Origin of the sequence: Maridesulfovibrio ferrireducens (assembly GCF_016342405.1) — a bacterium.
Classification (GTDB): Bacteria; Desulfobacterota; Desulfovibrionia; order Desulfovibrionales; family Desulfovibrionaceae; genus Maridesulfovibrio; species Maridesulfovibrio ferrireducens_A.
In genome coordinates this window covers 115,344-171,544 of sequence record NZ_JAEINN010000009.1, presented here as the reverse complement: position 1 = coordinate 171,544, position 56,201 = coordinate 115,344, and the positions used below count along the sequence as shown (strand labels likewise).

Below are 56,201 nucleotides of genomic sequence, written 5' to 3'. Positions count from 1 at the left end.
CTGATGAATTTGAAATCAACTGTCAGGAAAATATTTTTGTGGCTTAACTAACTGTCCAGAAAAGTGTGGCAGGATCAGTGAGCATTATTAAAATACAAACAATAATTTATCATCACAAGATAAGTATTTGGAAAAATGGGCAAGTTTTTATTGATTGTCAAGATAATAAAACTTTTATAAAAATGGAAGGCTAATTACCTCCGGCCTTGAAGAAATCCATTTCCTGTTTAGTTAGGCGCAGGCATGGTTTTATTCTTTCGGCATAGAGATTGAAAATCATTACACGCATACTTATTCTGCATGATTTGTCATTTCTGGCTTGCATTGTGAAATGCCATTCATTTTCATCAAACTCATTGTCAAAGGATATGAAATTCGGGTGTGCCATTATCATCTGCATTGCGAGATTCAGCACTTCTGAAAAATCTTTTTGGTTTTTATTGAATATGATTAGAGCTGTTTTGCAGCTTTGCCATGACTCACAGTTCAGAAGCTGATCGATGGTTTTCATGAATCTTTTTTCACCGCTCCATATCTTGCAAATGCCAACAAAGACACTTTTCCCATCTTGTGAGATGGATATGGATGTCTTTCCTTCTTTCATGAAAATGTCATTTTTTGTGTTGCCCTCAAACTGAGTGTTGAGGGTGGAAATGATGATGTCGCGCAACTCGTTTTCATTATGAACCCTGAAAACTTTGGGCGTCCTTTCGCAACTGCATCCAGTATGTCTGATTACTTTGATAATATTTATGAAATCTTTTTCAGAGAGTGTTGGTTCATTTTTTTTGTCAGTACGGTTCCCATGAGAGCAACAAAGTTTTTTTCGTACGTCGATAGGGCTGAAGTCCACTGACTTGGCTCTTCGTTCCGCTACAGCCTCTTCAGCTGTTTTACGTATTGCCTCTTTGTATCGCTGGATATCCATGTCCTGCCAGTGAAGATATTTTTTGATCTCGCTTAGGTTTTGCAGTAATTCAGATTTGACCTGATCATGGTCTGCATGCTGTGGCAGGATATAGTCTTTGACGATCCTGCCTTTTTTTACTTTGAAAGCCGGTCCACCGCCCACGTGGAAAACGGACGGTTGCAACTGCCAAAGTCTATCATCCCCGGAGAAGGGGATTTCAATACGGACCTTGATACCATCGATAAAACTCTGACGGTTTCTACCGTCGGTGAATCTTAAAGAGTCGTCCGAAATGTCGATCTTGCATTTGATCGGGAGGTGTGCGCGTATAAGGTGTTCGTAAAGCTTTAACTGGTTCAATGAATTTTTTATAACCAGCCGACCGATAATTTTATCCGCAGGTGTATTAAGAAAATCTTTCCCCTTGATGGCCTTCACCTGAGATTTGATGCTGTTTATATTATTCTCGAGCATTGATGCCAGTTCATACTCGTTGAAAAGTTTATTGTGCTCGCGTTTATCCATTTTGGTCTCCGCATTTAGTCCACAATGAGCTGATAAACTGTGTAGAAGCTTTAGGAACATGTTGTAATCACAGGTGATCAGCTTTGTAATTCAATTCTGTCCGGCATGAGGTGAAGTCCGATAATATTGTTGTCGGATACCTGGTTGCTTAATTCATAGTGGACTCAGCAATATTCATAGGCAAATTTTGCTTTTTATAATAAAAATATGCATGTGTTGTGCCAGCGGTCAGGAGGTATAGTTGACAAAAAGAAATATTTGGCTAAATTGCCAAATAAGCAAACAAGCAAATCGTGAACATAGTAGTGATGTTGGTTTTTTTGCCAAAAGATGTTGCTCTTTAGCAATCTAAAAGGAGAATAAGTATGAAAATTCAAGTTCTGGGACCTGGGTGTCCCAAATGTGCGAAGGCTGAAAAAATAGTGAAGGAAGCTGTGCTTGAAGCAGGGCTTGAAATTGAAGTTGTAAAGATTTCAGATTTTCAAGAAATTGCTTCTTATGGGGTATTTTCCACTCCTGCTGTTGCGATTGATGGAGAAGTGAAGATTGTTGGAAGAGTTCCAAGCAAGAATGACGTTCTCGGTTGGATAACTGGTTAATATTAAAGGTCAGCCCTTGCGGGTGAGCAAAAGGGGTTTTTGTATGAAAGTAAATCAGAGTATAAAACAATTTTTTTTAGTTCTAATGCTCCTCAGCGTAGTTGTCCCTGCGAGTTCTTTAGCAAATCCCACAGCGGAAGAACTTATATCCGGAGCTCCTCAGGCGATTCCCGTTAAAGGTATGGTCACAATGGTTGATATTGGGGCTAAAGCGTGTGTGCCCTGTAAAATGATGATTCCGGTTATCGAATCTCTGTCGAAGGAGTATGAGGGTAAAGCGGCGATTGTCTTTATTGATGTCTGGAAAAATCCCGATGAAGCTTCTCAATTTGGTATAAGTACCATACCGACTCAGATTTTTTATGACAAAGACGGCAAAGAGAAAATGCGTCACACGGGTTATTTCAGTAAGGAAGAAATTGTAAAAGTGCTTAAAGGGCTGGGCGTAGAGTAACCGTATGGATCAGTTCTTTATCCTTATTAATGAGTGGATGACCGGTGGCCTAATTCTCGGGGCGGCGGGGTGTTTTTTGTGGGGAATGGTGAGCGTGCTTTTCAGCCCCTGCCATCTTGCATCGATTCCGCTAATTGTCGGGTATGTCGCCGGTCAGAATAAATTAGTTGAGGGTAAACTGGCCACTCTTTATGCCGTGGTTTTCACTGTGGGGCTGTTTATTACAATCGCGGTCATTGGCGTGATATGCGCTTTTCTCGGGCGTATGCTGGGCGATGTCGGCCCATATTGGACGGTTATAGTCGGATTTGTTCTTATCTGGGTTGCTTTGGACATGCTGGGATTTTCGGGATGTTCTATGTCTGGGGGGCTCATGTCCAAGTTAAAGGTTAAAGGGATGTCCGGGGCCTTTATTTTGGGACTTGCCTACGGCGTGCTGTCCGGCTCATGCACCTTTGGTTTTATTGCTCCTATCTTGGCTGTTATTACAGTGCAGGAAAAGATTTTTACTGGTATTGTCTTTATTGTCCTTTTTGGTCTCGGGCATTGTATTCCTATTGCTGTTGCCGGTGGATCAGCGGCTCTGGTTCAAAAAATGTTGTCCAGTAGTACATGGCAACGTGGCGGGACTTTGTTTCGCCGCTTTGCGGGTGTTCTTATCGCAGGCATGGGCATCTATTTTATTGTTCAACCTTTTGTTAATATTAATTTTATGGACTGATGAAATTGTCCTGCCTTTGAAAATGGCAACACCGTACTCGTAAAAAGGAAGGAATCATAATGAGAAAACTCCTTTTTTTAATTATCTGGCTATTACTGATTCCGACAACTCTCGGGGCGGTGGATTTAGCTCCCTATAAAAATCTCAGTCCGACGATGTCGGAGTGTCTTAAAGATAAACTGGGCCGCAAACTGTTCGGACAATTGGAGTCAGGAGTTGCTCCTGATGGTGAGTACCAGTGGAAAAAGGCGAACAAGATTTATGCTCGTTGTGTAACTCGTCTTGATCAGGGAATTCCCTCAGGTGTGGATTATTATGACGGTCCTTTTTTTGATGCCATGTCGCAGATTGATGAAACTGTGAACATGAAGCAGGCAATTATGCTGGTTCGTAAAGCTGGAGTTGATAAACTTGCGCTTTTCGCCCGTAGTAGAAAAAGTCTGGGGCAGAATGAAAAAGCGGTTCTGAAGCTTGCAAAGAAGAATCCTGATCTGATTGTGCTCGGTGCTCCTAAATATTTCAGGCATAAGCGTGATGTCAGTTCTCGCTTTATTGATGCGACGATGAGGGGAATTGTGGACCACAACTATCGATTTGTGGGCGAGATTCTTTATACTCATGCTGATAAAAAGTCTGGTAAAACATATAGTTCAGGTGAAAGGTATACTGATCCTGCTCTTCGGGGCACAAAAGAACTTTTGACCCGTCTTTCCGAAATCAAAACTCCGCTGATGACTCATTTTGAGGTTTATGCTCCTGAACGCGATTTTCCCCGTTTTCATAAGCTGTATCGTGACTGGCCTGACCAGATATTTATTATTCCGCATATGGCCTTTGCTTCAGTAGAGCAGGCCACGGAATTTCTTGAGCGTCATCCCAATGTGTATATGACAATGTCCAAAAAGCACGTTCTTATGGATGACTTTCAGGACTCTGATAAACTTGAAAAAATCGGAAGACCGATGTTGGAATGTATGAAATTGAAGCCCGAGTGGCGCGATTTTCTGATTAGATTTCAGGACAGAATTCTGGCTGCAACTGATGCACATATGAAAAAACTCTGGAAAGACTATCTATCTGTTGTTTTCCTGCAACGCGTTGTTCTCGGACAATTGCCTCGCGATGTTGCGGAAAAAATAGCCTATAAGAATGCCGAAAAGGCTTATGGGGTGCTGGTTAAGTAATTAAAATATGGTTTTATACCAACTAATAGGACTGAGTTTCTTCAAGGAGGCTAAGTTTTTTTATGAAAATATTGTTTGACTATCAAACTAAGTCTATGCAAGAAACCTTGAAACACTGATTGTTTGAATATCAAACAAAAAAACAAAGGGATTCTTATGGAATTTGAAACAATATTTCTCGTCGCATTGCAAAGCAGCCTTTTTCTGGGACTTATTCACGGGATTAATCCGTGCGGTCATTCATGGCTTATTCTTGCACCTTTTATTTATGGGGAAAAGAAGGGCGGGCGCGTGTTTTCTCTGACCTCTGCTTTTATTATGGGTACAACTCTTGCCTGTCTTGTTATCGGCTTTACTTTGGGGTCGATATCCTTGACGATTCCTGCTTCGCTAACTTACGTCGTGGATGTTATCACCGTTTGTGTTTTGGTCGCTCTGGGGGCTGTTTTAATTATTAAGCCGGAGTTGCTTCACGGCCATGACCATGATCCTGACCAAGGACATGACCATGAGCACAGTCATAACCACGATCCTGACCATCATCACGGGCACGAGCATGATTGCCAGTGCGGAAATCATCACTCTGAATCAAAATCTGCAATTCGCAGTGTGACTTTTTGGGGACTGTTTTCTGTAGGCTTTTTTAATATGGTAGTGCCGTGTCCGACTGTTGCAATTATGTATTCGTATGCTCTTGATTCCGGCAGTGTTTTGAAGGGTACAGCAGTCTTTGCAAGCTATGCACTTGGAACCGCTATTGCGCTTTCCGTTGTGATTTATGCAATTTATAAAGCAGCCGGATTTGTCCGTACGTTGGAGCAGGGCTGGGTGGAACCTCTTGTTATGAGAACTGCGGGTGTAATGACAATAGCTTTTGGAATATACAGCTATACAACGATGTAATGAAATGGAGAGTCAGTGGCCCTTTTAAGCAAGCTTAATCACTCGGTTATAGAATTTTACGAAAAGTTGTCATCATGGGAGCATGATATCGTGCGTGGGAAAGGGGTAACCCTGCCTCAGATGCATATCCTTGAGGTGCTCGGCATTCATAAACCCAAACGGATGAAAGAGCTTGCGCAACTTATGGGCATAACTACCGGAACTTTGACTGTTCTCGTCGACAGGCTTGAAAGTAAGGGGTTTGTCTGTCGTAAACCTCACGACTCGGATCGCCGATCAATTGTTGTTGAATTGACCGAATCTGGCGAAGCTATGTTTGCAGAGCATGATCGGTTGCATTTACGTCTGATTGATGAGCTTACTTCTGAAATGTCAGATTCAGAGCGCGAAGTTTTTTTGAGCTGTTTGGAGAAAATGAATAAGTCTTTTTGAGTTATTTAAAATTGTTATAAATATTTTGTCATAAAAACAGATTGTTAAAAAGTTATGAACAAGAAATGAACAATTGTGGATAAGTTGTGTTCGTTGCCTTCTCATCCCTACTCTCCCAAGGGCTGAGAGGAAACTTTCGATAAAATGTCTAGAAGTTCTTGACCCAATTCGAAGGTTTGTTAGAATCCCCTAAGTCGTGTTTGTACTTCAGCTGTCCGACAATCTCGGACCATTCCAGGGAACCCGGTTAGATTCCGGGGCGGTTCTGCCGCTGTATAATTTCTTCGTTAAGGAGAATTAAGAGCCAGCCCCCTGACTGAAGCCTGCCTGCCTTTTGCAGGTATTTTTCCCATTTCCGGATGCCCCGTGTTTTTGACACTTAGGGTCTCCGGTTCAAAGTCCTGCGGGATGTGCCTTCCGGGCCGCCTGCGCCACAAGCTCAGATCATAATATCCAAGCGGGAGCCTTGTATTTCGGCAGCTTTTAAGCTGCGCTAATTCTTGTGCTTTGTACTGTGGATAATTTTCTGTGCGGACAACCCCTTAACAGGTAATATTGATGCCAAAACAAATTTTAAAACGTGACGGAAGACTTGAATCCTGGTCAACAGCCAGAATTTCTGAAGCAATTTTCAAGGCGCTTAAAGCCAGCGGGATCAAAGATCCGTTGTTAAGTAAGCGTCTTGGTAAAAAAGTTGAGCAGAAGCTCGCTGAGATGGACGTTCCTGAGCAGGAAACAGTTCAGGATATGGTTCAGCTGGTGCTGATGGAGAGTCGTCTTTATTCCGTTGCTGAACGTTATATAATCTATCGTGAAAAAAGACGTGAACTGCGTAAGCAGGACGAAGCTTATCTGGATATCACCGGAACTATCGAAAGTTATCTGGACCGTTCAGACTGGCGGGTGAATGAAAATTCTAATATGGGGCATTCCTTTCAGGGATTAATGCTGCATATGTCCGGAGCTGTTCAGGCTCGTTATTGTCTTGAAAAATATCCTGAAGAAATCAGACTTGCTCACGAACATGGCTATTTTCATATCCATGATCTCTCTTTCGGGCTTGCCGGGTATTGCGCCGGTTGGTCTTTGCGCGATCTTCTTATCGAAGGTTTCGGTCTTCATGGACGTTGCTCGTCTTCTCCGGCTAAACATTTTGATTCTGTTACCGGACAGATGGTCAATTTCCTTGGAACATTACAGAATGAATGGGCTGGAGCGCAGGCTTTTAACAACGTAGATACATATCTTGCTCCTTTCATCAGATATGATGGGATCGACTATGCCCGTGTTAAGCAGATTATCCAGAAATTGATTTTTAATCTGAATACAACCTCTCGCTGGGGTGGACAGAGTCCTTTCACAAACTTCACTTTTGATATGGTTCCTCCGAAACATATTGCCAGCGAACCGGTTATCATCGGCGGAGAATTTCAAGATACGACATATGGTGAATATGCCGTTGAAATGGAAATGATCAATAAAGCGTTTGTTGAAGTAATGCTCGAGGGTGATGCTGACGGACGTATTTTCTCCTTCCCTATTCCCACTTACAACGTGACTCCTGATTTTCCTTGGGAAACAGAAGTTGGCGAGCTCCTTTTGGAAATGACAGCCAAATACGGTGCGCCTTATTTTCAGAACTTTATCAACTCCGACCTGAATCCAGAAGATGTCCGCTCCATGTGCTGTCGTTTGCAGATGGATGTCCGCGAAATCCGTAAAAAGACCGGTGGTCTTTTCGGAGCAGGCGACCTGACCGGTTCTATAGGTGTTGTTACCTTGAATTTGCCTAAGCTTGCTTATCTTGCTCAGGGTGAAGAAGACTTCCTTGATCTGGTTGCTGAGTATGCGACTCTTGCCAAGGATTCTCTAGAGTTCAAACGTAAACTTGTTTCCGCCAATTTTGACAGCGGTATGTTCCCGTTCTCCCAGCATTACCTGAAGAACGGATTCAAAGGGCATTTCAGCACAATCGGTTTGATCGGTGGAGCTGAGGCTTGTCAAAATCTGCTTGGCAAAGGGATTGAAACGGATGCCGGGGTTAGATTGATGCAGCGTGTTCTGCACCATCTTCGTGATCTCGTAGTTACGTTTCAGGAAGAAACAGACAATCTGTTCAACCTTGAAGCAACTCCCGGTGAAGGCACTTGTTACCGCTTAGCCAAGATTGATAAGAATCTTTATTCGGATATTTATACTTCCGGAGACGATGTTCCTTATTATACAAACTCCACTTTGCTGCCCGTAGGCGCGACAGAAGATGTTGTTTATGCTCTTGAACATCAGAATAAATTGCAGACTCTTTATAATGGTGGAACAGTTTTTCATACTTTCCTTGGGGAAGCTGTTTCGGATACCAAGGCATTGCGTAATTTCATACTCAAAGCCATGACAAATACAAAGATCCCTTATATCTCGGTAACTCCGACCTTCTCAATCTGCGAAGATCACGGTTATCTTTACGGGGAACACTTTGAATGTCCTACTTGCGGCAAGGATGCGGAAGTATATACCCGTATTGTGGGTTATTATCGTCCTGTCAGCCGGTGGAATAAAGGTAAGCAGCAAGAGTACAAAGAAAGATCAGAATACGGTCATTCCTCTTGCGGATGCGGAGTGAATGGTGGAGTTGTGGTTGATAAAATCTGATTAATTTAGATTTGTTAAATAGATTAATGATCGTCAGGTCCGGAAGGGAGTTCTCTTCCGGACCTTTTTATTAATAATTGAGCATGAAATGTTTTTTCTGCAATCCCTTGCAGAAGTTCCCGTGCGAAGGTAATTTGTATGTGTGAACAGTAAAATTATAACCTCTTATTAATTTATGATACTATCTTCCAGCCAGATTCGGGCCTTGCGCCAGCGAAACGATGAAGAACTTCGTAAAGGTAATTTTGCGAAGCATGGTTATCCGGCGAACACAATACAGGATCTTCTTCAAACCATTGAAGCTTTAAAAAGCGAAAAGAAAAAGTGGAAAAAAGTTGCTCAGGAACGAGGGGAACTTTTAGGTAGGCTTACGGGAATGCTCGAGGAATATAATAAGCAGAAGTAGATTTATCATTAATCAAATCAGGAACCGCCTTGTGGAAACAAGGCGGTTTTTTTGTGGGAATTGAATTGATTGCGTTTCAACGGATAAGTTAAAACGTTCAAAAAAGAATTTTACGTTATAATTATGCATTATTGAATGTATAATTGCGACTATCTAATCTTAATTGTGGTAACTGGGGCATATTAACGTCGGGGGGGACGTTTCTAGGTGTGATAGCCGTGAGGATTGAATCTTTTTAAAGGGGGTAGTCTTGTGAAAGTAAAAAGTATTAATACAAAACTTTCGATTTTAATCACAGGGATTGTGGCATTGTCCATTGCTGCGTTTGTTATCGTTGTCAGTTCAATGACCAATACAGCTGTTTTTGATATTCAAAAGCAGAATATGGAAATTCTGAATAAAAAGTTAGTTCAGGAAGCGGATCGTTTTGTAGATCTTTCGTTACTAGATCTCAAGGGATATACTAACAATCAAGAGTATCGTCGCGCGTTTGTTGATACTTATGTTCGTGGTGGCGTGGTCAATTCTTTGCGGGCTAGAATTCAGGATCATGGCGGCATGATTGCCATGGCTGCTTTTGATAAAAAGGGGAAGGTCCTTTATGGCCTGAATAGTAACGGTAAGGATCTTACTGGACTGAATGTGGGTGATAGAGAATATATTAGAAAGATTCTCGACGGTGCTGATTCAGCTATTTCAGATGTTATTAAGTCAAAAGAAGATAATAAACAGGTAGTTATGATGGCTGCCCCTTTGAAAGATATGACCGGACGTTTGTTCGGAGGGTTCTTTATTGGACTGGATTGGGGTAAATATTCCCATGAGTTGCTTGATGATATTTCTATAGGCCAAAATGGGTATGCTTATGTTTTGGATGGGGATGGCCTTATCATCGGGCATAAAGATGATTCCCTTATTGGGAAAAATATGTCGTCACATGAGTTTGTAAGGAAAAGTATTGCATCTGATAGCGGGTTTATTTCTTATGATTGGCAGGGTAAAGAGAAAGTTCAGTCTTTCAGAGTTGTTCCCTTGACTGGATGGGTTGTGTGCATGTCTGCGTATGTTTCAGATTTAACACAGGCCGCAATTCATGAGAGAAATATTTTAATTGTTATGGGTCTTGTCATGACAATTCTTTTGGTGGGGGTAATTATTTTTTCCACCCGTAAACAGGTTATTACTCCCATGGCTTTGATCCGGGATTTTACTCATGAAATAGGGCAGGGCAATTTTAAAGCTGAGCTTGAAGGCGTTTTCACCTGTGAACTTCTTGATCTTGCCAATAATGTGAAGCACATGGTTGGCGAACTTAAAAACAAGCTTGGATTTTCTGAAGGGGTCCTTAAGGGAATGACTATCCCGTGCATTGTTGCAGATCCTCATGAAAAGGCTCTTTTTTTGAATCAGGAATTTCTTGATCTGGCAGGTCAGCCTGGTTCGCCAAAAGATTATCTGGGTAAAAGCGTTGGTGAAGTTCTTTACCGTGACCCATCGCGAAAAACAGTTGCAGGCAAGGCTATCGCCGAGAACAGGGCATTCTTTAATGTAGAAGCAGATATCAAAGCTGCCGACGGGACTGCCCATAATATTCAGGTGAATACAACTCCTTTGTTTGATCTGGACGGGCAGTTGATTGGAACATTCACCATGATTGTTGATATGACCAGTATCAAAAAACAGCAGCGCATGATTGAAGAAAAAAATATTGTGATTTCTGAAGCTGCGGCAAGTGCCACGGACATTTCAAATCAGGTTGCCAGTTTTTCGGAAGCCTTGTCTGCTCAGATAGAGCAGTCCAGTAAGGGGGCAGAAGAACAGAGCTTTATGGCCAGCGAAGCTGCAACCGCGATGGATGAAATGAACTCAACTGTTTTTGAAGTTGCCAAGAATGCTTCTACCGCTGCGGATCTTGCTGATGAATCTCAGAAGAGAGCGCTTGATGGCGAAAACATGGTTGTTAAGGCCGTTAAAACGATTACTGACGTGCGTGATCTTTCTGAAGTTTTGAGAAAGGATATGGCCGAACTCGGCATTCAGGCTGAAGGGATCGGAAATATTATGGGTGTGATCACCGATATTGCCGATCAGACAAATCTCCTTGCTTTGAATGCTGCTATCGAAGCAGCAAGAGCAGGAGAAGCCGGGCGCGGGTTTGCAGTTGTTGCTGATGAAGTAAGGAAGCTGGCAGAAAAAACCATGACAGCCACAACTGAAGTTGGATCTTATATCTCTCAAATTCAGAACAGCACGCGTAAGAATATAGCGAGTGCTGAAAAATCTACAGAATCTATTTTGGAAGTTACCGATCTGGTGAATCAGTCCGGTGAGATTCTGAAAGAGATTGTGACTAGTATATCTGAAACAAGTGATCAGGTGCGCGGCATTGCAACTGCTTCTGAAGAACAGTCGGCAGCAAGTGAAGAAATCAGCCGTTCAACCAGTCAGATTAATACTATTGCCGGAGAAACATCGCAGGCTATGACTGAATCTGCTGAAGCAGTAAGTCGAATGACAGTTCTTGCGCAGGAGTTGAACACGACCATTGCAAGAATGCAGGATTGATAAGTTTAGATTAAAAGACTTGAACAGAAAAGCCCCTGTCGAATGTAAATTCGACAGGGGCTTTATACTTTTAAGCAATGTAAAACGTTAACGTTTTACAATAACCACCAGACTGCGGCCAGACCGGTCAGTGACATGGTGACGGTATATGGGAAAGCGAGCTTAACCATTTCACCGTAAGAGAGCCTGATAAGAGGCGCAATGGCGGAGGTAAGCAGGAATAGGAATGCTGCCTGTCCGTTAGGAGTAGCAACACTTGGGATGTTTGTTCCTGTGTTGATTGTTACTGCAAGCAGGTCAAACTGTTCTTGGTTGATGGCACCGCTAAGGAATGCAGCTTTGGTTTCAGAAATGTATACCGTTGCAACGAATACGTTGTCCGAAATCATGGAGAGCAAACCATTTGCTAAGTAATAAGCTGCGAGCTGAACTTTACCTTCAAGTCCAAGCACGAAGTGAATTACCGGTGAGAATAGATGTTGCTCATGGATAACCGCGACGATTGCGAAGAATACAACCAGCAATGCGGTAAAAGGAAGAGCTTCTTCAAAAGCATGACCGATACGGTGTTCTTCCGTTACGCCGTTAAGAGCGGTAAGAACAACAATAACAGTCAGGCCGATTAGACCAACTTCTGCAAGATGGAATGCAAGGGCAAAGATCAGGAATACAGCTGCGCATGCCTGAATAAGTAATGCACCTTTTTGTTTCAATCCCATCTTTTCGTCTTTTTTCCGGTCTTCTTCTTCGAGTATTTCGCGAACGTTATCCGGAAGTTTGAAGCCGTATCCGAATATGCCGGTTACTTCGAGCATAACACAAGTCAGCAATCCTACAGCCAGAACAGGCATGGATACCGGGGCCGTTCTTACGAAGAACTCAATGAACTGCCAGTCCATAACATGCCCGATAAGCAGGTTCTGAGGTTCGCCGACGATGGTACAAACTCCACCGAGAGCAGTACCTACGGCACCGTGCATCAGAAGGTTTCTTAAGAATCCTCTGAATTCTCCCAAGTGACTTACGCATTCTCCCTTTAGAAGAGAGTCATCTGTCAGAGAGCAATGACCTGTTGATGCGAATTTGTGGTATATTCCATAAAATCCATACCCAACTGCGATAAGAACTGCGGTAACAGTCAAAGCGTCGAGAAATGCGGACAGGAATGCACCTGAAAAACAGAACAATAATGAGATTAAGATTTTCGATTTGATGCGCAGAAGGATCTTTGTGAAGGCGTACTGGAGCATATCCTTCATAAAGTAGATACCTGCAACCATAAACATCAAAAGAAGAATAACCGGGAAGTTATGTAATGTTTCGTTATAAACGGCCTGAGGGGAAGCCAGCCCCAGCGCAACAGCCTCGACGGCAAGCAGCCCACTAGCGGGTAGCGGGTAGCATTTTAATGCCATTGCAAGTGTGAAAATGAACTGAGCGATTAAAACCCATCCGGTAATGAAGGGGCCGACAGCAGCCAGAAGAATGGGGTTAAGAACAAGAAAACCTATGATGGTAAGCTTGTACCAGTCAGGCGAGTTGCCAAGAAAGTTTTTTTGCAGTGCCTGCGAAATTGTTTTGGGCACGATATTCTCCTTTTGCCTTTTTATAAGCGCGTTATAGTAGAACCCTTTTGAAATTAAAGTTCACTAGGCTCTAACGGGTCGATTGACAGTTCCGGGTAAAGTCCTTTCAAATCTCCTTCTGGATAAGGCTGAAGAATGTTGAAAGAAATGTCCTGAGTTTGTTGGGCATGGCCCGCTGTTTCGTCTGATCCGTCCCAGAAGGCTCCATTGCATTCAAGGATATGTTCAATACGATGTCTGAATCCATCAACAAATTTTGCTCCGATACCTTCAAAGGTAAGGTTACCGAGACGGAACTGGCCTTTTAGAGCAGCGAAATCAGTAAGTGGAATAGAGTGCATTTCAAGGTCTTCTTGTTTGCTGATATATCCCCAAACAAGACAGTTATCAGGGATTTTGACGGTCTCTTGAGTGTCGATAATTGTATGAGGCATGATGATTGATCCTGCTCCAACTTCAATTTGACATTCTTTTTTGCCGTTCAAAAATGAGTTGAATCCGACAAAAACATTACGGTGTAGGTGGGTGTATATGACCTTTCCACCATGCGCTGTAACGTCTTCACCATCATAAACTGAATTGATTATATAACAGTTTTCCTGTGCATTGGATCCCGGCCCGAGGGTTGAATCCTCAAGGTAAGCACGTTGAGCGACAAGAACATTTTTATCAACTTTGCATGTTCCTTTGATTACCGCGTAAGGGCTGACAGAAGCCCCTTCAGGGATATCAATCATGTTTTCCGGATTTACAGCAGAATAAATAGGAATAAAGTCTTCTTTTCTTTCGTCAAAGAAGTCCATGAACATTCCTTTCGGTCTGCTTTTTTCAATACGGATATACTTATCTAGAATTTCTGTCGGGAACTGGTAGTTGAATTCAAATGCTCCGTCGGCTTTGACCCATATGCGTCCCGGGCGGATACGCTTATGATAGAGTTCGCCTGCTTGAACATAGGAATAAGCACCTATTGCGCAGTCATGACAGATTGATAAGTCCACGGTTGAAAAAGGTTCAAGGAAACAACCTTCAACGGATGTTCCGTGAATATTCGCGTAGTGTAGGGAAACGGTGTTTGATATTTTGAAGACTTCGAGATTTTCGGGGTCATGCGAGTTGTTGTGAACCAGCGTTTTCATGAGAAAGCTGTCTCTGATGTTAATAACTTCATCGTCACGAAGCTTTATGTTGTGCCCGTTACAGTCAACCACGTGTCCCTTCCTTTTCAGCTCATCTCCTCGAATATCGCTTTTATGAAGGATGGAATGGTCAACTACGCATTTACCGAGGAAATAAGTTCCCCCCACACTGGAATGTCTGAAATGAAACTTCAGAGGGTGTGTGGCTGTTAAAGAGTAGAAGGCATAGTATAGGGCAAAACTGTTTCGAGGGATGAGGTCCTTAATAAAAGGTCCCACATCAACAAGAGGTTCGCGAAGATTGATGTTCACGCGATTAACAATATGATCAATTAGCTTATTAAGTTGTTTCATTCCTTTCTCGCTTTTTTTTGGGTGCCGGAAGTCGTAGGTGGAAACCGGAACGGGTTGATACAAAGTCGGGCGGTTTCAGAACATCTCTGAACCGCCCAGACTCCATTGTGATCAATCCCTATACCTTGATATTATTAGCCGGGCAAGGTCACAGGCATGCCCATCATAGGCCAAAGAACAAGAACTGCAAAAGCTACCACCACCAGCAACATTATACTGGCTGGAATTCCGTATAAGAAGAATTCTCCGGGAGTGAACTGTCCTGAATCGTAGGCAATGGCGTTAGGCGCAGCCCCTACCAGAAGCAGGAACGGCATACCCGCAACAACGAGTGCTACGAAAAGAATTACTTCAGGAGCAACTCCGAGGTAAGGAGCAATAACCAGTGCAACCGGCAGTGATATGGCAATTGCGGCTACGTTCATGATAAAGTTGGTCATCATCAGGACGAAGAACGCTATGGACATGACAAATACGAACCAGTGTGAGTCCTGGAAAATTGTCAGCCAGTTAACAGCCATCCATTTAGCAGCGCCAGTTTCCCATAAGCAGAAGCCGATCGACATTGCGCCTGCAAAGAGAAGAATAATATTCCATGGGATATCTTCGAGGTCATTGATATCAAGGATTTTAAAGATGAAGAATGAGATTGAAGAAACCAGGATGAGTGCGGTTTTATCAATCGCCTTAAGTTCAGGAATAAATGATCTTAAACTCATGACAATGATTACTGAACCAACAAGAACTGCTGCCATGATTTCGTCACGGGTGAGCGGTCCCATTTGCTTATTCAGTTCTCTGGCCTTTTCGCGTAGTCCGGGAATGGTCGCTTTTTCAGGCTTGAGGAAGATCATAAAAAATCCCCAGAGCAGAAAGACCATAATCCAGCCAACCGGTGCCATGTAATATGTCAGTTCAAAGAAGGTGATGTCCTTTCCGAGAATTTCCTGAAAGAAACCAATGGCAACAGCTCCGCGGGCAGCACCGAGAAGTGTTACGATGGAACCTGCACCTGCGATATATGCCATGCCGATAAAGAGACCTTTACCGAATTTAGTGGGTTTATCGCCTTCACCATATAATGCATAAATGGCTAAAAGAAGTGGATAGATGGTTGCAGCTACCGCGGTGTGGGCCATGATATGGGTCAGCAGGGCGGTAACAATAAAAACACCTAGATATATATTTTTTGTTTTTTCTCCGACAACCATCAGCATCTTATATGCAAGACGTTTGGTCAGTCCGGTTTTGGTAAAAACAAGTCCGATCATTATGGACGCAAAGATAAAAAGAACCGAGGGGTCCATGAAATCTTTAAATGCGACTTTGGCAGGGCGGATAAAGAACATAGCCTGTAATACGCCGATTGCCAGTGATGTTACACCGATAGGTACAACTTCAAAGACCCACCAGGTACCCGCCAGAAGGAAAACCCCGATTGCTCCTTTAGCTTGTTGGGAGAGAATAAAGTGTTCGCCCATGGGGTCAATTGCATCGGGCCATGCAGGACAGTAGTAAACCACTGCGAACAGCGTTACTCCGAGCATCATGAATATAAGTCTTTTAAAATCAAAAGACTTTGGTTGTGATAGAGTTGCAGCGCTCATATCTAATTACTCCTTGATCTTATCCGTAGTTGCAATTTCGCAAGAGAGAATTGAGTCCCGCACTTTTTCAAAGACATCACCCAGACGAAGAACTCCTGTAACTTCTCCGTCTTTTTGAACCAGAATAGGCTGATGAATGCCTGTTATATAAGCGTGAAGCGGCTTGTCCAGATTATCTTCTTCGCTTATGAATTCATTCTGATTAGGTGTGTACATAATGTCTTCGATTTTGACTTTGCTGATGTTTCTGCAAAGATTTTTAAGCGGCTCAGACCAGAGATTAAAGTCTTTAAAAACTTTTTGCACATAACTTTTGTCCAGAAAAGCCTTTGGGTTCTTCTCAAGAACTTTGAAATATGCTGGTTCCATATGGGAGAAGATATCAAGTATTGTAACTTTTCCGATTATCTTCCCTGTTTCGTCTTCTACCAAAAGGTCGCGATGAGGGTGTGGTAAGTTTTTATCCGTCCCCTCTTTGACCAATTTTAGCATTGCCTGAGAAACTGTCGTGCTTTTTTTGATCCGGCTGTATTCCTTTACCGGAATCATGAGATCTTTTACTCTAAAATTTTCCATGCTTACCCCCTGTATCGGTTGTTCAGTCGAGCTAACCGTCTTTTTGCTGCTGATTTTCAGCAGTGGCGGACTGTAGTGTTTTCACTAACACTGCAATGTCGACAGGAACTGGAATTTCAGCACATGCCCCCAGATTCATAGCTTCAATTGATAGCGGAATCTTGTTGTGCCGATTAATTAAAATAACTTTTAAGTCAGGAACAATCGTTGAAATGTTTTTCATGAATGAAAGCGAACTTCTTCCAAAACCGGACAAACCCAAGACGATTGCCTGCACCTTATGTTTTTTTACAAGCTGCTCGGCTTCATTCAGATTGCCGGAATCGAGAGAGCTAAGCCCCTCACTTGCGAGTCTCTGAACTAAGTGTTCGCGAAATTCTGTATCACTTTCAACAATCATTATTTTCATTTGGCCGAATGTTGGTTTTAGCTGCTCACCGGGGATTCGGCTTTTGCAACGTTCGCGTTATAAAAGCATTCTGTATGCCATAAGAAAATAAGCAATGTATAACAGGTTCTTAAGTGTGGCGGAAGAAATTTAATTATCTTTTGCTGAAACGCTTTGAAGCATTATGACTCATTGCAAGTGACTCTTTTTGAAACAAAAAGAAACATAACAGTTTTAGGCGTGAAAATATTATCGAAGATATAGGTAGTTAGAGAGGATGATGTTTAGAAAGAATAAAAATTAGATCCTGCTGTGATAGTCCCGGCTTTGTGGGCTTTCAGTATAATTTTTACCGGACCGATTACATTGTCGAGCACTTTAATGCCTTTCCAGATAAGGTACTGATAGTGTTCGTTGTCGATTCCTCCGCAGATGATAGTGTGGGCATTATCAGAGGTTGCAAGAGCGCACAGGTCATCGGCAGAAGCTTGAGGAAGGACAACAATTCGTTCGTCGTATTCACCTGTGGACCTGATTTTTACCAATAAAACATCTGTAGCCAGATCAAAGCGCGGGGCTACTTCGTCATTGAACAGTGGAATGAGCAGTTTTATATCCATCAGCTTACCCGTTAATGGCGTGTTTGTTCATTTTTCGCCAGAATGTGGACCTGCTCCAGCCAAGGGATTTGGCTGCATCGGCTTTCCGTCCACCATTTTTAATCAAGGCCTCGATAATCATTCTTTTTTCCGCATGGTCCCAGCTCTCGGCAGGGCTATATTCTTTTTGAGGGGGGAGTTCTGAAGATACTTTTGCCGATTCTATTACAGGGCGCAAAATATCCTGTTCGGTGAGATAGGCTGGAAGGTGTTCTGCCCCGATGCAATCCCGATCGCAGAAGTTTACAGCATATTCAACAACATTCCGCAGTTCTCGGACATTGCCCGGAAAGTGATATCCCAGAAGTATTTTTGCAGCTTTTTTTGTAAATCCTCTGATTTTTTTGTTAAATTTTGTGCAGTATTCTTTCAGGAAATGGTTTTTAAGCAGAAGAATATCTTCTCCGCGTTCTCTAAGAGGTGGTAGATGGAGGTGAACCACATTGAGTCTGAAAAGCAGGTCTGCGCGGAAAGTTTTGTCGAGGACCATCTGTTTCAAATCCCGGTGGGTCGCGACAATTATCCGTACGTTTGCTTTAAATCCTTTTGAGCTTCCCAGTGGGTAAATTTCTTTATCATCTAGAAAAGATAACAGTTTGACTTGAAGTGCCAGAGGCAGGTCGCCTATTTCTGTTAGAAAAAATGAACCGTTGTGAGCCAATTTGATACGTCCGGGCCGATTTTCATGTGCTCCGGTAAAAGCTCCTTTGACGTGTCCGAACAGTTCTGATTCAAGCAGTGTTTCCGGCAAAGCTCCGCAGTTAACTTTAATAAACGGAGAGCCTGCGCGATCTGATGCATTGTGCAGAGCTTCGGCAAGCACGTCTTTTCCTGTACCTGTTTCTCCGGTGATAAGAACAGATGAATCCGTACCCGCGATGCTCGGAATCATGCTGAAAACTTTTACCATTTGCGGACTTGTGCCGACGAGTCCCCCGAGTGAATATGCCTTGCTGGCACTGCTGCTCAGTTCTGCAACCTGCCGGATATCTTGAATTGTTTCTACAAATCCCGAGAGTTTTTTGTCGTTTGAAAAAAGGGGGGATATGGTCAGCCTGATAGGAATTTTGATACGTGACCTGTCAATAATATCGGCATCAGTTGCAATTGCGTCGAAATCTGTTTTGCCCGACATTATCGGGCAGCCTTTGAAACAGTAATCGCACCGGAGGCCTAGCATACATTTGAGTCCGGTTATTGAGCCCGGCTCAGCCCCGGTTATGGTTTGCCATGTGTGGTTTACTATTTTGATCTTGCCGTTGACGTCAAGAATCGCAATGCCCACAGGAATCTCATCGAGGAGGTCCGGCAGAAGGAATTGCTGATTTAGAAGTCCGCTGACAAGATATGAGTTTTCGTTTTTCACAGAGACTAGGTAACATGTCTTGCGTTAGGAAGTCATCTTTCTGATTAAGGAAAAATGGTTTATTTATCGCGAACCGGTTGCTCTGGATTGTACATAGTTCGTACTTTTCAAATCCTTATTTTTGGGGTTATGTTCGGGCATGGAAAAACTATGAATACATATATATTTATACCGCCTGTCCGAAAGCCTACCGGTGGCATCACTGTTTTTTGTCAGATAGCCTCTATCCTTGCCCGTCAGGGAAGGAATGTGCGTCTTGTTTTGCGTGAATCCGGCAGTTGGATGCCTCCTCTATTGGAAGGAGATCCTGAGCCTGTCATGTGGGATGACGTAAAACTCGGCAAGGGAGATCTCTGGCTTGTGCCCGAAGGATGGGTGAACAGTCTTGCCCCGGGCCTTAATGCCGGGGCCAAGTGCGTTGTTTACTGTCAGAACTGGGCATATCTTTTTTCATCTCTGCCGGAAGGCGTTTCATGGCGGAATCTACCTGTTTCATTTTTGGCTGTATCGCATCCTGTCGAGTGGTTTATGCAGCAAACTTTGGGAACAGTTTCGCCCATACTCAGGCCCGCTATAGATACAAATCTTTTTTATCCATCTGAAAGCATGGCTGACGGTCCGTTACGAATTGCCTACATGCCTCGCAAAAACAAAGCGCTGGTTAGTCAGATCAAGTCTATCTTTGAGGCCCGTAATCCGAATTGCGATATCCGCTGGATCGAAATTGCCAACATGGATGCACAGGGTGTGGCTCAGGCTTTACGTACCAGTCATATCTTTCTGGTGACCGGATTTCCCGAAGGATGTCCGCTTCCTCCGCTTGAAGCTCTGGCGTCCGGTTGTATTCCCGTAGGCTTTTCCGGTTTCGGAGGGTGGGATTACATGCGTCAGCTTGAAGGCGCTGTTTTCAAACCGTGGTGGCCGCTGCGTGATGTTGAATGGTCCGGCAATGGATTCTGGTCTGCTGATGCTGACGTGCTGGATGCTGCTTTGAATCTGGAAAAGGCGCTTAATTTATGGCGTGAAGGTGGTCCCTCTCTTGACAGCGCACTGGCGGCAGGGCAACAAACCGTCCGTTCCTATACGCTGGATATTCAGGCTGAAACGGTTCGCGAAATATGGGATAATTTTCAAAGTTAATATTAGAAGAATATGTCTAAAAAAAAGAATAAAGTAAGACCCCTGCCGCAGACTGTCGGCATTAATGTTCCGGGCGTTGAAACTCATGCCCACCTTGATCTGGAAGATTTTAAAGAAGACTTGCCCGAAGTTATGGCAAGAGCCGGAGAATGCGGAATTGCGAAGATAGGTAATGTCTTTCTGGGGCCGCAGGCTTATGAAGCGAACCGCAGTCTTTTCGATGCTTATCCTGAAGTCTTTTTCCTGCTGGGAGTTCATCCGAATAATGCCGACCAGTATACAGACGCTGATACTCAGGCCATGCGAAATGCTTTTAAGTCGGACAGCCGTTTAAAAGCGCTAGGCGAAATCGGGCTGGATTTTTATTGGGACCGCGTTCCCGCTGATGTTCAGGAGAAAGTTTTTCGCACTCAGCTTGAACTTGCGGATGAGCTTGATGTTCCCGTTGTCATTCATAGCCGCGATGCGCATGAAAAGACTCTTGAAGTTCTGGAAGATTTCGGCTGGTCCGGCAAGCCTCTGCTCTGGCACTGCTTCGGTTCGGATGTGGCGACAGCGAAAAGAATTCTCGATAACGGCTGGTATCTCTCCATTCCCGGTCCGGTCACTTACAAGAAAAATGAAGAGGCGCAGGAGGCCGTGAAGTATATTCCGGCAGAAAGAATGGTATTTGAAACAGATTGCCCGTTCCTCACCCCTGAACCATGGCGAGGTAAACGCAATGAGCCTGCATACGTGGCCTTCACTGCGGCAAAAGTCGCGGAGCTGAAAGGCATGGACGTGAACGAGTTGTGGGGAGTTTGCGCTAAGAATGCTTATGAGTTTTTTGGGTTGTAGGTTTTTAAATTTAAGTCTTCGCAGTCTGGCGAAGAAAGGATTCCTTAAATGTTGAATCAGCATATTACCGATTATCTTCAATACTATGTGAACTCTAAGAAGAGTCCAGATCATGCGGTTATGCTCAATGGGCCGTGGGGGTCGGGGAAGACTTGGTTTATTAAGGAGTTTGTCAAATCTCAGGGAAAGGCAATACAATTTCTTCATGTGAGTTTATACGGTTTTAAGTCTGTTGAAGAAATAGATAATGAAGTTTTCAGGTTGGCTCATCCTAAATTGTTTTCAAAAGGTATGATTGCCAGTAAAGTTGCTGCAAATGCTCTACTCCGTGGAGGTCTTAGTCTAGGTCTTAATGAATTCTCTGAGTTGTTCCCTAAAAAAGAAACAAATCCTGAAAAGTATGTTTTAATTTTTGATGATATTGAACGATGTCATATTGATGCAATGTCTTTGTTTGGGCATATCAATTATTTGATTGAGAACGGGCATAAAGCAGTACTGATTTGTTATGAGGAAGAATTAGCTGGCAGATGGGATGCAGACGGGGATAAGAGATCGAAGCGTTGTTATTCCGAAATTAAAGAAAAGCTAGTAGGTAAAAGTTTTATAGTTGAACCTGATGCAACTGCCGCAATAAATTCCTTTATTGAAGAAATTGAGCATGAAAAAAGCAAAGAAATATGCCGTGATAATATTGAAACAATAGAAATTATTTTTATCGAATCTGGCTATAATAATTTGCGCCATATAAAGCGTGGGCTTTGGGATTATTCTTTATTTGTGAGTTCGTTATCCGGTAATGCTACAATTGTAGGTAATAAAGATTTTCTCAGTCATATTCTTAAATTGTTTTTGATTTATACTATTGAAGCACGAAAGGGGGAATTAAGCTCAACTGGGCTTATAACGGACTATATTTTGGAAGCAACACAGAAAGAGAATAATACTGATGAAGCAAAATTAAATTTGAGTAAATATTCATGTGTTGATGCTAGGTCCATTCTCCTTAGTCATAAGGTATGGACTTGTTTGCTTTTTTGTGAAGGAAATGTGTCAAAATTTGAAATTGAGCAATCTATTTTAAATTCTCCTTATTTTTATGATGAATCAACTCCCGAATGGAAAAAACTTTGGAATTATTATTATCTTGAAGATGATAAGTTTCGAGAACTTAAAAATATTATTTTAAATCAATTTAAAACTTGTGATTTTGAGCGGTTTCAAATTCTCCTTCATGTTTTTGGTATTCTTTTAAGGTTAAGGAAGCAAAGTCTTATAGATATGGATAAGCAGGAGCTTTTTGAACAAGCAAAGAAGAATGTTGATATCTTATTAGAAAGGGGACTTTTGTATACCGAAGAAGTTTTGAGTAATGAATATGCTACTCTTCGTATTGATACTGGGTGGGATGGACTCGGGTATTCTTGTTCCGAAAATCCTTTATTTAGAAGTTTACAAAATTATATTAAAGACCAGCTTCTAGTCGACAAGAAGTCTTTTTTAGAAGAAGAGTCAAAAGATTTGTTGGTGTTAATGTCTAAAGATCCTGATGAATTTGGACGGCAAATTATTCATAATAATTCTGGAGATAGTCTTTTTTATGATAAAGCCGTATTAAAATATATTTCGCCAGCCAAGTTTGCTAAGAGTTTTGCTGAGCTAAGCAATGCAGGTAAAAGGACTGTTAAGAGTGCGCTCTCTTTACGGTATGAGCCTCTTCACGCATCTGCTCTTGTCGAAGAAGCAGAATGGCTTGAAAAATTACGAATTGAGATAGAAAAAGAATCAAAAAAATGGGAAAAAGAATTGAGCTCAATTTATTTTACCATGATGTTGGAATATATTGATGGCTCACTGATTAATCTAAAAGCAGCAAAAGAAAAGGCCGTTTCATCTACCACCTAAATATCAATAAAAACCACTTACAATCTTAACCCATAGCAACCATTTTATACATAAATTAAAGAACATAAAAATACTACATAGCCACAATCCTTTTGCTTGCACTGAAATTAATAAATAGAATTTTCCCAGCTATTTAACACACAGGAGCCCCCGTGGACGCAGATGAAAAAGGACAGTTACGCGAGGAACTGAAGCTCATTTCAGATCGAGCTTATGCGCTTTTTTCTGCCGGGCGGGTTGCTGCTGCCGAGGCTCTTTGGGGGCGGGTGGTAAAGCTCGATCCTGATCATGCTGTTTCACTTTTTATGCTGGGGCTGTGCGCTCAAAAGCGTGGGGATCATGTTGCTGCCGTAGATTCTCTTACACGCTCTTCCATTCTTATCCCGAATGATGCTGATATATTTAATTCTCTCGGGGTTTCTCTAAAAAATACAGGTCACCCTTCGGAAGCTTTTACGGCTTTTGAACGGGCTTTAGTTATACAGCCGGATGACGGATTCGCTGCTTTCAATGCGGGGACGGTTCTTATGGCGCTTGGTCGGCTGGATGAGGCTGTGCGCTTTTTTAAAATTTCAGTTCAAACAGCGGAGCTTCGTTCTGACGCTTTGGAAGCTCTGATTCAGCTTTTACGCAAGCTGGGGCAGGATGATAAAGCTTTGGCTGCCTGTCAGGAATTGATTGTATCTGCTCCTCAGAATCCGGCGGGGCATTTCGGGCTTTGTGATATTCTGGCGCGTTTGAACAAACCGGAACAAGCTTTTCCTCACTGTTTGCGAGCTATGAAAATTGCCCCCGCTAATCATATATATCTGTCGCGACTTGGCGACATCTTGCATCTTATGGGACGTAATGAGGAAGCTGTGTTGCGTTATCGCGAGGTCTTGGAGCGTGATCCTGTTAATGTCAGTACTCGTAATAATCTTGGGGCCGTTTTAAAGGTGCTCGGTAAGTATGGGCAGGCCGAAAAAGAATTTAAGCGTTGCCTTGAAATTGACCCGAATCATGTTTCCGTATTAGTAAATTTAGGCGTTTCTGCCAAGGAATCAGGGGATAGCCTTAAATCCTCTGGCTATTTTGAACGCGCTGTAGCCCTTGCTCCTGATGATTTGTATCTTAAACTTTATTTGTGCATGAGCCGTATCCCTTTCTTTTATGAGAGCAATGAAGAAATTGAGATTTGCCGCGAAAAGTATAAGCACGATTTGAATGATCTTTCCCTTGCAAGTTCTGATGCGACTTCTACCGTCTTGGCTAAACTGGCTGATGCCGTGGGTAAACTTCAGCCTTACTACCTTCCTTACCAGGGGCGGTGTGACCGTGAGTTGATGAAAACTTATGGAGCTGTAATCTCCAGAGCCGTTAATTCAACTTTTTCAGAAATAGCAACGAAGGCTGCCGAATCTTTCCCTTTGAAGCCGAAAGAAGGGGGACGCATACGGGTGGGCTTTGTTTCGGGACATTTCAGGAACCATTCCGTATGGAAAATGCCCGTTAAGGGCTGGGTTTCGGGTCTTGATCGCGAGTGGTTCGAGGTAATAGGCTATAGCACTTCCGGTCTTGTGGACAATGAAACGGACGTTGCGCAGCGTACTTTCGACAGTTTCAGGGAGAATCTGACAACCCTTCCCGCTCTGGCTGAAGCTGTCCGCAGTGATGAACCTCATATCCTTATTTATCCAGAACTGGGAATGGACCCGCTTTGTGCGAAGTCGGCGTGTTTGCGACTGGCTCCGGTTCAATGCGCGTCATGGGGACATCCTGAAACCAGCGGGCTTGATAGTATAGATTATTTTCTTTCCAGCGATCTTATGGAACCTTCGGACGCTCAGGAACATTACAGCGAGAAACTTGTCAGTCTGCCGGGGCTGGGGGTGGATTATATTTCTTCTTTGCCGTATTCAAGCGGAGAAAGTCGCGCGGATTTTGGTCTTTCTGAGAATGACGTGGTCTATTTGTGTCTGCAAACTCTTTATAAATATCTGCCACAGCAGGATGCTGTTTTTGCAGAAATAGCCGGACGTGTGCCGGATGGGCGCTTTGTGTTTATTGAAAACAGCGGCGCCGGACACCTTAACCGTAAGTTTCGTGCGCGTCTTGAAAAGGCATTCAGCGCAGCAGGACTTGAGCCGCGGGAACGTCTGATATTTATTCCTTCTATGCCGGGTCCGCGTTTTCAGGCGTTGGTCGGATTAGGGGACGTTTTTCTTGATTCTTTCGGCTGGTCGGGCTGTAATTCAAGCCTTGAGACTATGCTCAAGAATGTCGTGGCGGTTACTCTGCCGGGTGCGCTTATGCGTGGGCGGCATACGGCGGCGTTTCTCACTCTTATGGGATTAAAAGAGCTTATAGCTTCGTCTGCCGAAGATTATGTAGAGAAAGCTGTGCATCTCGGGCTTGATCAAAACTATCGTCTCGAAATGTCGAGTCTTATTCGGGAACGCGTCGAGCTTTGTTATGATGGCAGCGAGGCTGTGGCAGCTTTAGAAAACTTCATCGAGAAAGCTGTTCTTCTGTCATCAAAGAGCCGTTCTTAGTTTTTACATTCCAAGCGCGTTATAGACTGCTTTCATATCAACATTCTCCCGCACTATTTTAGCTAATCTGTCCAACTCGTCTTCCATTCCGAAGGTGGTTTGGATTGTTTCAAGCTTGGGCAGTCCTTTTTTCTCGCGCAGTGAATCGATAAACCAGCGCCTGAATCCGTCTGCATCGAAAATTCCGTGCAGGTAGGTTCCCCATATCATTCCTGATTTTAATCCGAACCCTAAAACTCTAGAGATAGGTACTGCTCCGGTCGACCCTTTTGGAACTATCATGGCGCGGACTGTGGGCATTAGCGGTTCGGTTTTGCCGTGATGGATTTCATATCCGCTGACATCCATTTTGCTCAACCCGTGAGTTCCGCTTGTGCGGGTCAGAGTCTTTTCCTGTGCCAGAGTGGTTTGGAGGGGTAACAGCCCTAAGCCTTCCGCTGACCCGTCCTGTGATTCTATCCCGTCCGGGTCGTTGACGTATTGACCCAGCATTTGAAGTCCACCGCAAATGCCTATAATAGTAGCTTTGCCTTTGAGATCTAAGACAGCCTGCGCCATTCCGCTTGCTCGAATATGTGCGAGGTCCGAGAGGGTGCTTTTGCTTCCGGGGATAATGATCGCATCAGGGGTGCCGATGTTCTTGGGGTTGTCTATGATTCGTAAGTTTACATCCGGCTCGCCTTTCAGCGCGTCGAGGTCCGTGAAATTTGAGATGCGCGGCAGGTCTATGCAGACGATATCAACGCTGTCGTTACGTTTTCCCTTGCTGCCGGACTTACTCAGATCCTGTTTGAATGAAACGGAGTCTTCATCAGGCAATCCTAAATGATCAATGTGCGGGATAACTCCGAGCACGGGTTTTCCGGTCCTGTCGAAGGTGAAATCCAGTGCGGGAGTGAGTAGTGATGCGTCTCCTCTGAATTTATTGAGCAGGAACCCGCAAACCATTTTGCGTTCATGAGCATCGATTAAATCCATGGTCCCGGCAAGTGAGGCAAACACTCCGCCCCGATCAATATCTCCGGTAATGATAACCTTGGCCTCGGCATAATCCGCCATAGCCATATTCACGATATCGTGCTGTTTGAGATTGATTTCCGCAGGACTTCCGGCTCCTTCAATAACCATGATGTCGCGGTCCGTGCTTAAGGAATCGTAAGCATTTTTTACCGCTTCAAAAGCTGTGGGTTTGTACTTTACGTAGTCCAGAACTTTCATGTTTCCGACAGGTTTACCCATGACGATAATCTGTGATCCTGTGTCGCTGTTCGGTTTGATCAGGACAGGATTCATGCGGACATCGGGAGTCTGTTTGCATGCTGCTGCCTGTGTCACCTGCGCACGTCCCATTTCTAACCCTTCGTCAGTGACGTAGGAATTGAGAGACATGTTCTGAGCTTTAAAAGGTGCGACTTTGTAGCCGTCCTGTAGAAAAATTCTGCAAAATGCAGCCGTAAGAATAGATTTTCCCGCATTGGAACAGGTGCCCTGAATCATCAGCGCCGGTGTTTTTTTCGGTTTGAGCGAGGTTGCTACTTCCATGCCTGTAAAGGAGCGCAAACCGTCGACAAATTTGTTGTTTTCCTCAGCTGTCCTGACCGCTATACGGAAATATGTTGAATCTAGTCCGTCGAAATTGTCGCAGTGGCGTACGGCAATGTTATTTTTCAGAAGATGTTCAATGAGTCCTGTTGCATCCATGCCGACGCGTTGAACCTGACAGAGCATAAAGTTTGCTTGAGCTGGTAAAGTTCGGATTCCCGGAATTTTTGCGATGCCTTGAACTAATTCTTCACGTAGACGGGTCGTTGTTTCGATAGTTTTGCGAGCATAATCCTCATCTAGTATACATCTTACCCCTACTTTCTGAGCGAAGAGGTTTACGGACCAGCAGGGCAGTATGTTTTTCAGTGCCATGATGATGTCCGGCGAAGCAAATGCAAGGCCGAGCCGCAGTCCCGGAATGGCGTAAAACTTAGTCAGCGATAAAAGTGTAATGACATTGGGTGGACGTTTGCCCGTGAGTCTTTCGAGATTTGGAATAAAGTCGGCGAAGGATTCGTCAACAATAAAGCGTGAATCAGGATGCTTGCGCGCAAGTTTTTTTAGATCTTCAGGATCAAAGGCCGTACCTGTCGGATTATTGGGCTGCGCCAGAAAGACCAGCGCAGGGGATGCAGAAAGGAAGGATGAAAGAGTATCGAAATCGGGCGCAAATCCATTTTGCGGATCAAGCGGAATCTGTTCGGTTTTAAGACCGGCGACTAAGCAGGAACGCTCATAATCTACATAGCAGGGAACAGGAATTACAGCGCGTTTGAATCCACCTAGACGCGTAATGGCGCTGATCAGTTCGGAAGCTCCGTTCCCGGCGATACATTCGGTGGGCCATACGGAATGCTTCTGACAGGCGGCAAGAGTCAGTTCTGCGCTTTCAGGATCAGGGTAACGATCTACCTCATCAAGGGCGTTGACTATGACCTGCTGCAACCATGGCGGTGGGCCTAGAGGATTTATATTTGCGGAAAAATCAAGAAGTTCGGACGAAGGACATCCTGCCCGTGCAGCAAGTTTTTTGATGTTGCCGCCATGAGCGTATTTCTTTTCTTGTTCTGCGAGATTTTTAATGTGATCCTGTGAAGCCTGCATCCGCTCCCTCCATGGAGTGAAGATTCATGAACTTAATATTCTATAACGCTAATTGGAATTGGATTCAAACTAATCATTCAAAGTCAAAAAGAGGAAATAATATATTTTTGTAAATAAAATAGAATGTTGACTATTTAATATTTTTTTTATACCAAGGGTTATTCTTTTAATAAAGTGTTTTTAGGTTTTGAATGTCTTTGGCTGACTAGTTGATATTAAGGCGCATAAATGCGGTTGTTTTTTTAAGTGATCGCTTGCCCCCCCCCCCTTGAAGGTCTTGAGCATAATATATGTTTAGATTCAATTTATATAAATATTAACATTCACGCATGTTTAAAAATAATTTTTATGAATAAAATAGTTTTGTTGTCTATTGTTTTTGTTTTAATATTTTGTTTGCCGGTAGATTGCAGCGCGGATAAAATATCTTTACGGATGCCTTCTTATTCGGAGGGTTTTCATGAATATTATTACGAATTGATTGAAACAGCGTTGACTGACGCAGGGCATGAAGTTGTTATAGAAGGGGTTGTTGATCTTCCTCATTTACGCGAGCTAAGAATGCTTGGCCGTGGCTGTCTTGATATTCTATGGCTTGTCAGAACTCCTGAGCTGGATAAGATGTATATTCCTATTCCGGTTCCGCTTACGAACGGACTGTTTGGAAAAAGAGTACTATTAGTTCCTGCTGAAGATTTGAATGCCTACAAAGACGTCAAAACACTGCAAGATTTTTGTAAATTAAATAAAGTCGGGGGACTCGGTTCTAATTGCTTCGATGCAGGTGTTTGGAAGGAAAATAAATTGCCGTGTCAAGAAGTCGCGAACTGGAGATGTCTTTATAATATGATAGCGATGAGATCGCGCGGTCTGGATTATTTTTCCCGTGGGTTTAATGAGGTCATCGATGACGTTAAGGCTCATGACGTGCTGGTGATCGAGCCTCATTTACTTCTTGAATATAATCGAGATGTTGTTTTTTATTTAAGCCCCAAAAAAGCACATTTGAAACCAATTATTGAAGAAGCTCTTCTATGTGCAAAGTGTTCGGGACTTCTTGATAAATTGATTCGTAAATATTGGGCCGATAATTTTGAAATATTAAAACCAGAAGGGCGAACAGTCATCAAGCTTAAAGATATCCAAAAGCTTTAAAAAAGTTTTCTAGGTAGGCACTCAATCCGCAATTTATCAGTATCATCCTTCAAAAATCACCCGGTTCCGCCCGGATTTCTTAGCAACGTACAACCGTTTATCCGCAATTTTCATCATAGTGTCACCGGAAATCAAATCGCACTCGTCTAAGTTGGCTACTCCTGCGCTCAAGGTGATTTTAATTTCACCGCCGGAAGTTAATAGTTTAGCTTCCTCGCATCCTGCCCGCATGCGCTCCGCTACTACCATGGCATCTTCTTTTTTGGAGCCGGGCATAAGTACTGCAAATTCTTCCCCGCCGTATCTGCATACGATATCTGCTCCTCGTCTGGAATTCTGGAGAAGAACATTGGCAACTTGTTTCAAAGCTTCATCACCTGCGGCATGTCCGTAAGAATCATTGATAAGTTTGAAATGATCAATATCCACCATTATTACGGAAAGATCTCCGCCCCTGCGTTTAATTCTCTGGGTTTCCTCTTCGAGTCTTATGAAGAGGTAGCGGCGCATATATAAACCGGTAAGGCTATCTTTTATTGTCTGTCTGAAAAGTTCAGAGTTCTCGTATGCTATGGCGGCAACTGTTGAAATTATGCCGAGTTGAAACAGTTCGGATATTGACCACGGTTTGTCATTTTCGCGATGCAGCGTGACAAAACCTTTAACAAGGTCGCGTGACCCGACCAGTGGAAGACATAGACATGTTCCGTTACATGCTTCGCAGTCGTCACCGGGCAGTGGGTAAAATGAGTCTTTGCATTTTGGTCTGGCTACTGGGGAGCGGCTTTGTGCTGCTTCTTCCATTGCTTTGGTCATGGGAACTTTTTCGTTAGGAAAAGTTCTTTCATGATTAAGAGATGCAGCCGCTACTATCAGGTTACCTTCACTATTATATGTCATTATAGCGGCGTCTTTGCACGAACCCATGTCACAGAACGTTTCCAGAATGCGGTCCAGAAGAGTGTCTTTGTCCAGTTCCATTGCCAAAAGCCGGGTGGCAAAATTTATGGTCAGCAAGGTTGCATCAAAGTCGAATTTATCTATAGTCATAAGAGTTCTTTATATTTTAACAGGTGCAGGTTTGTTGAATCTGATAAAGAATTAAAGGAAGTTTTAACTTCCGGCAATGTTATTAATATAGTCACAAAAAAAGTCCCCGTCAGATCACTGGCGGGGACTTTTGAATTACTTTCTAATTCACCTAGAATTCAACTTTTAATCGTTCGGCAATTGTTTTAGCCGCTTTTCTACCTGCGCCCATGGCGGAGATTACAGTTGCTGAACCTCCGACGATGTCGCCTCCGGCAAAAACATTGGGAATAGAAGTTTCACCTGTTTCAGGATTCGCTTCGATGTAGCCCCATTTGCTGAGATTGAGGCCCGGAGTTGCTTCGAGAAGCACTGGGTTGGCTCCGGTTCCGACTGCAAGGATAACCATGTCGACTTCGAGTTCTCTGGTCTTGCCTTCAACCGCTACAGGTCTACGGCGGCCGGAATCGTCAGGCTCACCGAGTTCCATTACCTGTAAGGTCATGGACTTCACGTGTGAATTTTCATCACCATTTATGGCTATAGGAGATGTGAGCAGCTCAAGCTGAACACCTTCTTCAATTGCGTGATGAAGTTCTTCAAGTCTGGCAGGCATTTCATCCTGAGTACGACGATAGGTAATGTATACATTTTCCGCGCCTAACCTGAGGGCTGTGCGGGCTGCGTCCATAGCAACGTTTCCGCCGCCGATGACTGCGACATTGCGCGGTCTTGGAGCAGGTGTGTCGTAGTTCGGGAAGTCGTATGCGCGGCCTAGGTTGATGCGGGTCAGGTACTCGTTAGAAGAGTAAACGCCGACGAGGTTTTCACCGGGGATGTTGAGGAACCAGGGGAGGCCTGCTCCGACACCGATGAAGACAGCATCGAAGCCGTCATCAATAAGGTCTTGAATAGTAATGGTTTTGCCGCCGACCCAATTGGGAAGGAAGGTTACGCCCTTGGCCCAAAGTGCTCCGACTTCGCGGGCAACAACAGCTTTCGGGAGTCTGAATTCGGGAATTCCATAAACAAGAACTCCACCTATTTCATGCAAAGCTTCATATACTGTTACAGGCACGCCGCGAGCCGCGAGGTAACCGGCAACGGTAAGGCTGGAAGGCCCTGAGCCGATACATGCAACTTTAACGTGTTCATTCGGCAGACTACATGCGGTGTCGCCGGTGATCATTTCACATGCGGAGTCACTGTCGAAAGTGTCGGCAACAAATCTTTCGAGGCGGCCGATTGCGACAGGTTCATGTTTTTTGCCGAGAATACAGGAACCTTCACACTGAGTTTCCTGAGGACAGACTCGTCCGCAGACTGCCGGCAGGGCATTGGTCTGCTTGAGTACTTTATATGCGGAAGGAATATCCCCCGCGGCCAGATGCCCAATGAAGCTTTTGATGTCGATTTCAACAGGACAGCCTTTCTGGCAAAGAGGTACTTTACACTGGATGCAGCGGCTTGCTTCTTCGATAGCCTGTTCGCGGGTGTAACCCAGCGCGACTTCTTTGAAGTTTTTGTTACGTACATCCGCTGGCTGTTCCGGCATTGGGGTACGGATCGGATTGAACTTTTTTTTATTTACCATGCTCGCTCCTGAACAAATCCATTGATTCGTTTTCCTGGTTTTTATACTGGGCAAGGCGCATTCTAAGTTCGTTAAAATCTACTTTGTGTCCGTCGAATTCCGGGCCGTCTACACATGCAAAGCGGGTTTCTCCCCCTACGTTGCAGCGGCAAGCTCCACACATACCTACGCCGTCAACCATAATAGAGTTAAGACTTACTACTGTCCTGACTCCGAAAGGTTTTGTGACTTTAGCGACGGCTTCCATCATAGGCACAGGGCCGATGGCGACGACTTCGGTTACGTTTTTGTCTTTTTCCAGACGATCACGGAGAACCTCGGTGACGAATCCCTTATGTCCGGTACTTCCATCATCTGTTGCGATCAGAAGTTCAGGACAGAATCCACCCAGTTCGTCACAGAACAGGAGCAGGTCTTTGCTGCGTGCTCCGACAATGGCGACAACGTGGTTGCCGGCTCTGTGATGCCCTTTTGCAATATGGTGCATTGCGGCAATTCCGGTTCCGCCGCCGACACAGATGACCGTACCGCACTTTTCAATGTGAGTGGGCTTTCCGAGAGGTCCGCAGACATCAAGGATGGTGTCGCCTTCTTTTAGTGTTTCAAGAAGAGCCGAACTTTTACCTACGACAAGGTAAACAATGGTGATAGTTCCGGCTTCCGGGTCCGTATCGGCGATAGTCAGAGGAACGCGTTCCCCTTTGTCATGGATACGAAGAATGACGAAATTTCCCGGTTTTGCCTTTTTGGCAATTTGAGGTGCATCAATAACCAGCAGACTTGTTTGTCCGGGGATCAATGCCTTTTTCTGAAGAATTTTGTTGCTCATAGTCTCCTACACCGCTTAAGTTTAGGGGAAGATAAATCTTTGGTCCCCGGAAAGCAAGGAACTAAGTCGTTTGCTGCACTTGCCAAACCTGATTCAACGTATTATATTTAAATCAGTTACTAGGAAATAAATTTTCAGCTGCTTCCACGGATGGAAGCCGAAAATCCCACGTATCCTTCATGGATGATTGCGGCAATGCCGCAGGAACGCCGGGTTGCCTCTGCAGGCGGTCGGGCTTTTTTTGTGTGCGTGGATCGGTTTCTTTAGTGGAGAATGGTATGCGAATAGCAGCGCAAGGTATAAATTTATATACAGAAAATGCCCAGCGAGCGGTCGTGCGGCCTGACGTTGAAGTCGAAAGCGTACAGGCGCGTGTTAAAACGCGTAGTTTCGGATTTAATTTAGGTAAGTTGGGCGTAAATTTCACTTCAAAGGACCTCGAATTTGAACCCAGTGAAGCAGAAGTAGCCTCACAGGCGTTTCGTTCAAAATCATATCCCCGAACTCAGAGTGAGGAGCGTGACGTTCAAGAGGTTGCTAAATCTCTTGCGCAAACTCAATGTGCTCTTTCCGGGGATTCCGCCACATATTGTCCAGAAAACTCAGGTTACAGGTTGAGTAGAGCTATATCGGCCTATTCTCAGCAGTCCGGAGCGCTTAATCACTCGCTTCCTGGAAGAGCATTAGGTAAAGTCTAATCCCTGAATGTCTAAAATTATGCCTGTTGAAGCTATCTTTAGGTGCATGAATATAAAATTTTATGCTTCTTTAATAATTGGGAATGTTAGCAGGCTATATTTTGAAAACACAGTGAGGTCAGTGCATTTTGGTAGAGGTCTTGATTTCATTAGTAATATAATTTGATGGGTCAATCAACCTTTTTTGTGAGAAATTCTCTACTAAATTTATCCAGTTAAATCCGCCTTTTTTTGAATTTTGGGAAAATTGACTTTATTATTGACTTCTTTTGTTTGATTGGTGGGGCATTCCGTATTAGACAGTATGAAACAAATGCCGTAATAAGATCTCGCTTTAGGCCATATTCTTGTGGCGAAAAATAACGTAAAATTAAAGGAGCCGGCATTTCAGTAGAATGAATGTCGACCGTTTTTAGTATGGTAAAAATATCAAATATAAGAAATTTCAGTATCATAGCTCATATCGATCATGGTAAATCGACATTGGCGGACCGCATCCTTGAGATAACCGGTCTGGTCGGAGATCGTGAGAAGAAAGCACAATATCTGGATAAGATGGATCTTGAGCGTGAGCGTGGAATCACCATTAAAGCTCAGAGTGTCCGCATTCCTTATAAAGCTGCGGACGGTGAGGATTATATTCTTAACCTGATTGATACTCCGGGGCATGTTGATTTCAGTTACGAAGTTTCGCGTAGTCTTGCGGCTTCAGATGGCGCCCTGCTGGTTGTTGACGCAACTCAGGGAGTTGAAGCACAGACTCTTGCCAATGTCTTTTTGGCTCTTGATAATGATCTCGAGATTATTCCTATACTGAATAAAATTGACCTCGCCAGTGCTGATGTTGATAGAGTTGCGAGTGAAATTGAAGAGATTATCGGACTGGATTGTTCTGATCCTCTTATGATAAGCGCAAAAACCGGGCTCAACGTTGATCAGGTGCTTGAAGCAGTTGTAACTCAACTGCCAGCTCCGACCGGAGATCCGGATAAGCCCCTCAAGGCTCTTATTTTTGACTCGTGGTATGATTCTTATCAGGGTGTAGTTGTTCTTTTCAGAATTTTGGAAGGAACAATTAAAAAGGGAGATAAGATTCAAATCTTTTCTTCCAAGCTGGTTTTTGATGTCACAACGTTAGGCGTTTATTCTCCAGAGGCAATGAATGTAAAAAGTCTCAGTGCCGGGGAAGTCGGATTTTTATGCGCCAGCATGAAGGAGCTTAATGATGCTCCTGTAGGGGACACCATCACGCTTGCTTCGAACCCTGTTGAAGAGCCTTTCCCTGGGTTTCAGGAAGTTAAGGCGATGGTTTTTTGCGGATTGTATCCGGTTGAACCTTCTGAATACGAGCCTCTCAAAGGCGCATTGGAAAAGTTACAACTTAATGACACTGCTTTTTCATATGAACCGGAGTCATCAACAGCTTTGGGGTTTGGTTTCCGTTGCGGTTTTCTCGGACTTTTGCATATGGAAATTATTCAGGAACGTCTGGAACGAGAATTTCAGGCTAAACTGATTGCCACAGCGCCTTCGGTTATTTATCAGGCTAAGCTTATAAATGGCAAAGTTCTTGAAATTGATAATCCGAGCAAAATGCCGGAAGCAACTGAGCTGGAATCTCTTTCCGAGCCTTATTGCCGTTTGGAAATTCATGTTCCAAATGAATATGTCGGGTCAGTGCTCAAACTTTGTGAAGAGAAACGCGGACTTCAGCAGGATATGCGCTATCTTTCTTCTTCAAGAGTTATTATCACTTACGAAGTTCCTTTTGCAGAAATTATGTATGATTTCTTTGACAAATTGAAGTCTCATACAAAAGGTTATGCTTCCCTTGATTATGAAATCATTGATTATCGTGTCTCGAATCTTGTGAAACTTGATATTTTGATTAACACTGAACCTGTTGACGCTTTTTCAGTAATTGTTCATAAAGATTCGGCATATGCGCATGGTAGAAGTCTTGCTTTGAAGCTTAAAAGAGCAATTCCGCGTCAGATGTTTGAAGTTGTAATTCAGGCTGCAATTGCTAGAAAGATTATTGCGAAAGAACGAGTGGCCCCGTTCAGGAAAAACGTTATTGCCAAGTGTTACGGCGGAGATATTTCCCGTAAACGTAAACTTCTGGAAAAACAGAAGGAAGGCAAAAAGCGTATGAAGAAGATGGGTAATATCGAAATTCCACAGGAAGCTTTCCTTGTAGTACTTAAGGCCGGAGACGATTAGTCCTGACCGAAAAAATGATTATTTCCGAAGGTTTTACTTTGGAATTTTATAAGGATGAACAGTATGAATCCCAGATGGCAGAGCACCCTTAAAGAGTATATTGAAGCCCTTTTTATAGCCCTTTTATTGGCCCTTTTTATAAGGACTTTTATAGTTCAGGCTTTTAAAATACCTTCCGGTTCTATGTTGCAGACCCTTCAGATCGGAGATCATCTTCTGGTCAACAAATTTACTTATGGAGTGAAGATACCGTTTACTTCAAAGGTTGTGATCGAGATGGGAGATCCTGAATATAAAGATATTATTGTATTTAAATATCCGGGTGATACCAGCAAAGATTACATCAAAAGAGTAATCGGGGTTCCGGGTGATACTGTGGAAATCAAGAACAAGAAAGTTTTTGTGAACGGTAATCCGCTGGTTGAGCCGTATACTCAGTTTATCGATAACGCACATGTTTCCACGCTACGTGATAATATGCCGCCTCGTCAGATTCCTGAGGGTGAGTATTTCGTAATGGGTGACAACAGGGATGGCTCCAATGATTCAAGATTCTGGGGAAATGTCCCGCGTGATAATATTCTGGGTAAGGCTTGGATTATTTATTGGTCATGGGGCGGACCGGATTCTGTTCGCTGGAATCGTTTAGGAAGTCTGCTTCATTAGGATTGATCAATTAAGATTTTGTAGAACCGATATTTAGGTTCAAAGAATTATTTTATACGAATTTAAGAAAGCCCGCCAATTTGGCGGGCTTTCTTTTTTTAGCACCTCACGCTTGTCAGCTACCTGTAAATAGTGCATTTTATAAAGATTGATAAAATATAATTTTATGTATGAGAATCTTTCTATTGAGGAGAATGCGAAGTGGCTAAAATAGAGTGGAGTGAGTCCTTAAGTATGGGCGTCGCGGAATTAGACGCACATCACAAGGAAATTTTGCGTATAATGAGTATGCTTCTTGATGCCTTGAATAGAGGGAAGGATGAAGACGCAATAACTTTGTTGCTTTCTAAGTTAAGGGAATACACACTTTTTCATTTTGCTGCTGAGGAGGCTTTTATGAAACAAATCGAGTTTCCTGAACGTCGTAAGCACATAGCTAGACACGTTGAATTAAAGCGTAAAGTTAAAGCTTTTCAATATGCCCGTTTTCATCATGAAGAGTTAACTTCGGAAGATTATAAAAAATTTCTTTCGGCGTGGTTACTTGAGCATATTCTTGATTACGATTTTAAGATTATTAAATATTTGCAGGAGCGAAAGGTTGCCCCCGACAGCCTCAAAGATGAGGGTAAGGCTATCTTAGATAAGGTTGAATCTGAGGTTTCAGAAGATAAAAAAGATCAGGATGAGGAAGATACGAAGACAGAAAACTCTTGAAATCTTGTTATTTATTCATTCTTTTCGGGTAATTCTTTACATTATAACAGAGAGTATATAACTCACGGGGGACTTATAATTCAAGGAGTTCTCCGTTGATAGCAAAAGTTGCCTGCGCCGCCCTGATGGGTATTGATGCCTTTAAAGTTGATCTTGAAGTTGACCTTGCCAGACAGGGTATGCCTGCTTTCACTATGGTAGGCCTTGCTGAAGGCGCTGTTAAAGAAAGTAAAGAGAGAGTCTTTTCGGCCCTTAAGAATAGCGGATACCGTCTTCCTCCCTCACGAATCACTGTAAATCTAGCTCCGGCGGATATCCGCAAAGCCGGTTCGGCGTATGACCTGCCTTTGGCTGTGGCTTTGCTTGGTGCGGCGGGGATTATTGATCAGGAACTGCTTGAAGGCTGGTTTCTGGCAGGTGAACTTTCGCTGGGTGGCGAGGTAAAGCCTGTGCACGGGGTGTTGTCTTTAGCCCTCGAAGCCCGCAAAAAAGGTGCAAAAGGGCTTATTGTCGGAAGTGCGAATGCTCATGAAGCCGCAGTAGTTGAAGGATTGGATGTCTACGGAATTTCTTCTCTTTCGCATTTGGTAAAATTTTTGTTGAGTGAAGAAGTACTGGAACCCACTGTTGTTGATACTGCAACGCTTTGGGCCGGGCGGCAGGATTTCGGGCTGGATTTTGCCGAGGTGAAAGGGCAGGAACATGCTAAACGGGCAATTGAAATAGGCGCTGCCGGAAATCATAATATACTTTTCATAGGACCTCCCGGAAGCGGAAAAACAATGCTTGCTCAGAGGATTCCTACAGTTCTTCCTCCTCTTGTTTTTGAAGAAGCTCTCGAAGTTACTAAAATTTACAGCGTGTCCGGTCAGCTTGACCGAGAGAAAGCTTTGATGGTTATTCGTCCTTTCCGTTCGCCCCATCATACCATTTCAGACGCGGGCATGATCGGCGGCGGGGCATACCCTAAACCGGGTGAAGTTTCGCTTGCTCATCGCGGGGTACTTTTTCTGGATGAGCTTCCCGAGTTTAAAAAGAATGTGCTTGAAGTCCTTCGTCAGCCTCTTGAGGGCGGAGAAGTGACCATTTCTCGTGCGGCTATGTCTTTGTCATATCCGGCTGACTTTATGCTCGTTGCGGCCATGAATCCATGTCCTTGCGGTTATGCCACAGATGAAAGGCATGCATGCACCTGTACTCCTGTTGCGGTGCAGCGTTACGCATCCCGTCTTTCAGGTCCGCTTCTGGACCGCATTGATTTGCAAATAGAAGTTCCAGCTGTTGATTATAAAGATTTACGCGGAAACAAGGGTGTTGATTCAACTACAATGCGCGGAAATATTGAACGAGTCAGAGTTATTCAGGCCGAAAGGTATAAGGATTTAAATATCCTGACCAATAGTGAACTTTCCGGTTCTTCGCTCGAAAAGTTTTGCAAACTGACAGAAGCAGAGCATACCTTTCTTGAACAGGCGGTGCGCAGTCTGGGGCTTTCAGCCAGAGCCTATACCCGTATACTTCGAATCGCCCGCACTATAGCCGACCTTGCTGAGGACGAATTGATTCAAGTTCCGCATCTTGCGGAGGCAATCAATTACCGGAGCATGGACAGGTGTAAATAGGCAGAGCTCAAATATTCTTAAAGCAGGGAATGATAGCTGGAACAGCCTTTTTGTATTTGAGAAATTCTTCTCCGAACGCTTCGTCAAGCATCGCCTCTTCTTGCGGAATCAATTTTATGAATCTGTAATATGCTATGGCGGACATGCCAAAAAGCAGCCAAGCCTGCGAAGCTATGGCGCTTCCTGGAAAAATAAAAGCTATCCATGCAAAATAAAGCGGATTTCTAACTACTGCAAAAGTTCCTGTTGTTTCTAATTTGCCCGAAGATACCGCTCGTTTCATGGCTGGTCCTGAGATAAAAATAAAAGCTATTCCAAACCCCAGAAAAATACCGCCTGCGATATGAAAAGCTGTGCCGGATATAAAATTCATTAGAAAAAGTTTCGGGTAAAAGAGAGTCAGTAAAGTGGCAGCTATGCCGTAGGCTACGGTTGGTCTCATTATTTTAGGGCCTACTCCATAATAGTTAATTTTTTGTTTTTCCATAAAATATCTCCATTTTAAGTTTGTAAACATCCTTAAATATTATTTATACTTGTCTATACTCTCAATTTTTCATAAATGCGTAAAGTGGTTTGTTAATATTAGAATAACCTGAATGGCGTTAAGAAATTCTTTACTACCATGCCCGTAGAGACTAATTAGTGCCGTGTTGTTTTGGTCATAGAATAAATCCTTTTTTAAATATTGGTTCAGGAGCTTCGAAGTTGTCAGTTGATAAGTGTAATTTACCTATAGGCGTTTTTGATTCAGGAGTCGGCGGGCTGACCGTTCTGCGTGCTTTGCAGGATTTACTGCCTCACGAAAATTTTCTGTATCTCGGTGATACCGCAAGGGTTCCTTACGGTGCTAAGAGTGCAGATTCTGTAATCAAATATGCTCTGCAAGCCGGTGATGCACTGGTTGCGGAAGGGATAAAGATGCTGGTGATCGCCTGTAACACGGCTTCTGCTGTTTCTTTGAAAAGCCTTGCGGATAAGTATAGTCCATTGCCTGTAATCGGAGTCATAAAACCCGGTGCTGAGGCGGCTTGTCTGGCAAGTGTGAACGGTAAAATTGCGGTAATAGCGACCGAAAATACTGTTAACGGTGGCGCCTATCAAAGAACTATTTGCAGCATGCATCCAAACGCTGAAATAATAGCACAACCGTGCCCTTTGTTTGTAGGTCTTGCGGAAGAGGGATGGACTGAAGGTGAACTGGTTGAGGCCATTGCAGCCCGCTATTTAGAACCGCTGTTTGCAAAATTTGGAGACGAGGGGCCGGATACTTTAGTCCTTGGATGTACTCATTTTCCAGTGCTTCGCGGTGCTATCGCAAATGTCGCCGGAAAGAAGATTAAGCTTGTGGATTCTGCGGAAACAACGGCTAAAACTGTTAAAAATATTCTTGCTGAATCAAAGCTTGGCAATTGTTCCACTCAGCTCGGTCATATTTCGTTTCTTGCAACTGATTCAGCGAAAAGGTTTGCCGCGGTCGGTGGTGCATTCCTTGGTGTTGAGATCGATCCGAAAGATGTTAAGGTTATAGATTTATAGTCTTACTCGGACTGTTTTTCCGGATGAAATAAATATCCTGCACACATTTCAGTCAGTTCGTTGAAGATGTGTTCCGGATTTTCTTCCAAATTTTCTAAAAAACAGTGGTGCATAGTTTCTTCTATTGCGCCTGCAACCAGTTTTGCAGCTGTATTTATATCTTTCACTTTGATTCTGTTGCCGCAGTTTACAAGTATCGTTTCAATTCCTTCTTGAAACGATAGAGTAATTCTTTTGTCGAGCTTAGCCATTTCCGGTTCACGGTTCTTTAGGGCCAGCATTTCTCTGTGCAATTCAGTTGATAACGTATGTGCCTGCTTTGCTGAACTTACGATGTATCTGATGATACTATGTCCGTCTTTTAATACAGGGGCATCCTCTGCAATGTTTCCGTATATCCCTTTTATTATACTGTTCCCGTATGCCTGCGAAACTTCAATCAACAGATCTTTTTTGTTTTTAAAATATCCATAAAATGAACCTACCGATACATCGGCATTCTCGACAATTTCATTGATGCTTGTCTTATGAAAACCTTTGTCAGAGAATAGTTTCATCCCTGCTACGATGATTTTCCGTTTCTTTTCCTTACTTCTACTTTGTACAGGAGCTCTTGGCATTGTCTGCTCTTTTGTTGAATGATTTTCAATCTTACAATATATGAATAATAGTTCATATTCATATTGTCAACAAACATGAAGATGTATTCATATTTTGAATTAAAAGAGAATCAACGGACTATTTAGTAATAGGGAAGGGACTTATGAAGGGGTAGATGGATTGGGGAGGATTTTAATATCAATCTCCTCTTTTAGGTCATTCATAAATTCAAAGAATTCACGTTCCTGATGGGCGCTGTAGCGAAGCATCAGCACTCCTTTGAATCTGTCGGCGACAGTGAAAAGGGCTAGATTCTCCATTGCTTCCAGAAAAAATCTAAAAATTGCAATGTCAGATGGAGCCATCTGAACATAGATACGACTTGAATACTTTGGTGGTGCCGGAAGAGGGCGCGGACGTGATTTTCTTTTACGGGCCATAATTTTATTCAGAGTGGATTTAACCGGTTTGTGGTGATCAAAACGAGCAGGGTTCCGAAGAACCCTGCTCAATAATTATAGAACTTTATGGCCGTCTTCAGTAATAAGGACCATATGTTCCCAACGGATGCCACCCCAATCAGGGTAGTAAAGGCCGGGTTCGACCGTGACAATCATACCGGGCCTAAGCTCGCCTTTTGCGATCGGGCTGATGCTTGGTTGTTCATGGGTTTCAAGTCCAACACCATGTCCGAGAGAATGTGTAAAGTATTTATCTACACCGTATTTTTCAAAAACAGCTTTTGCTGTGTGGTAGGCGTGCTGAATCGGAAGGCCGGGGCGCAGAATGTTAATTGCTGCCATCTGAGCTTCCTGTACCTGTGAGCGCACAGTTAAAAAGCGTTCAGAGGGGTTGTCCCCGATATAAAAAGTTCTGGTCTGGTCGGAACAATAATCGCCAAGTCTGCAGCCCATATCGATGAGAATCAGTTCACCTTCGCGAAGTTTTGTATCACCCGGGCATGCATGCGGAAGAGCTGCGTTCGGGCCGACACCAACAATGGAGGGGAAGGATAGTCCGGAAGCTCCGTTATTTCTGAAAAGCTGTTCAATTTCCCATGATATTTCAGCTTCTGTGCGTCCTTCCTGAAGTTTCGGTTCAATAAGTTCGTATACTTTATGGTTAAGAGCACACGATTCTTCCATCAAACGGATTTCTTCATCATCTTTAATCAGACGAAGTTCTTCAATCAGCCCTGAAACAGGCTTAAGTTCACAAAGTTCGGTAAGTTTTTCGTGTTCGAAAATATTTATCGATTTAGGATCGTAAGCGAGACTGGAAATAGAGTTTGATTTGAAAAACCCTTTAAGAGCATCAAATTTACGCCCGGAATAAATGAAAACATCATCTTCATTCCAGATTCTGCGCGCAGCATCAAAGTATCTTGGGTCAGTCAGAAGAAAATCTTTTCCATCAGGGCAGATTATGAGCCATCCGGAAGTTTCGTTGCACTGCGAGTCGTGAAGTTCAAATCCACTGAGATAATAACGGTTGGCAGCAAAATTTACCAATAAAGGAGGCAGTCCGCGATCATTAAGACGTTTACGGACATTTTCCCGCCTTTTTTCATAGGTGGCGGCAGATATGGTCATATGATTAGCTTATCCTGTAAGTGGTTTCGGGCTGTCCATTAATCATTCTCTCAGCCCATTCGACACCCTGCATTACTGAGTGGTCCATGTTTGAGACTTCATATTTCCAGCCTCCGAAGCGGCCTCGGGAATAGATGTCCATGGATTCAAGTGCAGGCTGCAAAATCATTAACGCTTCATCGCGTTGCAGGCAAGGTATGGGATAGCCGTAATCCACATTTATTGACCAGCGGGATATAATATTTTTTCTGTCTTCTTCATTAATCATCGCAGTGTTGATCAATCCATCTTCCACTTTTTTAATTATTTGATTGTGATCAACTCTTTTATGATTTGAGTAGGAAACTTCACACATCAGTGCCCGTCCCTGTCCGGGGATAGGGGTGTTGTTGGGTGAGTAGTTGTGAAAATTGGTGACACGGTAAAAAGGACTGTCGTCTTCAGGGAAATACATCCAGCACCGGGAATCTTTTTTTGATGTAGAGAGACCTACTCCAACGACTATGACGCTGTTATGCTTAAGCATATCTGCTGCATTTCTAAGCGTGTTCGATGATTTTTCAAGCCATTTATTGATCAAAATATCAATCGGTCCAGTACTTAACAGATATTCATATTCAAATGAGTTGCCCTTTGAATCGTAAATAATTTTATTTTTCTGATCAATTGAAGCTACATTGGTGTTGTATAAAATATGACTGCTCACCGTTTCTGCCAGTTTACGATAAATTGACCCTGTTCCGCCTTTCAGAGGGAAACGAAATTTATTGTTAGGCCCCCATGAAAGCTGATCCCGTTCAAGGATAATATTTTTTATGACTGTTTTAAGATCAATAACGCTTACTCTTTCTCCAATCCACGAAAATGACATTAATTCAGGAGGCGTAGCCCATACCTTATAATTATATGGAAGCATAAAATGTTTAGCGATGCCTTCACCGAAGGTATTGTTAATCCACTCAAAAAAGTTTGAGGGAGCTTCTTCGGACCGTACACCGGGAAGAAGTCCTCTAACACATTCCCATTTTTTAAGATTAGGTAAGTGCCTTATATTATTTTGAAAAGGGTATGGAACCCATGCTTTAGCGGCTCTTATCCATGATTCGCGTAGATGTTCTAAATATTCATCTACCAGAATCTCAGACAACAGTTGATCGTAATATTCATAATGAGAAAAAACCACATGCCCGCCGATATCCCAAGTGAACCCTTTTTCATCGGTGAAACTGGACGCAAGTCCGCCTGCATGGGAATTTTTTTCCAGTACAATGAATGATTTTTCACCCAGCTCTTTTAGTCTTCTAGCCGCACCTAGTCCCGTTGGACCCGCGCCGACTATGGCATATTTGATCTTCAATGAAATTACTCCGCCTTAGGTTTTGATAATTAAAGGGAAGTAAGCAAGGTGTATGCCAGCATCAGAAACTTGATAAATTGAATATAAATTCTTCTGTAACCTACCTTTCTCTTTGTTGTCACAGGTTTGTAACCAAATTCAGATAGACCCTATCTCAACGACAAAAACGGACACGGTGAAACTGCGTCTGCAAAAATCCAAATTCAGAGGAAAAAAATGAAATCTAGAATTATCGCCTTAGTAGCAATGATGGTAATGGCGTTTACAGGATCAGCTTTTGCAGGATCAATCCAAGTTAAAGGTTCTACTACTGTTCTGCCATTGATGCAGAAATCTGTTGAAACTTTTATGGCTGCAAATCCTAATGTATCAATTTCAATTTCAGGTGGCGGATCAAGTAACGGCGCAAAAGCTCTTATCGACGGAACAACTGATATCGCGATGATGTCCCGTGACATGAAACCCGCAGAAATTCAGAAAGCAATTGATAACGGACGCAAGCCTGTTCAGTTTATAGTAGCGCTTGATTGCATCGTTCCAGTTGTTAATCCGGCCAATCCCGTTTCCGGACTCAGCGTTGAACAGCTTCACGGAATTTACACCGGTAAAATTACTAATTGGAAAGAAGTTGGCGGCGCTGATGATCAGATTGTTGTAATTTCACGTGACACTTCTTCCGGTACTTATGATTGCTGGAAATCTAAAGTCATGCGCGCTACCGGACTGAAAAGCCGCGTGTTCCCTGGAGCTCTTCTTCAAGCATCAAACGGAGCAGTTGCACAGGCTGTTTCCAAGAATAAAAAAGCAATCGGTTATGTCGGTCTTGCTTACCTTAATAAAGAACTCAAAGGTGTTTCTGTTAACGGCGTAATTCCTTCAGTTCAAACCGCAAAAGATAAATCCTACCCCATTTCCCGCGGTCTTAATATCTACACTCCCGGTGCTCCTGCCGGTGAAGCCAAGGGACTTATCGATTACATGATGAGCCCGGCAGGCCAGAATCAAGCTGCTGAAATTGGATTTATACCAGTAAAATAATAATCGTTCAGCTTGGAATTTAGTGAATTCAAAAAAATACTCCGGGAAACTTTTCCTCCCGGAGTATTTGTCGGTCTTACAATTCATAATTGCGTAATTTATATTTAATTCAAATTTTATATCAGGGGAATAGTCGTGATTACGTCCCGAAATATCTGTTTATTATTAATAATTTTTGCGGTGATGAGCGGTGTTTATGCGTATAAACTTTCCAGCTCTACCGAAGCCGAACAGATTTTTATTTCTGCTACTGAAAAAGTGGCTAAAAGGGGAGACTACTCAATGAGCTCTGTTGGAGGGCTTAAGAAAGTCATGATGCTGTCAGTTCATGAAGTGGCGGAAGGTTCAGAAGATTTAAGTTTATCTGAGGCTGAAAATGAACTGAGAGTCAGGGAGCTTAATTCAGAGTTAAATAAAATTTACGCATATGTTCGCTCTGACCGGGCTGTGATGAATAAAAACAAGAACGGTGCAGATGCCGAACTGTTTATATTCATCAAGCAAAGCACTGAGAACATGATTTCATCGAGGGCTGGAGGATGGTATCTTTTCAGTTCTATTCTCGGTTTTGCAGGAGTGGTTCTTTTTATCTTGAAAGCTCTCAAATTAAGTCGTCGTTCAACAGAGCGGTTAATCCATTCTGCTTTTCTGGTAACAGCTTTTACTTCAATACTCGTTCTGTTTCTGATTATGGCGTTCTTATTCATTGAAGGGCTTCCGGTGTTCAACTTTGTTTCGGTAAAAGATTTTATTTTCGGAGTTGAATGGTACCCGACTGACGAACCTGCCGCATTCGGTATATGGCCGCTTATTGTCGGGTCCGGAGCGGTTACTTTGTTATCCTCTCTCATCGCGATTCCGCTTGGTGTAATGACCGCAATTTATCTTGCGGAGATTGCTCCTGCAAAGGTGCGTGACATTGTAAAACCCGCAGTTGAAATGCTGGCCGCTCTACCTTCTGTTGTAATCGGTTTTTTCGGGATGGTAGTTGTAGCCCCTTTTTTACAGGAAACCTTTGATATTGCGGTAGGTCTTAATCTTTTCAATGCCTCGGTGATGCTGGCTTTCATGGCTGTTCCGACTATCACAAGTATTTCAGAGGACGCTCTTTATTCCGTTCCTCCAGAACTTAAAGAGGCATCACTCGCTTTGGGTGCTACGCACTGGCAGAGCATTTATAAAGTTATGGTTCCCGCATCATTGTCGGGTATTTCAACAGGAATAATTCTGGGCATGGCCCGTTCAATTGGGGAAACCATGGTTGTTTTGATGGTTGCGGGCGGTGCGGGAATGCTTCCGAATTCTATTTTTGATCCGGTACGCCCGATGCCTGCTTCCATTGCGGCCGAAATGGGCGAAGCTCCTTTTCACAGTGAACATTACCATGCTCTTTTTGCCATCGGTATGGTGCTGTTTTTGTTCACAATGGTTTTCAATCTAATTGCCGATCATGTCGCTCATAAATATAAGCAGGTCGGTTCAGCCACTCTTTAGTGGAAGCTGTCAGTAAACTTAATAACGGGGAATAATAATGAGTAACTCCGCTGAAACTATAGAGCAGGTTGATTTGATGTTTGGTAATGAGTGTGTCGCAAGTGAAGGTATGCTGGAGCCTGAACAAGGCAATTATTCCATGAGAGAGAAAGTGCAGAAGGTCGTCTTCATGCTGTTTAAAGCCGCCGCAGCTATTAACGGTCTGGCTTTACTTATTATATGTGGATTCGTTCTATATTATGGATTGCCTGCAATGAGCTGGGAATTTTTGACTGAAAACCCCAGAAATTCAATGACCGAGGGAGGAATCCTTCCATGTATAGTAGGAACAATTGTTCTCAGTTACGGAGCGTTGATGGTTGCATTGCCTTGGGGGATCGCCACTGCAATTTATCTCAATGAATACGCTACATCACCCAGACTTGTGCGGATTTTAAGACTGGGTATTAATAATCTTGCCGGAGTTCCTTCAGTTGTGTTCGGACTTTTCGGTTTGTCGTTATTTGTAACTGTGATGGGAATGGGCGTAAGCATTATGGCCGGAGTATGTACGCTCGGGGCGCTGGCTTTACCGCTTGTTATCGGGGCTTCTGAGGAAGCTCTCCGTTCTGTTCCGCAAACATATAGAGAAGCCTCGCTTGGGCTTGGTGCTACTAAATGGCAGACCATTTACAGGGTTGTTCTTCCCGCCGCTTTACCCGGCATGTTGACTGGCGCAATTCTTACGCTTTCACGGGCCGCAGGGGAAACTGCCGCGATTATGTTTACCGCCGCAGTCTTTTTCACCCCTGAAATGCCTGAATCTCTTTTTGATGATGTAATGGCGTTGCCCTATCATATATATGTACTGGCAACAGCCGGAACAGAAATTGAAAAAACAAGACATATTCAATACGGAACATCCCTTGTCCTTATAACTTTGGTTCTGGGTATGAATATGATGGCTATATATATCAGAGCTAGAATGCAGAAAAAGCTCGCTAGGTAATTTTCTCCATCCTAGTCTCGCAAGAAAGCCCGTATCAAAATAAATTTGTTACGGGCTTTAAACTTTATATTTTTCGTTTTCTTCCGGGTGGAAGGTGGTCAGGACCAAACCATTCCGGTGGGGACGTCGGGCTGTCCTCTCTTGCGCAACCCTGCCAGAGATCGTTGTTTTCAAACATCATATCAATCGCGTTCTGAACATTTCTTTTATGCTCAATCCAGTCCGGCGCTACCAGTTCACCCGGCGCAGGGTCGGCATTCAGTCTGTGGACAACAATGTCGGTTCGTAAAATGGATACGGCAGTTTCAAGCATATCAAGGTATTCTTCCATGGAGAAAGGGGTGAATTCCCCACGGTCATACATTTCCTGCAAGGGAGTGCCTTGACTAATATAGAGATTATGAAGTTTGATTCCGGAAACAGGAAGACTGTTAATAAATTCAACCGTTGCAATGAAATCTTTCTTTGATTCTCCCGGCAATCCTGCGATAACGTGTGCGCAGACCTCGATTCCATATGAGTCCGCAAGTATAACCGCGTCAGCAAAACACTTTGCGTCATGCCCTCTGTTGATCAAAGCCAGAGTTGTATCATTTGAACTTTGAAGTCCCAGTTCAAGCCATGTTTCTTTCAGATTAAGATCTTTTATCAATTGGAGCTTTTCAGCATCAATGCAGTCAGGACGGGTTCCTATACATATGCCGGCAAGCCCGGGAAGATCCCGGAGTTGATCAAACGCGCACTTTACCTGTTCCAAAGTTCCATACGTGTTGGTGTAGGATTGCAGGTAGGCTAGAAAAAGTTTTGCATTGTAAAGTCTGGTAAATTTTTTCGTCCAGAAATCCCACTGTTCAGGAATGGGTGTAGACTGAGAGTGCATGCCTGATCCAGAGCCGAGGGGGTTGCAGAAAATACACCCTTTTGTGGAAATATTTCCGTCACGATTGGGGCATGAAAATCCGAAGTCCAGCGGTACTTTCTGGACCCTTTTTCCGAAATTTTGTCTTAGTCGGGCAGCAAGCCCGTAAAAACGATACATGAAGACTCCTTTTATTCTGAATCGGGGCAGTGTATTAAACTATTTTTTATTTATATCAAAATATACAGTGTGTTAACAGTGTTAAGAAGTGGTTGGCGTAATTGGTGTAATATGTTGCCTGTAGCAATTTCTTCTGCTAGTTATTACCGAGGAATTTCTTTTGATATAAGGAAAGTTAGCGTCTGCTGAGGCGTCGTTCGAATCACATTTTTTTTGGAGTTTCCAGTAGAATATGGCATCTATATTTGACAAGATACTCGGCTCGTTTTCCAATGACCTTGCAATTGATCTTGGTACTGCAAACACCTTGGTCTATGTAAAGGGAAAAGGCGTAATGCTCAGCGAACCTTCGGTTGTCGCTGTGAAGCGGGATGTTAATGGCGTAAGTAAAGTTCTCGCCGTAGGGATGGAAGCCAAGAAAATGCTTGGTAGAACTCCCGGTAACATTGTCGCGATCAGACCAATGAAAGACGGTGTTATCGCCGACTTCGAAGTAACTGAAGCTATGTTGCGTCATTTCATTTCAAAAGTCCACAATAGCCGTAGACTGGTTAGGCCCCGGATAATGATCTGTGTGCCTACCGGCATAACACAGGTTGAAAAGAGAGCTGTTAAAGAGTCCGCACAGAGTGCCGGAGCCCGTGAGGTTTATCTTATTGAAGAACCCATGGCGGCAGCAATCGGAGCGGATCTTCCCATCACCGAGCCTACCTCCAATATGGTAGTTGATATCGGCGGTGGAACATCTGAAATAGCAGTTATTTCTCTATCCGGTATTGTATACGCCCGCTCTGTAAGAGTCGGTGGAGACAAGATGGATGAATCCATCATGCAGCATGTAAAACGTAAGTATTCCATGTTGATCGGAGAAAGCACCGCAGAGCGTATCAAAATTAAAATAGGTTCCGCATTTCCTCTTGAAGAAGAGATTGAAATGGAAGTCAAAGGTCGTGACCTTGTGACCGGAATACCTCAGAATATTTTGATTACTTCTGCAGAGATTAGAAAAGCTATTTCTGAACAGGTTGACAGTATTGTTCAAGGAGTTCGTGTTGCTTTGGAACAGACTCCTCCTGAGCTTGCTGCGGACATAGTTGATAGAGGTATTGTGCTGACTGGCGGCGGAGCTTTGCTTAAGGGCTTAGATCAACTGCTCAGTCAGGAAACTCACCTTCCTATTACTGTTGTCGATAATCCTCTAAATGCTGTAGTTATCGGTTCTGGAAAGGCTCTCGAGCATCTGGATATTTATAAAGAAGTTACAATCGATTAGCTTCATTTTTTGCGGTGGATTAACAGAGAGTGCATTTTTTCTTGCTAAGTGCATAGTTTCGACGGTGGTGAATTCGTCAAAACTATGCACTTAGAAATATGCTGTGCTGTGTCAGTCGGCGGCAATTTTTTTTGCTTAATCAATTTTCAATAAACAGTGTCATGTGTTTGGTTCGATCCCTTTATGTAAGTTAGAGGATTTAGTTTGAAGCTCAAGCGTACCGCTATAGCCATCATCGTAGGCTTATTTATCTACCTCAGCCTTTATTCGTGGAATCTGCGATCAGGGCAACTCGATCGTTTAGCGGATTATACAGGGCTTGAAATTGTTAAGTGGTCCTTATGGCCCGGAGAATGGGTTCTCGACAGGTCTGTGGGTTTCTGGGACAGGTATATTTATCTCGTCGGGTTGAAGGAGCAGAATGATCAGCTGAGTTCTCAAAATAATTTAATGCGTCTTGAAATTATGACGCTTAGAGAAAAAGCTGAAGAAGCTGAAAGGTTTCAGGAACTACTCAAATTTTCACCGGAAGAGGGTTGGTACGTCGACGGAGCAAGAGTCATTGCCCATAGAATGGGCCCTTCTGCCGCTCTGGATTCTATTATACTGAGTAAGGGTGCTATCTCCGGCGTAGTTGCCGACACTCCTGTGCTGACGCCTCTCGGGGTCGTAGGCAGAGTTGTACAGCCCGGCCTTTCCTCCTCTAAAGCTTTGTTGATCACTGATCTTAACAGCAGAATTTCAGTCAGAGGGCAACTTCACAGATCTACCGGTTTGCTGGTGGGCAGTGGGGAAAGTGAAACTCTGAATGTAAAGTACATGAAGCTTAATGCTCCTGTTTCAGAGGGAGAAATCCTTGTTACATCTGGTCTGGCTGGGCTTTATCCTCCCGGACTTCCTATTGCAAAAGTCGTATCAGTTGAACGGTCTGATATTTCATTATTCCTTAAGGTTGAAGCTGTTCCGCTGGTTGATATGGAGAATACAGAAGAAGTTCTTCTGCTTCATAGAAATGTTGCGGATAATTCAACTTCACCGGAAGGGAATTAGTATGTTTTCTTTTTTTTGGTGGGCGGCTTTTACGGTTGTCGGAATCTGGGCACAGAGAATTGTGCCCGGGGTAGATTTTCTCGCTCCGGGTCTTTTGCTTTGTATTCAGATGGAAAAGAAAACTTTATTTTTCTGGTTGATTCTTGTGTGGTCTTTAATACAGGAAGGGGCAGGCGGTCTGCCTTTCGGTTACTCTCTTCTCTGGTATTCTTCCATCTATGTTGTTTATCGTTGCGGAGCCATGTTCTTTGATGTGCAGAGTTTTATGTTTGCTCTCCTTTGCGGCGCAGGATTAGGCGTTCTGCACCCGCTTCTTACAGGAATGATGGCGATGCTTGCGGATATGAACTGGGCTTCTGACCGCTATCTTTTTGAAGGAATTTTGCAATTTATTATATTCCCGCTAGAGTGGCTTTTTTTAAAATATATCTATCCGGAACGGTTGAAGCATGAGTTCACTGTATGAAGCAAAATCTCAGCAGCCTCCGAAAACGGGATTGCTGTTACTGCAGGGGCTTATACTCCTGCTTTTTTGTGTTTTTGCGCTTAGATTTTGGTTTTTGCAGATTCATAAAGGAGCTTATTTTGCAGAGCAGGCGAAAAATAATCAGCTCAGACAGGATAGGCTGTATGCTCCACGTGGGCTGATCAGAGATCGTACTGGTAAGCTTTTGTCTTTAAATGAACCTGCTTATGCTTTGGGTCTTGTGCGTGAAGACTGTAAAGACTTAGAGGCAACACTTAAAACTGTTTCTGAGTGGACAGGTGAAGATCTTTCAAAGCTCAAAGAAACTTTCAAGAAATCCCGCAAACGCGTAAAGCCGTTTGAACCACTGATTTTAGCTCCTAACCTTACTTTTAAGCAGGTGGCCATGATTGAGGCGAATGCATTGCATTGGCCCGGTCTTGAGGTTGTTGTGCGTCCTAGAAGGCAATACCTGCAAGGCCCACTCTTGTCTCATGTCCTCGGCTATGTTGCAGAATCCGGAGAAGATGAACTTGAAGCTGACGAAGACCTTGCTGTGGGAGATTTTGTGGGCAAGCAGGGGCTTGAATCTGTACTTGAAAAAAGATTTCGCGGTGTAAAGGGACGAAGACAGCTCGAAGTTGACGCCACAGGAAGGCGGCTTAAAGAGAGAATTTTAAGTCCCCCTGTTGCCGGTGAAGATATAGATCTTTCCATTGATTTAGGGCTTCAGGAGTTGGGCGGAAAGCTTCTCAAAGGAAAAGCCGGGGCTGTAGTGGTCATGAACCCGGACAACGGGCAGATACTGGCTTTTGTAAGTTCTCCTTCATACGATAATAATTCCTTCACCTCGGGACTTAGTCAGAAAGAATGGGCTGAGTTGCGGGATGATCCTATGCACCCGTTGCAAAATCGTGTTATTCAAAGTGTTTATCCTCCAGGTTCAGTTTTCAAAATAGCAGTGGCCGCATGTGGACTTCACTACAATATGATTAATCCGAAGGATACAGTTTATTGTCCCGGGTATGTTAAGCTTGGTAAATATACTTTTCGTTGCTGGAGAAGGGGTGGTCACGGTGACGTTAATCTAGAAGATGCTTTGGTTCAGTCATGCGATGTTTATTTTTATAAACTTGGTATGAAACTTGGTGTTGACCGGATCAGTGACTTTGCAAAGAAAGCAGGGTTCGGTGAGCTGACAGGTATCTCACTGCCTCATGAAAAGCCGGGGTTGATTCCAACTCGTGCGTGGAAACGAAAGCGATTCGGTGAGATTTGGCATCCTGGTGAAAATTTGAACTTGGCGATAGGTCAGGGATATACCCTTACTTCTCCTTTGCAGGTTGCGAGATTCCTATCTTCAATCATCAACGGCGGCAGACTGCTTCGTCCACAGCTTTTGGCGGGGGAACCGGCTGAAGAGCAGGGGCGGATACCTATGACAGAGGAACAGTTGAAAATCATTAGAAAAGCAATGATTGAAACTGTTGACGGTCCTCGTGGTACAGCAAGAAGGCTCAGAATGAAGGGCGTTGTTGTGGGTGGTAAGACGGGGACCGCACAGGTCGTTAAGCTTACTGACGAGCTGAAAAAAATGAAAGATGAAGATATTCCTTACAAATATAGAGATCATGCATGGATGGCTAGTTTTGCTGAAAGGGATGACCAGCGTTATGTGATCATCTGCATGATAGAACACGGATTGCACGGGGGATCAGGAGCCGGTCCTGTGGTAAAAGCTCTTTATAAATATCTTTATGCCGAACAACCGAAAGACGAAGGGGTGGGAAATTAATGTCACCGATTGACAGAAGACTGCTCATCCATATGAACTGGTTTTTGCTGGGGCTCGCTGCATTACTGTTTTTTCTTGGCGTGATGAATCTTTATTCAGCCAGCGGATTCAGAATGGAAGACGGCATGAGTGTCAATTCCTTTTATCAAAAACAGCTCATCTGGGGGCTTATGGGGTTCGGCGGCATGTTAACCTTCATGCTCTTTGATTACAGGCATTTAAAGACTATAGCATGGCCTCTGTTCTGGGTTACAGTGTTGCTTCTGCTAGCAGTTCCTTTTGCGGGGAAAACTATTTACGGTGCACGTAGATGGATTGATCTGGGATTTTTTAATTTTCAGCCGAGCGAACTTGCTAAAATTACTATTCTGGTGATTGGAGCGAGAATTTTATCAAGAGATTTTGAGCCGCTCGGCTTCATGAAATTGGGATATGTATTTGTAGTGGGGCTTCTTCCGGCGGGAATGATTATTTTGCAGCCGGATCTCGGGTCCGGGCTTAATGTTCTGTTGATTCTGGGCGGAATGATTCTCTACAGAGGGCTTACTTCCAAAGTTTTCAAGACAATGGCCGTTGCGATTCCCTGTCTTATTCCTCTTGGGTGGCTTTTTATGCATGATTATCAAAAGAGACGGGTTATCTCTTTTATGAATCCTGCAAGTGATCCGCTCGGAGCCGGTTATCATATTATCCAGTCTGAAATAGCGATAGGTTCTGGAAGACTCTGGGGAAAAGGTTTTCTCGGTGGAACTCAAAGTCAGTTAAGATTTTTACCGGAGAAACATACTGACTTTGCTATTGCTGTTTTCGGAGAGGAATGGGGTTTTGTCGGAGCGATGTCTTTGCTTAGTATTTTCTGTGTTTTTTTATATCAAATGGTTGTAACCGCAAGAGATGCTAAAGATTTGTTTGGAAGCTATCTTGCGGCGGGCGTGTTCTTCTATTTCTTCTGGCAAATCCTTATCAATATGGGTATGGTCCTCGGATTAATGCCGGTAGTAGGCATCCCTCTACCATTTATCAGCTATGGTGGCAGTGCCACTGTGGTCAATTTTTGTCTTATTGGACTCGTTTTAAACGTTTCTATGAGACGTTACGTATTTAAACAGGGGTAGCCGCATGTTTGGGTTTTCTAAAATCGGCGCAGGGGGAAAAGGAGCACAAATGGCAAGAGACGAAATAAATGCTTTTCTAGGCAGCGGAACAGATTATCACGGGAAGCTGAGTTTTCAGGGCGCTGTGCGAATCGACGGGAACTTCAGCGGTGAAGTTGAGTCCGAAGGGACACTGGTCGTTGGTAAAGATGCCCGGGTTGAAGGTGTTTTGAGGATTGGTCAGCTTGTGCTGAGTGGCAAAGTTACCGGTGAAGTTTATGCTCGTGATAAAGCGGTACTCCACAAGACAGCCAACCTTCAAGGAGATCTGGTGACGCCGGTTCTTGTTGTGGAGGAAGGTGCAGTTTTGGAGGGGCGCGTTACTATGAGTTCAACCGGAGTTGAGGCGGTTGAAACTGAAACCGAAGAAATTAGTTAATTTTTTAACAAGCCAGTATTTACGGGGCTTGAAGGGGTAAGAGTAACCAGTTCAAATCGAAAAACCCTTTGACACGACCTCTAAAATTAGCTAAAGGGCCACTGACTTTGGACAAAAATTCACAACCTTTTCGGGAGCAGGCATGATTGATTTAGATATTAGCTTTTTTATTCAGTTAGCAAACTTCATCATCACCCTTCTTGTTCTCAACCTTCTTATGTTTCGTCCGATTCGTGAAATTATTAGAAAACGCTCTGAGCTTATGAGTGACCAACTTTCTAAGGTAGAAAATTTCACAAATTCGGCGAATTCGAAGGTCAAAGACTACGAAGTCGCTTTGGATGGTACCCGTAGAGAGGGTATGGACATTCGGAACGACTTTAAAGAACAGGGTGCCAAAGAAGAGCAGGCATTACTTTCTGCGGCAGGTAAGGTTGCAGCTGTAACCTTGAAAGAAGCCCGCGCAGAAGTTGCATCTGAAAAAGGTGCGGCCTTGAAAGTTCTTGATGGTGAGATCGAAGCTTTTGCTCAGAAGGTTACAGCCAAGGTTCTTGGCTAGGCCTAATCAATATCGAAGGGGGGTTTAGCCTTGAAGCGGAAACACATGATCATGGCAATTGCCACTCTTACTGCATTGTTGGTAGCAGGCGCAGCCTGTGCCAGTGGTGGAGCGGGGGAACATGAGATTCCCTGGATGAACTTTACTTGGCGCGTTATCAACCTGATTTTGGTTCTTGGAATTCTTTACAAGTTTGCCGGCGAAAAAATTGCCGGACTCTTTAAAGGGCGTCAGGCCGGTATCAGGCAGGAGCTTAACGATTTGCAGGCCCGTAAGGAAGCTGCAGAGAAGAAGCTGCTTGACGTAGAAAAGAGTATTGCAAATCTGGAACAGGAAAAGGATGCAATCCTTGCCGAAGCCAGAGACCAGGGCGAATCCATGAAAGCGGCGATTATCCAGAAGGCAGAGCAGAGCGCTGAGCAGTTAAAAGCTCAGGCGAAAGTCTCCGCTGAGCAGGAATTTGTGATTGCCCTCGACGAAATGCGTGCAGAAATGGCTGATAAAGTCATCGAAGCAGCTGAGAAAATCGTCAAGAGCAAATTAACAAAAGCTCAGCATGAGAATCTTGTGGATGAATACTTAACAAAGGTGGTGCTCAATTGACCGGGAACATAGTCTCGCGCAGATACGCTAAGGCGCTGTTCTCTGTTGGCCAGAAGCAGGGAGAAGCAGACCTCGCGGCGTATGGTAAGGCACTGACCGAGTTGTCCCAGATCCTGGAAGATTCCCCGGAGGCCCTGAGGCTCTTTCAGAATCCTGTTTTCAGTGCGGAAGAAAAAAAATCCGTACTTGATAAACTGCTGGAAAAGACTTCGGCAGGACCTGTGGTTAAAAACTTTTGCAACCTTTTGGCCGACAAGGGTAGACTCGACTGCCTTCCTGAAATAGCAAGTGACTATTCAGGAATGCTGGACGCTATCCAGGGTGTCGTCCGGGGTAAACTCGTGACTGCTATTAAACTGACTCAAAAACGTCAGGTTGAAATTAAAGAACGTCTCGAAGATCAACTTAAGAGTAAGCTCGAACTTGAGTTTGCGATGAATAACGATATCCTTGGCGGTGTGGTTCTTCAGGTTGGAGATAAAGTTCTTGATGCAAGCATTCGCGCACAGCTGCAAATGATGAAAGAACAGATTAAAAGGGGTGTGTAGGGCCATGCAGATTAAAGCGGAAGAAATCAGCAAAATCATTGAAGATCAGATTCAAAATTATGAGTCTAAGGTCGAAATGAGCGAAACAGGTACCGTTCTTTTGGTT

The 56,201-nt window shown here is 43.6% G+C and carries 51 protein-coding genes (1 of these 51 only partly in view); 33 read left to right on the top strand and 18 right to left on the bottom strand.

The genetic code is table 11. The annotated features are described in order from the left end of the window. Positions 1-190: 190 nt before the first annotated feature. On the bottom strand, positions 191-1,435 hold the full coding sequence (locus tag JEY82_RS11660) for a hypothetical protein (RefSeq protein WP_304085602.1): 1,245 nt from the start codon (positions 1,433-1,435) through the stop codon (positions 191-193). A gap of 365 nt (positions 1,436-1,800) precedes the next feature. Between JEY82_RS11660 and JEY82_RS11655 the strand changes: the two genes are divergently transcribed. The 9 genes from JEY82_RS11655 (at position 1,801) to JEY82_RS11615 (ending at position 11,348) form a co-directional block, all read left to right on the top strand. Next, positions 1,801-2,034 (top strand): thioredoxin family protein, encoded by a 234-nt coding sequence (locus JEY82_RS11655; RefSeq protein WP_304085599.1) that lies wholly within the window; start codon positions 1,801-1,803, stop codon positions 2,032-2,034. An 85-nt stretch (positions 2,035-2,119) separates the two neighbouring features. After that, positions 2,120-2,488: a co-chaperone YbbN gene (locus tag JEY82_RS11650; protein ID WP_304085615.1), complete on the top strand. Its 369-nt coding sequence runs from the start codon at positions 2,120-2,122 to the stop codon at positions 2,486-2,488. 4 nt (positions 2,489-2,492) lie between these two features. Then, positions 2,493-3,209, top strand: coding sequence for a cytochrome c biogenesis CcdA family protein (locus tag JEY82_RS11645; protein ID WP_304085597.1), 717 nt, complete (start codon positions 2,493-2,495; stop codon positions 3,207-3,209). 59 nt (positions 3,210-3,268) lie between these two features. Continuing rightward, positions 3,269-4,393, top strand: a complete 1,125-nt coding sequence (locus JEY82_RS11640) for an amidohydrolase family protein (protein ID WP_304085595.1) — start codon at positions 3,269-3,271, stop codon at positions 4,391-4,393. A 156-nt stretch (positions 4,394-4,549) separates the two neighbouring features. Then, the gene (locus JEY82_RS11635) at positions 4,550-5,296 is read left to right on the top strand and encodes a sulfite exporter TauE/SafE family protein (RefSeq protein ID WP_304085593.1); all 747 of its coding nucleotides are present in this window, start codon (positions 4,550-4,552) and stop codon (positions 5,294-5,296) included. 15 nt (positions 5,297-5,311) lie between these two features. Next, complete coding sequence (locus tag JEY82_RS11630; protein WP_304085591.1) at positions 5,312-5,728, top strand: MarR family winged helix-turn-helix transcriptional regulator; 417 nt, start codon at positions 5,312-5,314, stop codon at positions 5,726-5,728. Between the two features lie 558 nt (positions 5,729-6,286). After that, positions 6,287-8,377, top strand: coding sequence for a ribonucleoside triphosphate reductase (locus tag JEY82_RS11625; RefSeq protein ID WP_304085589.1), 2,091 nt, complete (start codon positions 6,287-6,289; stop codon positions 8,375-8,377). A 175-nt stretch (positions 8,378-8,552) separates the two neighbouring features. After that, positions 8,553-8,783 carry a hypothetical protein gene (locus JEY82_RS11620; RefSeq protein WP_304085587.1) on the top strand — a complete coding sequence of 77 codons (231 nt, stop codon included), beginning with the start codon at positions 8,553-8,555 and terminating at the stop codon, positions 8,781-8,783. Between the two features lie 252 nt (positions 8,784-9,035). Then, a complete protein-coding gene (locus JEY82_RS11615) occupies positions 9,036-11,348 on the top strand; it encodes a methyl-accepting chemotaxis protein (RefSeq protein WP_304085586.1) in 2,313 nt (770 codons plus the stop codon). A 95-nt stretch (positions 11,349-11,443) separates the two neighbouring features. On the opposite strand, the gene nhaB is transcribed toward JEY82_RS11615, so the two are convergent. The 7 genes from nhaB to JEY82_RS11580 form a co-directional block, all read right to left on the bottom strand. After that, on the bottom strand, positions 11,444-12,934 hold the full coding sequence (gene nhaB / locus JEY82_RS11610; RefSeq protein ID WP_304085584.1) for a sodium/proton antiporter NhaB: 1,491 nt from the start codon (positions 12,932-12,934) through the stop codon (positions 11,444-11,446). A gap of 53 nt (positions 12,935-12,987) precedes the next feature. Then, positions 12,988-14,427: a transferase gene (locus tag JEY82_RS11605; RefSeq protein ID WP_304085582.1), complete on the bottom strand. Its 1,440-nt coding sequence runs from the start codon at positions 14,425-14,427 to the stop codon at positions 12,988-12,990. 134 nt (positions 14,428-14,561) lie between these two features. Next, a complete protein-coding gene (locus JEY82_RS11600) occupies positions 14,562-16,034 on the bottom strand; it encodes an SLC13 family permease (protein ID WP_304085580.1) in 1,473 nt (490 codons plus the stop codon). Between the two features lie 6 nt (positions 16,035-16,040). Then, the gene (locus JEY82_RS11595; RefSeq protein ID WP_304085578.1) at positions 16,041-16,610 is read right to left on the bottom strand and encodes a CBS domain-containing protein; all 570 of its coding nucleotides are present in this window, start codon (positions 16,608-16,610) and stop codon (positions 16,041-16,043) included. Between the two features lie 31 nt (positions 16,611-16,641). Then, positions 16,642-17,019: a response regulator gene (locus JEY82_RS11590; protein WP_304085576.1), complete on the bottom strand. Its 378-nt coding sequence runs from the start codon at positions 17,017-17,019 to the stop codon at positions 16,642-16,644. Positions 17,020-17,282: 263 nt separating this feature from the next. After that, complete coding sequence (locus tag JEY82_RS11585; protein WP_304085574.1) at positions 17,283-17,618, bottom strand: dinitrogenase iron-molybdenum cofactor biosynthesis protein; 336 nt, start codon at positions 17,616-17,618, stop codon at positions 17,283-17,285. 4 nt (positions 17,619-17,622) lie between these two features. Continuing rightward, positions 17,623-19,023, bottom strand: a complete 1,401-nt coding sequence (locus JEY82_RS11580) for a sigma-54-dependent Fis family transcriptional regulator (RefSeq protein WP_304085572.1) — start codon at positions 19,021-19,023, stop codon at positions 17,623-17,625. Between the two features lie 150 nt (positions 19,024-19,173). On the opposite strand from JEY82_RS11580, the gene JEY82_RS11575 reads away from it, so the two are divergent. The 4 genes from JEY82_RS11575 to JEY82_RS11560 all read left to right on the top strand — a co-directional run bounded on the left by JEY82_RS11575 (position 19,174) and on the right by JEY82_RS11560 (position 25,439). Then, a complete protein-coding gene (locus JEY82_RS11575; RefSeq protein WP_304085570.1) occupies positions 19,174-20,163 on the top strand; it encodes a glycosyltransferase family 1 protein in 990 nt (329 codons plus the stop codon). Positions 20,164-20,175: 12 nt separating this feature from the next. Further along, a complete protein-coding gene (locus JEY82_RS11570) occupies positions 20,176-21,000 on the top strand; it encodes a TatD family hydrolase (protein WP_304085568.1) in 825 nt (274 codons plus the stop codon). Positions 21,001-21,048: 48 nt separating this feature from the next. Then, the gene (locus tag JEY82_RS11565; RefSeq protein ID WP_304085566.1) at positions 21,049-22,905 is read left to right on the top strand and encodes a P-loop NTPase fold protein; all 1,857 of its coding nucleotides are present in this window, start codon (positions 21,049-21,051) and stop codon (positions 22,903-22,905) included. A 152-nt stretch (positions 22,906-23,057) separates the two neighbouring features. Further along, a complete protein-coding gene (locus JEY82_RS11560; RefSeq protein ID WP_304085564.1) occupies positions 23,058-25,439 on the top strand; it encodes a tetratricopeptide repeat protein in 2,382 nt (793 codons plus the stop codon). A gap of 3 nt (positions 25,440-25,442) precedes the next feature. On the opposite strand, the gene JEY82_RS11555 is transcribed toward JEY82_RS11560, so the two are convergent. After that, positions 25,443-28,088 (bottom strand): cobyric acid synthase, encoded by a 2,646-nt coding sequence (locus tag JEY82_RS11555; protein ID WP_304085563.1) that lies wholly within the window; start codon positions 28,086-28,088, stop codon positions 25,443-25,445. A gap of 435 nt (positions 28,089-28,523) precedes the next feature. Here JEY82_RS11555 and JEY82_RS11550 point away from each other — a divergent pair, with 435 nt between their 5' ends. Then, positions 28,524-29,243, top strand: coding sequence for a hypothetical protein (locus tag JEY82_RS11550; RefSeq protein ID WP_304085562.1), 720 nt, complete (start codon positions 28,524-28,526; stop codon positions 29,241-29,243). A gap of 42 nt (positions 29,244-29,285) precedes the next feature. Here the strand turns inward: JEY82_RS11550 and JEY82_RS11545 are convergent, their stop codons facing one another. The 3 genes from JEY82_RS11545 to JEY82_RS11535 form a co-directional block, all read right to left on the bottom strand. Then, entirely contained in the window at positions 29,286-30,293 is a 1,008-nt protein-coding gene (locus JEY82_RS11545) for a sensor domain-containing diguanylate cyclase (RefSeq protein WP_304085559.1), read from the bottom strand. Between the two features lie 151 nt (positions 30,294-30,444). Continuing rightward, the gene (gene gltA, locus JEY82_RS11540; protein ID WP_304085557.1) at positions 30,445-31,866 is read right to left on the bottom strand and encodes an NADPH-dependent glutamate synthase; all 1,422 of its coding nucleotides are present in this window, start codon (positions 31,864-31,866) and stop codon (positions 30,445-30,447) included. Beyond that, positions 31,856-32,695: a sulfide/dihydroorotate dehydrogenase-like FAD/NAD-binding protein gene (locus JEY82_RS11535; RefSeq protein ID WP_092158504.1), complete on the bottom strand. Its 840-nt coding sequence runs from the start codon at positions 32,693-32,695 to the stop codon at positions 31,856-31,858. Before JEY82_RS11535 ends, gltA begins: the two co-directional genes overlap by 11 nt. 278 nt (positions 32,696-32,973) lie before the next feature. Between JEY82_RS11535 and JEY82_RS11530 the strand changes: the two genes are divergently transcribed. The 5 genes from JEY82_RS11530 to JEY82_RS11510 all read left to right on the top strand — a co-directional run bounded on the left by JEY82_RS11530 (position 32,974) and on the right by JEY82_RS11510 (position 38,621). Next, positions 32,974-33,393, top strand: a complete 420-nt coding sequence (locus JEY82_RS11530; RefSeq protein ID WP_304085554.1) for a hypothetical protein — start codon at positions 32,974-32,976, stop codon at positions 33,391-33,393. Between the two features lie 417 nt (positions 33,394-33,810). Further along, positions 33,811-35,616, top strand: coding sequence for a translation elongation factor 4 (gene lepA / locus JEY82_RS11525; protein WP_304085613.1), 1,806 nt, complete (start codon positions 33,811-33,813; stop codon positions 35,614-35,616). A 63-nt stretch (positions 35,617-35,679) separates the two neighbouring features. Then, complete coding sequence (gene lepB / locus JEY82_RS11520; RefSeq protein ID WP_304085552.1) at positions 35,680-36,282, top strand: signal peptidase I; 603 nt, start codon at positions 35,680-35,682, stop codon at positions 36,280-36,282. A gap of 201 nt (positions 36,283-36,483) precedes the next feature. After that, on the top strand, positions 36,484-36,999 hold the full coding sequence (locus tag JEY82_RS11515) for a bacteriohemerythrin (RefSeq protein WP_304085550.1): 516 nt from the start codon (positions 36,484-36,486) through the stop codon (positions 36,997-36,999). Positions 37,000-37,094: 95 nt separating this feature from the next. Then, positions 37,095-38,621, top strand: coding sequence for a YifB family Mg chelatase-like AAA ATPase (locus JEY82_RS11510; RefSeq protein WP_304085548.1), 1,527 nt, complete (start codon positions 37,095-37,097; stop codon positions 38,619-38,621). Between the two features lie 7 nt (positions 38,622-38,628). On the opposite strand, the gene JEY82_RS11505 is transcribed toward JEY82_RS11510, so the two are convergent. After that, entirely contained in the window at positions 38,629-39,108 is a 480-nt protein-coding gene (locus JEY82_RS11505; RefSeq protein ID WP_304085546.1) for an isoprenylcysteine carboxylmethyltransferase family protein, read from the bottom strand. Between the two features lie 221 nt (positions 39,109-39,329). On the opposite strand from JEY82_RS11505, the gene murI reads away from it, so the two are divergent. Then, entirely contained in the window at positions 39,330-40,160 is an 831-nt protein-coding gene (gene murI, locus JEY82_RS11500; protein WP_304085544.1) for a glutamate racemase, read from the top strand. A gap of 2 nt (positions 40,161-40,162) precedes the next feature. Here murI and JEY82_RS11495 read toward each other — a convergent pair whose 3' ends face one another. From JEY82_RS11495 to JEY82_RS11480, 4 genes are all read right to left on the bottom strand, one after another. Continuing rightward, positions 40,163-40,780, bottom strand: coding sequence for a TetR/AcrR family transcriptional regulator (locus JEY82_RS11495; RefSeq protein ID WP_304085542.1), 618 nt, complete (start codon positions 40,778-40,780; stop codon positions 40,163-40,165). 141 nt (positions 40,781-40,921) lie between these two features. Beyond that, complete coding sequence (locus JEY82_RS11490) at positions 40,922-41,200, bottom strand: DUF4911 domain-containing protein (RefSeq protein WP_304085540.1); 279 nt, start codon at positions 41,198-41,200, stop codon at positions 40,922-40,924. Positions 41,201-41,275: 75 nt separating this feature from the next. Continuing rightward, on the bottom strand, positions 41,276-42,352 hold the full coding sequence (locus tag JEY82_RS11485) for a Xaa-Pro peptidase family protein (RefSeq protein WP_304085538.1): 1,077 nt from the start codon (positions 42,350-42,352) through the stop codon (positions 41,276-41,278). 4 nt (positions 42,353-42,356) lie between these two features. Continuing rightward, positions 42,357-43,709 carry an NAD(P)/FAD-dependent oxidoreductase gene (locus JEY82_RS11480; protein WP_304085537.1) on the bottom strand — a complete coding sequence of 451 codons (1,353 nt, stop codon included), beginning with the start codon at positions 43,707-43,709 and terminating at the stop codon, positions 42,357-42,359. Positions 43,710-43,925: 216 nt separating this feature from the next. Between JEY82_RS11480 and JEY82_RS11475 the strand changes: the two genes are divergently transcribed. From JEY82_RS11475 to pstA, 3 genes are all read left to right on the top strand, one after another. Beyond that, a complete protein-coding gene (locus JEY82_RS11475; RefSeq protein ID WP_304085535.1) occupies positions 43,926-44,747 on the top strand; it encodes a PstS family phosphate ABC transporter substrate-binding protein in 822 nt (273 codons plus the stop codon). A 591-nt stretch (positions 44,748-45,338) separates the two neighbouring features. Continuing rightward, a complete protein-coding gene (gene pstC, locus JEY82_RS11470; protein ID WP_304085611.1) occupies positions 45,339-46,241 on the top strand; it encodes a phosphate ABC transporter permease subunit PstC in 903 nt (300 codons plus the stop codon). 109 nt (positions 46,242-46,350) lie between these two features. Next, entirely contained in the window at positions 46,351-47,229 is an 879-nt protein-coding gene (pstA, locus tag JEY82_RS11465; protein ID WP_304085608.1) for a phosphate ABC transporter permease PstA, read from the top strand. A 64-nt stretch (positions 47,230-47,293) separates the two neighbouring features. Here pstA and JEY82_RS11460 read toward each other — a convergent pair whose 3' ends face one another. Then, positions 47,294-48,268 (bottom strand): TIGR01212 family radical SAM protein, encoded by a 975-nt coding sequence (locus JEY82_RS11460; protein ID WP_304085533.1) that lies wholly within the window; start codon positions 48,266-48,268, stop codon positions 47,294-47,296. Positions 48,269-48,500: 232 nt separating this feature from the next. Between JEY82_RS11460 and JEY82_RS11455 the strand changes: the two genes are divergently transcribed. From JEY82_RS11455 to atpA, 10 genes are all read left to right on the top strand, one after another. After that, on the top strand, positions 48,501-49,541 hold the full coding sequence (locus JEY82_RS11455; RefSeq protein ID WP_092158530.1) for a rod shape-determining protein: 1,041 nt from the start codon (positions 48,501-48,503) through the stop codon (positions 49,539-49,541). 204 nt (positions 49,542-49,745) lie between these two features. Beyond that, positions 49,746-50,591 carry a rod shape-determining protein MreC gene (mreC, locus tag JEY82_RS11450; RefSeq protein ID WP_304085530.1) on the top strand — a complete coding sequence of 282 codons (846 nt, stop codon included), beginning with the start codon at positions 49,746-49,748 and terminating at the stop codon, positions 50,589-50,591. A gap of 1 nt (position 50,592) precedes the next feature. Further along, a complete protein-coding gene (locus JEY82_RS11445) occupies positions 50,593-51,057 on the top strand; it encodes a hypothetical protein (protein ID WP_304085528.1) in 465 nt (154 codons plus the stop codon). Continuing rightward, positions 51,041-52,852, top strand: a complete 1,812-nt coding sequence (gene mrdA, locus JEY82_RS11440; RefSeq protein ID WP_304085526.1) for a penicillin-binding protein 2 — start codon at positions 51,041-51,043, stop codon at positions 52,850-52,852. Before JEY82_RS11445 ends, mrdA begins: the two co-directional genes overlap by 17 nt. Continuing rightward, a complete protein-coding gene (gene rodA / locus JEY82_RS11435) occupies positions 52,852-53,967 on the top strand; it encodes a rod shape-determining protein RodA (protein ID WP_304085524.1) in 1,116 nt (371 codons plus the stop codon). The genes mrdA and rodA overlap by 1 nt, the downstream gene beginning before the upstream one ends. A 49-nt stretch (positions 53,968-54,016) precedes the next feature. Next, the gene (locus JEY82_RS11430) at positions 54,017-54,385 is read left to right on the top strand and encodes a polymer-forming cytoskeletal protein (RefSeq protein WP_092158834.1); all 369 of its coding nucleotides are present in this window, start codon (positions 54,017-54,019) and stop codon (positions 54,383-54,385) included. Between the two features lie 142 nt (positions 54,386-54,527). Further along, positions 54,528-54,944: an ATP synthase F0 subunit B gene (locus tag JEY82_RS11425; RefSeq protein ID WP_304085522.1), complete on the top strand. Its 417-nt coding sequence runs from the start codon at positions 54,528-54,530 to the stop codon at positions 54,942-54,944. A gap of 45 nt (positions 54,945-54,989) precedes the next feature. Further along, a complete protein-coding gene (locus JEY82_RS11420; RefSeq protein WP_092158543.1) occupies positions 54,990-55,547 on the top strand; it encodes an ATP synthase F0 subunit B in 558 nt (185 codons plus the stop codon). Then, positions 55,544-56,095 (top strand): F0F1 ATP synthase subunit delta, encoded by a 552-nt coding sequence (locus JEY82_RS11415; RefSeq protein WP_092158545.1) that lies wholly within the window; start codon positions 55,544-55,546, stop codon positions 56,093-56,095. Before JEY82_RS11420 ends, JEY82_RS11415 begins: the two co-directional genes overlap by 4 nt. 4 nt (positions 56,096-56,099) lie before the next feature. Next, positions 56,100-56,201, top strand: partial view of a F0F1 ATP synthase subunit alpha gene (gene atpA / locus JEY82_RS11410; protein ID WP_304085520.1) — the 5' portion only. It continues 1,407 nt past the right edge of the window; 102 of the gene's 1,509 nt are visible here — the first part of the coding sequence; it begins with the start codon at positions 56,100-56,102; its stop codon lies off the right edge, out of view.

Coding starts and splice junctions, on each gene's coding strand:
- JEY82_RS11620 (WP_304085587.1), top strand. CDS start 8,553: ATGATACTATCTTCCAGCCAGATTCGGGCCTTGCGCCAGCGAAACGAT.
- JEY82_RS11485 (WP_304085538.1), bottom strand. CDS start 42,352: ATGACCATATCTGCCGCCACCTATGAAAAAAGGCGGGAAAATGTCCGT.
- JEY82_RS11635 (WP_304085593.1), top strand. CDS start 4,550: ATGGAATTTGAAACAATATTTCTCGTCGCATTGCAAAGCAGCCTTTTT.
- JEY82_RS11660 (WP_304085602.1), bottom strand. CDS start 1,435: ATGGATAAACGCGAGCACAATAAACTTTTCAACGAGTATGAACTGGCA.
- JEY82_RS11625 (WP_304085589.1), top strand. CDS start 6,287: ATGCCAAAACAAATTTTAAAACGTGACGGAAGACTTGAATCCTGGTCA.
- JEY82_RS11535 (WP_092158504.1), bottom strand. CDS start 32,695: ATGAGCAACAAAATTCTTCAGAAAAAGGCATTGATCCCCGGACAAACA.
- gltA (WP_304085557.1), bottom strand. CDS start 31,866: ATGGTAAATAAAAAAAAGTTCAATCCGATCCGTACCCCAATGCCGGAA.
- JEY82_RS11460 (WP_304085533.1), bottom strand. CDS start 48,268: ATGTATCGTTTTTACGGGCTTGCTGCCCGACTAAGACAAAATTTCGGA.
- JEY82_RS11605 (WP_304085582.1), bottom strand. CDS start 14,427: ATGAAACAACTTAATAAGCTAATTGATCATATTGTTAATCGCGTGAAC.
- JEY82_RS11490 (WP_304085540.1), bottom strand. CDS start 41,200: ATGGCCCGTAAAAGAAAATCACGTCCGCGCCCTCTTCCGGCACCACCA.
- mrdA (WP_304085526.1), top strand. CDS start 51,041: ATGAGTTCACTGTATGAAGCAAAATCTCAGCAGCCTCCGAAAACGGGA.
- JEY82_RS11585 (WP_304085574.1), bottom strand. CDS start 17,618: ATGGATATAAAACTGCTCATTCCACTGTTCAATGACGAAGTAGCCCCG.
- JEY82_RS11575 (WP_304085570.1), top strand. CDS start 19,174: ATGAATACATATATATTTATACCGCCTGTCCGAAAGCCTACCGGTGGC.
- JEY82_RS11640 (WP_304085595.1), top strand. CDS start 3,269: ATGAGAAAACTCCTTTTTTTAATTATCTGGCTATTACTGATTCCGACA.
- JEY82_RS11425 (WP_304085522.1), top strand. CDS start 54,528: ATGATTGATTTAGATATTAGCTTTTTTATTCAGTTAGCAAACTTCATC.
- JEY82_RS11600 (WP_304085580.1), bottom strand. CDS start 16,034: ATGAGCGCTGCAACTCTATCACAACCAAAGTCTTTTGATTTTAAAAGA.
- JEY82_RS11645 (WP_304085597.1), top strand. CDS start 2,493: ATGGATCAGTTCTTTATCCTTATTAATGAGTGGATGACCGGTGGCCTA.
- JEY82_RS11505 (WP_304085546.1), bottom strand. CDS start 39,108: ATGGAAAAACAAAAAATTAACTATTATGGAGTAGGCCCTAAAATAATG.
- JEY82_RS11545 (WP_304085559.1), bottom strand. CDS start 30,293: ATGACTATAGATAAATTCGACTTTGATGCAACCTTGCTGACCATAAAT.
- JEY82_RS11590 (WP_304085576.1), bottom strand. CDS start 17,019: ATGAAAATAATGATTGTTGAAAGTGATACAGAATTTCGCGAACACTTA.
- rodA (WP_304085524.1), top strand. CDS start 52,852: ATGTCACCGATTGACAGAAGACTGCTCATCCATATGAACTGGTTTTTG.
- JEY82_RS11445 (WP_304085528.1), top strand. CDS start 50,593: ATGTTTTCTTTTTTTTGGTGGGCGGCTTTTACGGTTGTCGGAATCTGG.
- JEY82_RS11550 (WP_304085562.1), top strand. CDS start 28,524: ATGCCTTCTTATTCGGAGGGTTTTCATGAATATTATTACGAATTGATT.
- JEY82_RS11595 (WP_304085578.1), bottom strand. CDS start 16,610: ATGGAAAATTTTAGAGTAAAAGATCTCATGATTCCGGTAAAGGAATAC.
- JEY82_RS11420 (WP_092158543.1), top strand. CDS start 54,990: ATGATCATGGCAATTGCCACTCTTACTGCATTGTTGGTAGCAGGCGCA.
- JEY82_RS11430 (WP_092158834.1), top strand. CDS start 54,017: ATGGCAAGAGACGAAATAAATGCTTTTCTAGGCAGCGGAACAGATTAT.
- JEY82_RS11570 (WP_304085568.1), top strand. CDS start 20,176: ATGTCTAAAAAAAAGAATAAAGTAAGACCCCTGCCGCAGACTGTCGGC.
- pstA (WP_304085608.1), top strand. CDS start 46,351: ATGCTGGAGCCTGAACAAGGCAATTATTCCATGAGAGAGAAAGTGCAG.
- JEY82_RS11530 (WP_304085554.1), top strand. CDS start 32,974: ATGCGAATAGCAGCGCAAGGTATAAATTTATATACAGAAAATGCCCAG.
- JEY82_RS11495 (WP_304085542.1), bottom strand. CDS start 40,780: ATGCCAAGAGCTCCTGTACAAAGTAGAAGTAAGGAAAAGAAACGGAAA.
- JEY82_RS11565 (WP_304085566.1), top strand. CDS start 21,049: ATGTTGAATCAGCATATTACCGATTATCTTCAATACTATGTGAACTCT.
- lepA (WP_304085613.1), top strand. CDS start 33,811: ATGGTAAAAATATCAAATATAAGAAATTTCAGTATCATAGCTCATATC.
- JEY82_RS11650 (WP_304085615.1), top strand. CDS start 2,120: ATGCTCCTCAGCGTAGTTGTCCCTGCGAGTTCTTTAGCAAATCCCACA.
- JEY82_RS11655 (WP_304085599.1), top strand. CDS start 1,801: ATGAAAATTCAAGTTCTGGGACCTGGGTGTCCCAAATGTGCGAAGGCT.
- JEY82_RS11475 (WP_304085535.1), top strand. CDS start 43,926: ATGAAATCTAGAATTATCGCCTTAGTAGCAATGATGGTAATGGCGTTT.
- lepB (WP_304085552.1), top strand. CDS start 35,680: ATGAATCCCAGATGGCAGAGCACCCTTAAAGAGTATATTGAAGCCCTT.
- JEY82_RS11555 (WP_304085563.1), bottom strand. CDS start 28,088: ATGCAGGCTTCACAGGATCACATTAAAAATCTCGCAGAACAAGAAAAG.
- JEY82_RS11455 (WP_092158530.1), top strand. CDS start 48,501: ATGGCATCTATATTTGACAAGATACTCGGCTCGTTTTCCAATGACCTT.